Origin of the sequence: Blastococcus tunisiensis, assembly GCF_900112815.1 — a bacterium.
Taxonomy (GTDB): Bacteria; Actinomycetota; Actinomycetes; order Mycobacteriales; family Geodermatophilaceae; genus Blastococcus_B; species Blastococcus_B tunisiensis.
Window position 1 is genome coordinate 55,416 of the sequence record NZ_FOND01000016.1, and the last position, 48,898, is coordinate 104,313.

The 48,898-nt window shown below is 70.2% G+C and carries 48 protein-coding genes, 1 tRNA gene and 2 pseudogenes (1 of these 51 running past the window's edge); 34 read left to right on the forward strand and 17 right to left on the reverse strand.

Annotation, left to right across the window (positions count from 1 at the left end):
- Positions 1-453, forward strand: the 3' portion of a protein-coding gene (gene typA / locus BM142_RS18450) for a translational GTPase TypA (RefSeq protein ID WP_092201961.1). It extends 1,440 nt beyond the left edge of the window; the window shows 453 of its 1,893 coding nt (coding positions 1,441-1,893); its start codon lies off the left edge, out of view; the stop codon is at positions 451-453.
- 127 nt (positions 454-580) lie between these two features.
- Here the strand turns inward: typA and BM142_RS18455 are convergent, their stop codons facing one another.
- Positions 581-949 (reverse strand): nuclear transport factor 2 family protein, encoded by a 369-nt coding sequence (locus tag BM142_RS18455; RefSeq protein ID WP_092201963.1) that lies wholly within the window; start codon positions 947-949, stop codon positions 581-583.
- A gap of 190 nt (positions 950-1,139) precedes the next feature.
- On the opposite strand from BM142_RS18455, the gene BM142_RS18460 reads away from it, so the two are divergent.
- The gene (locus BM142_RS18460; protein WP_092201965.1) at positions 1,140-1,634 is read left to right on the forward strand and encodes a DUF5994 family protein; all 495 of its coding nucleotides are present in this window, start codon (positions 1,140-1,142) and stop codon (positions 1,632-1,634) included.
- Between the two features lie 139 nt (positions 1,635-1,773).
- A complete protein-coding gene (locus BM142_RS18465; RefSeq protein WP_092201967.1) occupies positions 1,774-2,757 on the forward strand; it encodes an NAD-dependent epimerase/dehydratase family protein in 984 nt (327 codons plus the stop codon).
- Between the two features lie 120 nt (positions 2,758-2,877).
- Here the strand turns inward: BM142_RS18465 and BM142_RS18470 are convergent, their stop codons facing one another.
- The 5 genes from BM142_RS18470 to BM142_RS18490 form a co-directional block, all read right to left on the reverse strand.
- Positions 2,878-3,882, reverse strand: a complete 1,005-nt coding sequence (locus tag BM142_RS18470) for a sulfite exporter TauE/SafE family protein (protein WP_092201969.1) — start codon at positions 3,880-3,882, stop codon at positions 2,878-2,880.
- Positions 3,883-4,091: 209 nt separating this feature from the next.
- Positions 4,092-5,534 (reverse strand): MFS transporter, encoded by a 1,443-nt coding sequence (locus BM142_RS18475; protein WP_254791063.1) that lies wholly within the window; start codon positions 5,532-5,534, stop codon positions 4,092-4,094.
- A 2-nt stretch (positions 5,535-5,536) separates the two neighbouring features.
- Entirely contained in the window at positions 5,537-6,538 is a 1,002-nt protein-coding gene (locus BM142_RS18480; RefSeq protein WP_092201971.1) for an inorganic phosphate transporter, read from the reverse strand.
- 33 nt (positions 6,539-6,571) lie between these two features.
- Positions 6,572-7,189: a DUF47 domain-containing protein gene (locus BM142_RS18485; protein ID WP_092201973.1), complete on the reverse strand. Its 618-nt coding sequence runs from the start codon at positions 7,187-7,189 to the stop codon at positions 6,572-6,574.
- A 107-nt stretch (positions 7,190-7,296) separates the two neighbouring features.
- Positions 7,297-7,860: a sigma-70 family RNA polymerase sigma factor gene (locus tag BM142_RS18490; protein WP_092201975.1), complete on the reverse strand. Its 564-nt coding sequence runs from the start codon at positions 7,858-7,860 to the stop codon at positions 7,297-7,299.
- An 83-nt stretch (positions 7,861-7,943) separates the two neighbouring features.
- On the opposite strand from BM142_RS18490, the gene BM142_RS18495 reads away from it, so the two are divergent.
- The 5 genes from BM142_RS18495 to BM142_RS18515 are packed head-to-tail and all read left to right on the forward strand — an operon-like array spanning position 7,944 to position 12,885.
- A complete protein-coding gene (locus BM142_RS18495) occupies positions 7,944-8,588 on the forward strand; it encodes a zf-HC2 domain-containing protein (RefSeq protein WP_092201977.1) in 645 nt (214 codons plus the stop codon).
- Entirely contained in the window at positions 8,585-10,363 is a 1,779-nt protein-coding gene (locus tag BM142_RS18500) for a copper resistance CopC/CopD family protein (RefSeq protein WP_092201979.1), read from the forward strand. Before BM142_RS18495 ends, BM142_RS18500 begins: the two co-directional genes overlap by 4 nt.
- Before the next feature lie 40 nt (positions 10,364-10,403).
- Positions 10,404-11,144, forward strand: coding sequence for a YcnI family copper-binding membrane protein (locus tag BM142_RS18505; RefSeq protein ID WP_254791064.1), 741 nt, complete (start codon positions 10,404-10,406; stop codon positions 11,142-11,144).
- Entirely contained in the window at positions 11,141-11,821 is a 681-nt protein-coding gene (locus BM142_RS18510) for an SCO family protein (RefSeq protein ID WP_092201983.1), read from the forward strand. Before BM142_RS18505 ends, BM142_RS18510 begins: the two co-directional genes overlap by 4 nt.
- A complete protein-coding gene (locus BM142_RS18515) occupies positions 11,818-12,885 on the forward strand; it encodes a hypothetical protein (protein WP_092201985.1) in 1,068 nt (355 codons plus the stop codon). The genes BM142_RS18510 and BM142_RS18515 overlap by 4 nt, the downstream gene beginning before the upstream one ends.
- A 43-nt stretch (positions 12,886-12,928) precedes the next feature.
- Here the strand turns inward: BM142_RS18515 and BM142_RS18520 are convergent, their stop codons facing one another.
- Both BM142_RS18520 and BM142_RS18525 read right to left on the reverse strand, forming a co-directional pair.
- The gene (locus BM142_RS18520) at positions 12,929-13,744 is read right to left on the reverse strand and encodes a phosphocholine cytidylyltransferase family protein (protein WP_217640787.1); all 816 of its coding nucleotides are present in this window, start codon (positions 13,742-13,744) and stop codon (positions 12,929-12,931) included.
- The gene (locus tag BM142_RS18525; protein ID WP_092201987.1) at positions 13,741-14,841 is read right to left on the reverse strand and encodes a CDP-glycerol glycerophosphotransferase family protein; all 1,101 of its coding nucleotides are present in this window, start codon (positions 14,839-14,841) and stop codon (positions 13,741-13,743) included. The genes BM142_RS18520 and BM142_RS18525 overlap by 4 nt, the downstream gene beginning before the upstream one ends.
- 523 nt (positions 14,842-15,364) lie before the next feature.
- Here BM142_RS18525 and BM142_RS18530 point away from each other — a divergent pair.
- From BM142_RS18530 to BM142_RS18545, 4 genes are all read left to right on the forward strand, one after another.
- Positions 15,365-16,135 (forward strand): M23 family metallopeptidase, encoded by a 771-nt coding sequence (locus BM142_RS18530; protein ID WP_092201989.1) that lies wholly within the window; start codon positions 15,365-15,367, stop codon positions 16,133-16,135.
- 70 nt (positions 16,136-16,205) lie between these two features.
- The gene (locus BM142_RS18535) at positions 16,206-16,685 is read left to right on the forward strand and encodes a helix-turn-helix domain-containing protein (protein ID WP_254791065.1); all 480 of its coding nucleotides are present in this window, start codon (positions 16,206-16,208) and stop codon (positions 16,683-16,685) included.
- Positions 16,686-16,705: 20 nt separating this feature from the next.
- On the forward strand, positions 16,706-17,119 hold the full coding sequence (locus BM142_RS18540) for a VOC family protein (RefSeq protein ID WP_092201991.1): 414 nt from the start codon (positions 16,706-16,708) through the stop codon (positions 17,117-17,119).
- Positions 17,120-17,234: 115 nt separating this feature from the next.
- Positions 17,235-17,307 (forward strand) — tRNA-Ala (locus BM142_RS18545).
- Between the two features lie 78 nt (positions 17,308-17,385).
- Here BM142_RS18545 and BM142_RS18550 read toward each other — a convergent pair.
- On the reverse strand, positions 17,386-18,468 hold the full coding sequence (locus BM142_RS18550; RefSeq protein ID WP_217640788.1) for a tyrosine-type recombinase/integrase: 1,083 nt from the start codon (positions 18,466-18,468) through the stop codon (positions 17,386-17,388).
- Between the two features lie 208 nt (positions 18,469-18,676).
- A complete protein-coding gene (locus BM142_RS18555; RefSeq protein WP_092201995.1) occupies positions 18,677-18,979 on the reverse strand; it encodes a helix-turn-helix domain-containing protein in 303 nt (100 codons plus the stop codon).
- 376 nt (positions 18,980-19,355) lie between these two features.
- Here BM142_RS18555 and BM142_RS18560 point away from each other — a divergent pair, with 376 nt between their 5' ends.
- Positions 19,356-19,562 (forward strand): DUF433 domain-containing protein, encoded by a 207-nt coding sequence (locus tag BM142_RS18560; protein WP_092201996.1) that lies wholly within the window; start codon positions 19,356-19,358, stop codon positions 19,560-19,562.
- 24 nt (positions 19,563-19,586) lie between these two features.
- Complete coding sequence (locus BM142_RS18565) at positions 19,587-19,946, forward strand: DUF5615 family PIN-like protein (protein WP_092201998.1); 360 nt, start codon at positions 19,587-19,589, stop codon at positions 19,944-19,946.
- A gap of 636 nt (positions 19,947-20,582) precedes the next feature.
- Here the strand turns inward: BM142_RS18565 and BM142_RS18570 are convergent.
- Positions 20,583-20,786: a hypothetical protein gene (locus tag BM142_RS18570; RefSeq protein WP_092202060.1), complete on the reverse strand. Its 204-nt coding sequence runs from the start codon at positions 20,784-20,786 to the stop codon at positions 20,583-20,585.
- Positions 20,787-21,358: 572 nt separating this feature from the next.
- On the opposite strand from BM142_RS18570, the gene BM142_RS18575 reads away from it, so the two are divergent.
- Entirely contained in the window at positions 21,359-22,588 is a 1,230-nt protein-coding gene (locus BM142_RS18575; RefSeq protein ID WP_092202000.1) for an IS110 family RNA-guided transposase, read from the forward strand.
- Between the two features lie 273 nt (positions 22,589-22,861).
- Here the strand turns inward: BM142_RS18575 and BM142_RS18580 are convergent, their stop codons facing one another.
- Complete coding sequence (locus BM142_RS18580) at positions 22,862-23,635, reverse strand: IclR family transcriptional regulator (RefSeq protein WP_217640789.1); 774 nt, start codon at positions 23,633-23,635, stop codon at positions 22,862-22,864.
- Between the two features lie 81 nt (positions 23,636-23,716).
- Here BM142_RS18580 and BM142_RS18585 point away from each other — a divergent pair, with 81 nt between their 5' ends.
- The 7 genes from BM142_RS18585 (at position 23,717) to BM142_RS18615 (ending at position 31,097) form a co-directional block, all read left to right on the forward strand.
- The gene (locus tag BM142_RS18585) at positions 23,717-24,532 is read left to right on the forward strand and encodes a 2-keto-4-pentenoate hydratase (protein WP_092202004.1); all 816 of its coding nucleotides are present in this window, start codon (positions 23,717-23,719) and stop codon (positions 24,530-24,532) included.
- Positions 24,529-25,503 (forward strand): acetaldehyde dehydrogenase (acetylating), encoded by a 975-nt coding sequence (locus tag BM142_RS18590; RefSeq protein ID WP_175527346.1) that lies wholly within the window; start codon positions 24,529-24,531, stop codon positions 25,501-25,503. The genes BM142_RS18585 and BM142_RS18590 overlap by 4 nt, the downstream gene beginning before the upstream one ends.
- Positions 25,500-26,522, forward strand: a complete 1,023-nt coding sequence (gene dmpG, locus BM142_RS18595) for a 4-hydroxy-2-oxovalerate aldolase (protein WP_092202006.1) — start codon at positions 25,500-25,502, stop codon at positions 26,520-26,522. Before BM142_RS18590 ends, dmpG begins: the two co-directional genes overlap by 4 nt.
- Positions 26,523-26,802: 280 nt before the next feature.
- Positions 26,803-28,284, forward strand: coding sequence for a 4-hydroxyphenylacetate 3-monooxygenase, oxygenase component (gene hpaB, locus BM142_RS18600; RefSeq protein WP_092202008.1), 1,482 nt, complete (start codon positions 26,803-26,805; stop codon positions 28,282-28,284).
- A gap of 328 nt (positions 28,285-28,612) precedes the next feature.
- Positions 28,613-29,569 carry a DODA-type extradiol aromatic ring-opening family dioxygenase gene (locus BM142_RS18605; protein WP_175527347.1) on the forward strand — a complete coding sequence of 319 codons (957 nt, stop codon included), beginning with the start codon at positions 28,613-28,615 and terminating at the stop codon, positions 29,567-29,569.
- Positions 29,570-29,673: 104 nt separating this feature from the next.
- Complete coding sequence (locus BM142_RS18610) at positions 29,674-30,558, forward strand: alpha/beta fold hydrolase (protein ID WP_092202064.1); 885 nt, start codon at positions 29,674-29,676, stop codon at positions 30,556-30,558.
- Complete coding sequence (locus BM142_RS18615) at positions 30,558-31,097, forward strand: flavin reductase family protein (RefSeq protein WP_092202066.1); 540 nt, start codon at positions 30,558-30,560, stop codon at positions 31,095-31,097. Before BM142_RS18610 ends, BM142_RS18615 begins: the two co-directional genes overlap by 1 nt.
- A 184-nt stretch (positions 31,098-31,281) precedes the next feature.
- Here the strand turns inward: BM142_RS18615 and BM142_RS18620 are convergent, their stop codons facing one another.
- Entirely contained in the window at positions 31,282-31,947 is a 666-nt protein-coding gene (locus BM142_RS18620) for a GntR family transcriptional regulator (RefSeq protein WP_175527348.1), read from the reverse strand.
- A 469-nt stretch (positions 31,948-32,416) separates the two neighbouring features.
- Between BM142_RS18620 and BM142_RS25690 the strand changes: the two are divergent.
- The 12 genes and pseudogenes from BM142_RS25690 to BM142_RS18685 form a co-directional block, all read left to right on the forward strand.
- Positions 32,417-32,641: pseudogene (locus BM142_RS25690) on the forward strand (SDR family NAD(P)-dependent oxidoreductase); the annotation flags it as partial.
- A gap of 28 nt (positions 32,642-32,669) precedes the next feature.
- Positions 32,670-33,158: pseudogene (locus BM142_RS25280) on the forward strand (SDR family NAD(P)-dependent oxidoreductase); the annotation flags it as partial.
- A gap of 824 nt (positions 33,159-33,982) precedes the next feature.
- Complete coding sequence (locus tag BM142_RS18640) at positions 33,983-35,674, forward strand: bifunctional 3-(3-hydroxy-phenyl)propionate/3-hydroxycinnamic acid hydroxylase (protein WP_092202018.1); 1,692 nt, start codon at positions 33,983-33,985, stop codon at positions 35,672-35,674.
- Complete coding sequence (locus BM142_RS18645) at positions 35,671-36,480, forward strand: ABC transporter ATP-binding protein (RefSeq protein WP_092202020.1); 810 nt, start codon at positions 35,671-35,673, stop codon at positions 36,478-36,480. The genes BM142_RS18640 and BM142_RS18645 overlap by 4 nt, the downstream gene beginning before the upstream one ends.
- Positions 36,477-37,367: a branched-chain amino acid ABC transporter permease gene (locus BM142_RS18650; protein WP_092202022.1), complete on the forward strand. Its 891-nt coding sequence runs from the start codon at positions 36,477-36,479 to the stop codon at positions 37,365-37,367. Before BM142_RS18645 ends, BM142_RS18650 begins: the two co-directional genes overlap by 4 nt.
- Positions 37,360-38,523 (forward strand): branched-chain amino acid ABC transporter permease, encoded by a 1,164-nt coding sequence (locus BM142_RS18655; protein ID WP_175527349.1) that lies wholly within the window; start codon positions 37,360-37,362, stop codon positions 38,521-38,523. Before BM142_RS18650 ends, BM142_RS18655 begins: the two co-directional genes overlap by 8 nt.
- Positions 38,520-39,767 carry an ABC transporter substrate-binding protein gene (locus tag BM142_RS18660; protein ID WP_092202026.1) on the forward strand — a complete coding sequence of 416 codons (1,248 nt, stop codon included), beginning with the start codon at positions 38,520-38,522 and terminating at the stop codon, positions 39,765-39,767. Before BM142_RS18655 ends, BM142_RS18660 begins: the two co-directional genes overlap by 4 nt.
- A complete protein-coding gene (locus BM142_RS18665; protein WP_254791066.1) occupies positions 39,764-40,594 on the forward strand; it encodes an ABC transporter ATP-binding protein in 831 nt (276 codons plus the stop codon). Before BM142_RS18660 ends, BM142_RS18665 begins: the two co-directional genes overlap by 4 nt.
- A 13-nt stretch (positions 40,595-40,607) precedes the next feature.
- Complete coding sequence (locus BM142_RS18670; protein WP_092202028.1) at positions 40,608-41,573, forward strand: 3-carboxyethylcatechol 2,3-dioxygenase; 966 nt, start codon at positions 40,608-40,610, stop codon at positions 41,571-41,573.
- Positions 41,570-42,412, forward strand: coding sequence for an alpha/beta fold hydrolase (locus tag BM142_RS18675; RefSeq protein WP_092202030.1), 843 nt, complete (start codon positions 41,570-41,572; stop codon positions 42,410-42,412). Before BM142_RS18670 ends, BM142_RS18675 begins: the two co-directional genes overlap by 4 nt.
- 92 nt (positions 42,413-42,504) lie before the next feature.
- Positions 42,505-43,266, forward strand: coding sequence for a 2-keto-4-pentenoate hydratase (locus BM142_RS18680; protein ID WP_092202032.1), 762 nt, complete (start codon positions 42,505-42,507; stop codon positions 43,264-43,266).
- Between the two features lie 132 nt (positions 43,267-43,398).
- Positions 43,399-44,928 (forward strand): aldehyde dehydrogenase (NADP(+)), encoded by a 1,530-nt coding sequence (locus BM142_RS18685; protein WP_092202034.1) that lies wholly within the window; start codon positions 43,399-43,401, stop codon positions 44,926-44,928.
- A gap of 651 nt (positions 44,929-45,579) precedes the next feature.
- Here BM142_RS18685 and BM142_RS18690 read toward each other — a convergent pair.
- From BM142_RS18690 to BM142_RS18705, 4 genes are all read right to left on the reverse strand, one after another.
- Positions 45,580-46,023: a nuclear transport factor 2 family protein gene (locus BM142_RS18690; protein WP_092202036.1), complete on the reverse strand. Its 444-nt coding sequence runs from the start codon at positions 46,021-46,023 to the stop codon at positions 45,580-45,582.
- 184 nt (positions 46,024-46,207) lie between these two features.
- Positions 46,208-46,999, reverse strand: a complete 792-nt coding sequence (gene istB, locus BM142_RS18695; RefSeq protein ID WP_092202038.1) for an IS21-like element helper ATPase IstB — start codon at positions 46,997-46,999, stop codon at positions 46,208-46,210.
- Positions 46,996-48,240, reverse strand: a complete 1,245-nt coding sequence (gene istA, locus BM142_RS18700) for an IS21 family transposase (protein ID WP_092202040.1) — start codon at positions 48,238-48,240, stop codon at positions 46,996-46,998. Before istA ends, istB begins: the two co-directional genes overlap by 4 nt.
- 362 nt (positions 48,241-48,602) lie before the next feature.
- Positions 48,603-48,898 (reverse strand): transposase (locus tag BM142_RS18705; RefSeq protein ID WP_175527350.1); only part of this gene is annotated, 296 nt, incomplete at its 5' end.

The following is a 48,898-nucleotide window of genomic DNA, read 5'->3' on the forward strand; positions in this document are numbered from 1 at the left end:
GAGACCCGCGGCACCGGCGTCCTCAACCACAACCTCGAGGGCTACGAGCCGTGGCTGGGCGACATGCGCGCCCGTCCCACCGGCTCGCTGGTCGCCGACCGGCAGGGCGTGGCGACGACGTACTCGATGTTCTCCCTGCAGGAGCGCGGCCAGCTCATGGTCCAGCCGGGCACCGAGGTCTACGAGGGCATGATCGTCGGTGAGAACTCGCGTCCGGACGACATGGACGTGAACATCACCAAGGAGAAGAAGCTCACCAACATGCGCAAGTCCACCTCCGAGGAGCTGGAGCGGCTGATCCCGCCGCGCATCCTGAACCTGGAGCAGGCGCTGGAGTTCTGTGCCGAGGACGAGTGCGTGGAGGTCACCCCGGCCACGGTGCGCATCCGCAAGGTGGTGCTCGACCAGACCGAGCGCGGCAAGGCCAAGAACCGCAAGCCCAAGCCCGTCTGATCCACCCGTCCCCGGGAAGCCCCGCCCGGTGTCGGCGCGACGCTCTGCCCCCGAGTGCACCCGCACTCGGGGGCAGAGCGCTCTAGGGACAGGGTGCTGTCGGGCCCCCACGGTCTCCGGGCCGGGTTCAGCCCGGGCGGGTCCCCGCGGGAGGCGTCCGGGCGACGTCCGTCCAGACCTCGGTCATCTCCGAGATCCGTCCGGAACGGGCGGTGACGAAGGTCGCCACTTCGAAGTGGACCAGCTCGCCCTCCACGTGCCCGGTGACCCCGCAGCGGGCAGCGGCTCGGTCATCGGTGCCGACCAGGTCGTGGATGACCATGTGGTCGAACCCCGGGTACTCGGCGTTGAGGCGCACCCACGACTCACGGTCGAACGTCTCGCTCGTGTGCACGTATCGGCACTCGAAGTCCTCGTGGAGCAGGGGGGTCAGGTCCGTCCACCGACGATCGTCGATGAGGCGGCACAGACGGGCCAGCAGGGCGGGGGCGTCCATCACCGGATCCTCGCAGGCGGTGACGACGAGAACGGCGTGGCCGGTCAGGCACGGCTGGTGACGACCGGCCGGAGGAGCCCGGCGCGCCGGCCCCACCCTCCCCACGGCGCCCGCCCTGCCCCGCCTACGTTCTCCTCGGGGTCATGGGTCATGACCCCGGGCGACGAGTGCACGAGAGGCGGCCGCACGCATGACGACGATCACCCGAACGGCTCCGGCGGAGAACCACTTCCGGGGCGGGATCGACGTCCGGGTGAGTCTGCGGGACAACGCCGGTGACGGGGCCTCGGCGTTCGACGGCGGTTGGTTCCCGCGGAGCCGGGACCTCGCCGTCGAGCTGCCCGAGCTGATCGCCGAGCTGGACCGGCGTGGCCTCCGGGTCGAGCGGTTCACCTACGCCCTGGACGCCTGGTCCCCGGTGGCGCGCAAGATCGAGGTGCAGGGCCGCGTGGTGCGCACCGGCGGTTTCCGCAGCATGGACGCCGGCGTCGTCTGCCTGACCTGGGCCGGCGGCACCCGGCGGGCCGACCTCCTGGTGGTGCCCCCGGAGACCGACGTCCTGACCGGTGCCCGGGCGCTGCGGCTGTGCACCCGGCGGGGGCTGCCGGGCTCCCCGCAGATGGTGCTGGCCGCGGCCCGCTCCACGCCGCTGCCCCAGGTCCCCGAGTACCGCCGGGCGGTCTGACGAAGGACCCTCCTGCCCCCCATTCCTCGCTGACGCTCGGGATGGGCCCCTGCAGGAGGGCCGTTCCAGCACCTCACCTGCCTTACGCCGGGCGCGAACCGGCTGGACGGTGGGGGAGCGGCTCGGCTGGAGTGGGCCCATGCGACTCCTCGTGCTCGGCGGCACCCGGTTCCTCGGCCGGCACGTGGCGACGGCGGCGCTCGACCGCGGGCACGACGTGGCCACCTTCACCCGAGGGATCTCGGGGGAGCCGCCCGCGGGCGTCCGGGCGCTGCGCGGGAACCGGGACGACCCCGACGCCCTGCCGGCGGCGCTGCGGGGCTGGTCGCCCGAGCTCGTCGTCGACACCTCGTGCCGCACGCGGGCCGCGGCACGCCACGCCGCTGCGGCGCTCGGCGGCGTGCACGGCTACGCCTTCGTGAGCAGCCTCAACGCCTACCGCACCTGGCCACCCGGTCCGATCGGCCCGGAGGACGACGAGCCGACGTGGGAGTCCGACGACGACGAGTACGGGCCGAACAAGGCGTTCGCGGAGCGGGTGATCGGGTCGGCCGTCGGCGCGGGTTTCCTGACCGCCCGGGCCGGCCTGATCCTCGGGCCCTACGACTACGTGTACCGGCTCGGCTGGTGGCTGGACCGGATCGCCCGGGGTGGACCGGTCGTCGTCCCCGCGGAGGGCTTCGACCAGCCCATCGCCGTCGTCGACGCCCGGGACCTCGCCGGATGGCTGGTCGAGATGGCCGAGCGGGGCCGTGCGGGGGCGGTGAACGCCACCGGGCCGGCCGGCATGGCGACGCTCGGCGGCCTGCTCGAGACCTGCCGCGAGGTCACCGGCGGCGATGCCGACTGGGTGCCGGTGCCGGAGGCGGACCTCCTGGCGGCCGGGGTCGAGCCGTGGATCCACCTGCCCCTGTGGCTGCCCGCCGAGACCGCGCGCACCGCCTGGGACGTCGACACGACCAGGGCACGGGACCTGGGGCTGCCCGCCCGGCCCCTGGTCGAGACGGTCCGGGACACCTGGGTGTGGCAGCAGACCGACCGGCGGCCGTTCGACTCCCCGAACGGGCTGCCGCGACCGGGTCTCCCCGCCGCCCTGGAGGCCACCCTCCTGCCCCCGCCATGATCAGCGTCCCTGATCATGCGGCGTCCTCCCTCACCGCAGAACGTGAGGGAGGACGCCCGATGATCAGGTGACCTGATCCCGGCGGGGCGGGGCGGGGCGGGGCCTGGGCCCGGGGTGGGGTCAGTCGCGGGGGGCGCTGGGGCGGCCGGCGGGGACGTGGGCCCCCGCGTCGGCCTCCTCGCTCAGGTCCGCGACGACGTTGCGCTCGGCCGCCGCGGTGCGCCGTGCCTCGGCGGCGACGGCGTCCGCGGACTCGACCGCCCGGTCCTTGCGGTACTGGCGGAAGGAGTGCACGACGGCGGCCACCCAGACGACGGCCAGCAGCGCGAGGACGACGGCGCGGACGCTGCCCCCGGCCTCGACCCAGTCGCTGGAGAGCAGCGTCCGGGTGTTGGTCAGCACGATGACGCCGCCGACGAGCGAGCCGAGCATGCGCGGGGGGATGTGCCGGACCAGCCAGGCGGCGATCGGCGCGGCGACGAGGCCGCCGCCGAGCAGACCGGCCACCCACAGCGGGTCGATGCCCTGGGAGCCCAGCGCGACGAGGAAGCCGAGGCTGGCGGCGAGCGCCACCAGGAACTCGGAGGTGTCGATCGAGCCGATGACCTTGCGCGGTTCCATCCGCCCGCTGGCCAGCAGGGCCGGGGTGCCGACCGGTCCCCAGCCGCCCCCGCCGGTGGCGTCGACGAACCCGGCGACCAGGCCCAGCGGGCCGAGGAAGCGCTTGCGGACCGGCTTGCCCAGGTTGCGCCGGTCGAGGCCACGAAGGGTGAAGCGGGCGAGCAGGTAGACCCCGAGCGACACCAGGATCAGGGACATGACCGGCGCCGCGATCTCCGTGGAGAGGCTCGACAGGAACGTCGCGCCGGCGAAGGCGCCCACCGCCCCCGGGACGCCGACCTTGGCGACGACCTTCCAGTCGACGTTGCCGAACTTCCAGTGCGCGACGCCCGAGGCGAGCGTCGTGCCGATCTCGGCGAGGTGGATCGTGGCCGAGGCCATGGCCGGGTTGGTGCCGATCGCCAGCAGCAGGGTGGTCGAGGTGACGCCGTAGGCCATGCCGAGGCTGCCGTCCACCAGCTGCGCGCCGAAGCCGACCAGGGCGAGCAGGACGAGGGTCTTCACGGGGGGCTGACTCCGAGTCTCAGGGACCGCGGGCGCGCGCGGGCACGGCGGCGCTCAGCGGGAGAACGAGGGGGTGCGCGGGAGGGCGCGGAAGGTCAGCGGCCCGGACAGGCTGCGGTGCAGACACGCAGCAGGTCGACGTGGCGGCGGCTCACGAGGAGCAGCGCGGTCGACCGGGTCACGGCGCTATGTCTACCAGATCGATGAACTTAGGTGCCAACGGAGGGTGGCCGGTCCGCCGAGGTGTCGAGGACGTCGTTGCGGATGGTCGCCCAGGCCACCGTGCCGCCGACGGCGAACAGCGCCGCGCAGACGAGCAGCGCGGCCCGGAAGCCGCCGGTGAAGGCGGCCGGATCGGTGTAGTCGTCGCCCCCGAGGCCCACGAGCACCGGCAGGGCGGCGACGGCGAGCAGCTGGGCGGCCCGGGCGACGGCGTTGTTGACGCCGCTGGCGATCCCGGCCATGGCGTCGGGGGCCGCGGCCAGCACCGTCGCCGTCAGCGGGGCCACCGTGATCGCCATCCCCAGCCCCTGCAGCAGCGAGCCGGGCAGCACCTCCACCACGTACGGCCCGCTGCCGTCCACGCCGGACAGCCACAGCGTGCCGGCGGCGACGACCAGCGGGCCGACCGTCATCGGCAGCCGCGGGCCGATCCGCTGCGCCAGGGCGCCGAACCGCGGGGCGAGCAGTGTGATGACCAGGATCGTCGGGAGCATCGCCGCGCCCGCCCCCGTGGCGTCGTAGCCGAGCACGGTCTGCAGCTGGAGCACGAGGAACAGCCCGCTGCCGCCCAGGGCGCCGTACACGGCGAGCGTGGCCGCGTTGGCGCCGGTGAACTGCCGGTCGCGGAAGAGGCGCGGCGGCAGCATCGGATCGGTGGCCCGCTGCTCGCGGACGACGAATCCGGCGCCGGCGGCGACGCCGACCGCGGCGGAGGCGAGGACGTCGGCCCCCGCCGGCTGCTCGCCCGCGCTGATGAGCGCGTACGTCAGACCGCCCAGGGCCAGGGCGCCCAGTGCGGCACCGGCGTAGTCGAACCGCCCGTGGTGGCGTGGGTCGCGGCTCTCCGGCACGTGCCGTCCGGCGACGGCGACGATGACGACGGCCAGTGGGACGTTGATCAGGAAGACCAGCCGCCAGTTCACCGCGTCGACCAGCACGCCGCCGAGGAACGGCCCGATCAGCCCGGCGATACCGCCCAGCGCCGTCCAGAGGCCGATCGCCCGCGCGCGGTCCACGGGCCGGAAGGAGGACTGGATCAGTGCCAGGCTGCCGGGGGTGAGGAGCGCGCCGCCGATGCCCTGCAGCGCCCGGGCCGCGACCAGCTGCACGGTGTCCTGGGCCAGCCCGCAGAGCAGCGAGGCGGCGGCGAACCACACCACTCCGATCAGGAAGACGCGGCGCCGTCCGTACCGGTCGCCGAGGGAACCGCCGAGCAGGATCAGCGCCGCGAGCGTGAGCGTGTAGGCGGTGACGGTCCACTGCAGCCCGGACAGCGAGGCGCCGAACTCCGCCCCGATGGCCGGCAGGGCGACCTGCACGGCCGTGGCGTCGAGGAAGGCCATGCCCGAGGCGAGGACCGCGACGGTGACCAGCCAGCGGCCCGGGGCCGTGCCCAGGGCGACCGGCGCCCCGCTCCGGCCCTCGGTCACGGTCAGCCGACGGCGAGTTCGGTGAGGAAGAAGGCGACGGCGGCGACCGCGGCGGCCGCGGGCAGGGTCACCACCCAGGCCACGACGATGTTTCCCGCGACGCCCCAGCGGACGGCCGACAGCCGCCGGGTGGAGCCCACGCCCATGATCGAGGTGGTGGTGATGTGCGTGGTGGACACGGGCACGGCGAAGACGGTAGCGGTGGTGACCATGACGCTGGAGGCCACCGTCTGCGCGGCGAACCCGCCGGTGGGGGTGAGCTGGATGATCCGCCGGCCCATGGTCCGCATGATCCGGAACCCGCCCGCGTACGTGCCGGCGCTGATCGCCCCGGCCGCGGCGAGCACCACCCAGAAGGGCACCTCGAAGGTGTCGATCTCGCCCGCGGTGAACAGCGCCAGGGTGATGATGCCCATCGTCTTCTGGGCGTCCTGCATGCCGTGGCCCAGCGCCATGGTGGCGGAGCTGACGATCTGGGCGTAGCGGAAGTTGCGGTTGGCCTTGGACACGTGCGCCCGCCGGAAGGTCCACAGCAGCGCCAGCATGAACAGGTAGCCGAGGCCGAAGCCGACCAGCGGCGAGACGATCATCGGGACGATGACCTTCTCGAGGACGCCGACCCACTGGACCGAGTGCGCCGCCGCGAGCGCGGCGCCCACCAGGCCGCCGATCAGCGCGTGGGAGGACGAGGACGGCAGCCCGTACCACCAGGTGATCAGGTTCCAGGTGATCGCCCCGATCAGGGCCGCGAAGACGATCTCCAGCCCGTTGTTCCCCTCGGGCGGGTCGATGATCCCCGCGCCCACCGTCTTGGCGACCTCGGTGGACAGCAGCGCCCCGACCAGGTTCATGACGGCGGCCAGGGCGAGGGCCACGCGCGGGGTGAGCGCCTTGGTGGAGACGGCGACCGCGATGGCGTTCGCGGCGTCGTGGAAGCCGTTGGTGTAGTCGAACGCCAGGGCGACCAGGACGATGACGACCAGACCGACGAAGGCGGCGTCCATCAGCAGCGGCCCATCAGCAGAGGTCCATCGGGCTCAGGACTCCTTGACGGCGATCGTCTCGACCACGTTGGCGAGGTGCTCGAACGCGTCGGCCGCCTCCTCCAGCTGGTCGGCGACCTCCTTGAGCTTGAGGATCTCCAGGGCGTCGAACTCGCCGCTGTAGAGCCGGGAGAGCAGCCGGCGGTAGAGCTTGTCGGCCTCGTTCTCGATCCGGTTGACCTCGATCCAGTAGTCGGAGAGGTCACTGAGCGTGCGCAGGCGGGGCATCGCCTCGGCGGTGGTCTGCGCGGCCCGCTGCAGCAGGGCGACCTGCTGGCTCATCTCGGCCGGCAGGGTGCCCAGGCCGGTGAGGATGACCAGGTCGGCGGCGGCCTCGACGTAGTCCATGACGTCGTCGAGGTTGCTGGCGAGGGCGTAGATGTCCTCGCGGTCGAACGGCGTCACGAAGCTGGTGTTGAGCTGCCGGAAGATCGCGTGGGTGGTCTGGTCGGCCGCGTGCTCGAGGTCGCGCAGCTGCTCGGCGAGCTCCGCGCGCCGGGCGTGGTCGTGGACGAACTCGCTCAGGACGTCGGTGGCTGCCACCAGGTTCTCCGCGGAGGCGGTGAACAGCGGATAGAAGCTCGAGTCCTTGGGGGTCAGGCTGAAGGGCACGCGTCGGCTCCGTATCGGGAGGGGGGACGGACGGCGTCGTCCGGACGACGGCGCACGGCCGTCCGGCAGCATAGGTGGCGGCGGGGGAGGGCCGCGGCGGCGACGCCTCAGGCGTGAGCCGCGTCTCCCCCCGCGTCGTCCAGGTCCACTCCACCGAGGGACTCGACCAGGTCGGCCCGGGCCCGGGCGACCCGCGAGCGGATCGTCCCGACCGGGCAGCCGGCCACGTCGGCGGCCTCCGCGTAGGACAGCCCCAGCAGCTGGGTGAGCACGAACGCCTCGCGGCGGTCGCGATCGAGGCGGGCCAGCAGGTCGGTCACCGCGACGCCCTCGGCCACCGGGTCGCCGGCCGGCCCGCGGCCGAGCGACTCCAGCTCCGCGTCGTCCCGGACGAGCGCGACCCACCGCCGGCGGCGGGAGCGGATGGCGTCGGCGCACACCCGGCGGGCGATGGACAGCAGCCAGGTCCGCACCGAGGAGCGGTGCTGGAACCGGTGCAGCGACCCGAACGCCCGCAGGTAGGTCTCCTGGGTGAGGTCGTCGGCGCTCTGCCCGTCGCCGAGGGCGGCGCACAGCCGCCAGACGTCGGACTGGGTGGCGCGCACCAGCGCCGCCGCGGCCAGGGGGTCACCCCCGGCGGCGTCGGCCGCGATGCGCTCCAGCTCGTCCATGCCCTGTCTTCGTCCCGGGACGCCGCGGAGAGAAAGTCGTCCGCGGCGGGAACCGTGCGGGTTCCACCTCCGACTAATGAACCATGCCGTGCACGCCGTTCCGCGAGGCCGTCTCCGCGCGTCTCGACGGGGAGCCCCTCGAGATGCCCGCCCGCGAGCTGGACGCGCACCTGGCCGCCTGCGCCGGCTGCGCCGGGTGGGCGGGGGAGGCGGCCCGGGTGACCCGCCGCGCCCGGCTGGCCGCGGCCCCCGCGGTGCCCGATCTCACGGTCGCCGTGCTCGGCGCGCTGCCGCGCGAGCTGCCGGGGGCGGCCGCGGCGGCGCGCGCCCGCCTCGTGGGCTCGGCGCTGCGGCTGGCGCTGCTGGTCGTGGGGGCCGCGCAGGCCGCGCTCGCCTGGCCGGTGCTGGCCTCCGGGGCGGGGGCGATGAGCGCCCCGGCGCACATGGCGCGGGAGAGCGGCGCCTGGAACCTCGCGCTGGGGGCGGCGTTCCTGGCGGTCGCCGCCGGCCCCCGGCTGGCCGCCGGCGCGGTGCCGTTCCTCCTCACCTTCGCTGCCCTGCTGCTGCCGGTGACGCTCGTCGACCTCGCGGCCGGCCACGTGCACGTCGAGCGGGCGGTGGCGCATCTGCTGCTGTTCGCCGGGACTCTGCTGGTGTGTGCCGTGGCCTGGCGGGGACGACGTCGTCGCGCCGTCGGGGTGCTCACCGGCCGGCGGGTCCCCGCGTGAGGCGCTCCTGGATCCTGCTGGCCGCTCTCCTCGTCGCCTTCCTCGGCGGTGTCGTCACCGCTCCGCCGGCCGCCGCGCACGCCACGCTGATCTCCACCGACCCGGGGGAGGGCGCGCGCCTGGACACCGTGCCGGCGGAGGTGACGCTGGAGTTCAGCGAGGGCGTCTCGCTGGGCGCCGGGTACGCGCGGGTCCTGGGCTCCGACGGCGAGCGGGTGGACACCGGCGCCGCGGCCGTCGACGGCGGTCTGCTCACCATCCCGCTGCGGGCCGGCCTGCCCGAGGACGGCTACCTCGTCACCTACCGGGTCGTCTCGGCCGACTCGCACCCGATCGCGGGCGCGTACTCCTTCGTCGTCGGCGACGGCGAACTGGTCGCGGCCACCGCCGGCGCCGGGGAGGACGGCACCGACCCGGTCGTGGCCGCGGCCCTCCCGGCGAGCCGATGGCTGGGGTTCGGCGGTCTCGCCCTGGCCGTCGGTGGCCCCGTCCTGGCGTTCTTCTGCTGGCCGGCCGGCTGGGGGTCGGCGGCCCTCCGGCGGCTGGCCACGGGAGGCGCCGTCGTCGTGGCCGCCTCGGCGGTGCTCACCTTCCTCCTGCAGGGGCCGTACGGGGCGGGCGCCGGCCCCGCGTCCGCGCTGGACCCGTCGCTGCTGTCGGCGACGGCCTCCTCCGCCGCCGGCTGGACGCTGCTGGCCCGGGCGCTCCTGGCCGCAGCGCTGGTGCTGGTCCTCCGGCCCGTCTGGCACCGCGGCGCCCCGCCGTCGACCCCCCGGGCCGTCACGGCCGGGGCCCTCGCGCTCGGGCTGGTCGTGAGCAGCGCCGCGGTCGGGCACCCGGTGGCGGGGCCCTGGCCCGGCCTGGCGGTCCCCGTCGCGGCCGTGCACGCGGGCGCCATGGCGGTCTGGCTCGGTGGTCTGACCGCCCTGCTCGCGGTGGTGCTGCGCGCGGGGAACCGCACGGCCGATCTCGCCGCGGTGCTGACGCCGTGGTCGCGGATCGCGTTCGGCGCGGTCGTCGCGCTGGTCGTCTCCGGAACGGTGCAGGCGGTCCGGGAGGTGGAGTCGCCGACGGCGCTGTTCGCCACCACCTACGGCTGGCTGCTGATCGCCAAGCTCGGGCTGGTCCTGGTCGTCCTGGCTGCGGCCGGGGTCTCGCGGGTGTGGGTCCAGCAGCGGCTCGGCCTGCGGCGGCCCCGGCCGGGAGGGCGCCGCACGGTGACCGCGCACGCCTTCGCCGCCGGTGGCGCCGACCGGACCCTGACCGAGGGGGACGAGGGAGCCGGAGAGCTCCGCAGCCGGCTGCAGTCCGAGGCCGCCGCCGAGCACGTGCCGGCGCTGCGCCGGTCGGTGCTCGTCGAGGTCGCCGTCGCGGCGGTGGTGCTGGCGCTGTCGGCGGTCCTCGTCGGCACCCCGCCGGCGCGCTCGGCCGTCGCCCAGCCGGTCGACGTGCTGCTGCCGCTGGAGGGCAGCGGCGGGCCGGCCGGCAGCGTGCAGGTCTCGATCGACCCGGCCCGCCCGGGCCCCAACACGCTGCACCTCTACCTCTTCGACGAGGCCGGCCGGCTGACCCAGCCGGCCGGGATCACCGTCAGCCTCACCGAACCGTCCCAGGACATCGGGCCGCTGGACGTCGACCTGGCGCCCGCCGGTCCCGGCCACTGGGTCGGCGACGGGATGGCCGTCCCCGGGGCCGGCACCTGGACGCTGGCGGTCAGCGTCCGGCTCGACGAGTTCACCGCCACCACCGCCCGCACCGAGTTCCCGGTCCGCTGACCGCGGCCGGCGCACCCCACCCCCGATGAACAGGAGTTCCGTGTCTCCCCGTGCCCTGCCCCGCCCCCTCGGTCGCCTCGCGGCCCTCGTGGCGGCCGTCCTGGCCCTGCTCGCCGCGTCGATCGCCGGCGCCGGCCTCGCCTCCGCGCACGTGACCGTGGCCAGCCAGGACGCCGCCCCCGGTGGGTACGGGAAGCTGACCTTCCGCGTGCCCAACGAGAGCGACACCGCCAGCACGGTCGGCCTGCGCATCCAGATCCCGCAGGAGGCCGCGCTGGCCTCGCTGCGGGTGCAGCCGGTGCCCGGCTGGACGTCGACCCTGACGACGTCCGACCTCGACGAGCCGCTGGACAACCACGGGCAGGAGATCAGCTCCTACGTCTCGGTGGTGGAGTTCCGGGCCGAGAACGGCGGCGGGATCGCCCCGGGCCAGTTCCAGGAGTTCGCGCTGTCCGGCGGGCCGTTCCCGGACGCCGACGAGCTGGCGTTCCCGGCGGTACAGCTCTACAGCGACGGTAGCGAGTCGGCGTGGATCGAGCCGACGGTCGACGGCCAGGAGCCCGAGCGCCCCGCGCCGGTGCTGTCCCTCGCCGCGGCCGGCGGTGACTCGACCGACAGCGACGCGACCGACCAGGCGGCGTCAGCGGCCGACGAGGCCCACGGTGACGTGGACGGCGCGCCGGCCGGGCTGGCCCTGTTCGTGGCGATCCTCGCGCTGCTCGCCGGTCTCGGCGGCGTCGTCCTCGGCTGGCGGGCGAACCGACGTACCGTGTCGTCGTGAGCTCCGCCGTCCGCGGCCGCCTGCGTCCCGTGCTGGCGGCCCTCTCCCTGTCCGTGCTCGTGGTGCTGACCGGCTGCGGCGGGGACGGGCAGTCCGCCGACGGGGGCTCCGCGGACGGGCACGACCACTCGGACGCCCCCGCGGTCGTCGAGGGGCCGGAGGACCGGTACGCCGGGCTGGACCTGCCCGAGCCCTACCGCCGGCCGTCGTTCACCCTCACCGACACCACCGGTGCGCCATACGACTTCCGGGCGGCGACCGGCGGCCGGCCGACGCTGCTGTTCTTCGGCTACACCGAGTGCCCCGACATCTGCCCGACCACCATGGCCGACGTCGCGGTCGCGCTGCGCGGGCTGGACGCGGACCTGGTCGAGGACCTGCAGGTGGTGTTCGTGACCACCGATCCGGCGACCGACACCCCCGAGGTCCTCGGCGAGTACCTCGACCGGTTCGACGCCGACCTCCCCGTGCCTTTCGTCGGGCTGACCGGCGACCAGGAGACGATCGACCAGGCGCAGCTGTCCGCGGGCGTGCCGCTCGCTGAGGACGAGGGCCGGCTGCACTCGTCGATGCTGCTGCTGTACGGAGCCGACGACGAGGCCGACGTGGCCTTCAACACCGGCAACACCTGGCGCGACATCGCCGACGACCTCCGCCTGGTCGTGGAGGAGACGTGACCCGGCCGGCGGCCCGGCTGCTGGTGGTCCTGGCCGGCCTGCTGGCCTGCCTCACCGCGGCCGGCCCGGCCGCGGCCCACGTGGGGGGTGACGCGGCCGGGAGCGACTTCGACGCCCGGGTGCTGGCGGTGACCCCCGACGTCCCCGGGATCTCGGTGCGGGTGCTCCAGTTCGGCGACCAGCTGGAGCTGGTGAACGAGACCGGCACCGAGGTGCTCGTGCCCGGGTACGACGACGACCCCTACCTGCGGATCGGTCCGGACGGCGTGTGGCGCAACGCCAACAGCCCCGCCACCTACATCAACCTCGACCGGTACGCGCAGGTCGACCTGCCGGACAACGCCCGGCGCGGGGCCACGCCCGACTGGGAGCAGGTCTCGACGCAGCCGCACTACGTCTGGCACGACCACCGGACGCACTGGATGAGCGAGGACCTCCTCCCGCCGGCCGTGGCCGCGGACCCGGGGAGCGCGCACACCGTCTTCGACTGGACCGTGCCGATGCGGCACGGCGACACCCCCGTCGCGGTGACCGGGGTGCTCACCTGGAGCCCGCCGCCGTCCCCGTGGCTGGTGTGGCCGGTCCACCTGGCCCTGCTGGTGCTGGCACCGGCCGCGGCCCTCCTGGCCCGCACCCCGCGGCCGCTGGGCGGACTGCTGCTGGTGGGTGCGGCGGCCGCGGTCTGGCACGCGGCGGCCACGCCCGAACCGCCGGTGAGCATCTCCTCGCACACCGGCGCGGTGGTGTCGGCGCTGCTGCCGGCCCTGATCGCCACGCTGGTCGCGGGCATCGGCGTCCGCGCCGCCGTCCGGGGACGGGGCGCCATGACCGGACTGCTGGCCGTCGTGCTGGGCTGGCTGATGCTCGTGCAGGGGCTGCCCGACGTCGACGTGCTGTGGTCGGCGAACGTGCTGAGCGCCGGGCCGTCGGCGCTGGCGCGGGCGGCGGTCGGCCTGCTGATCGCGCTCGGCACCGGCCTGGTGATCGGCGGCGTCGCCGCCGTCCGGCGCTTCCGGGACGCCGACGTGCCGGCTGGGGTGCCCGCGGAGGCCGAGCTCCGCTGACCCCTCCGGTGGCGTGCCGGGATCGGCACGCCACCGGCGCGGGTCAGCCCGCCTCGACCGCCAGGGGATGGCGGACGGTGCTCCCCCAGAACAGGCTGTTGGCCCGTTCCAGGTCCCGCTCGAAGTCCACCTCGACGGCGGAGAACGCCGAGATGTCCAGCGGCCGGAACCGGAGGCCGTCCTCCTCGATCGCGGTCTCGATCGCCCGCTCGAAGTAGTCCTGGTCACCGCAGGCGTCCAGGTGGGCGATGAGGGCGGCCCGGTCGGCGCCGGAGACGTAGTTGATGCCCACGGCCTCGCCGAGGCCGCCGACGACGGTCTTGGAGAGCTCGCGGATGAAGCCGTCGGCGTCGAGGGTGTACTTGATCTCCTCGTCGGCGACCGCGGCGGTGTCGACGCAGACGAAGCTCTCGTCCGAACGGACGCAGCTCAGCACGTGCTCCAGGACGGCCGGGTCGAAGACGACGTCCCCGTTCATCCACAGCACGCCGCCGTCGCGGCAGGTCGACAGCCCGCGCCACAGGCTCTTGGAGGTGTTGGTGCGCGCGAAGTCCGGGTTGTAGGCGAACCGCACGTCCGGCGACGCGGCCATCACCAGGTCGCTGCTGAAGCCGACGACGACGGTGATGTCGGTGTCGGGGCCGAACGCCTCGCGCAGCGCGTCGACCTGCCGGCGCTGGATGGTGCGGCCGTCGCGCAGCGGCGTCAGCGGTTTCGGCAGCGAGCGCCCGAGCCGGGTGCCCATGCCGGCGGCCAGGATGACCGCCTGGACCGGGGGATGCAGGGGCCGTGGCGCCGCGGTGCGGGCCAGATCTCGCGGAGAGCTCGTCAGGGCTCGGTCGGTGGTCCGCACGTTCATCCCCTTTCCATGGTGGGCTGCGCGGCGGGCGTGCCGGGCGGGAAGAGCAGGTCGAGCACGCGGTCGGTCGCGTGCCCGTCGTCGAGCGAGCAGAACGTGTCCCGGAAACGGGCGTACCGGTCTGCCAGTGCCGAGGCGGCGACGTCGCTGTCGGCGATCGCCTCGATCAGTTCCTCGCTGGTGGCGACGAGCGGGCCGGGGGCCACAGCGGCGAGGTCGAAGTAGAAACCCCGCACGTCGTCGCGGTAGTGCTCCAGGTCGTAGGTGTAGAAGACCATGGGTTTGCCCGTCACCGCAAAGTCGAACATCGCCGAGGAGTAGTCGGTGACCAGGATGTCGGCGGCCAGGTACAGCTCGCCGGACTCCGCGCGGCCGGACACGTCGACCGCCGGCACGCCGGGCGGCAGCGCGAGGCGGCCGGACACCATGCTGTGCAGCCGCAGCAGCAGCACGTGGTCCCCGCCCAGCCGGTCGGCGAACGCGGTGAGGTCGATCGGCACCTGGAAGTCCGGTCCTCCGCCGCTCGAGAACACGAGGTCGTCGCGCCAGGTGGGGGCGTAGAGGACCGCCGTGACGCCGTCCGCGATGCCCAGTTCCCCGCGGACCCGCGCGCGGATCTCCTCGCGGCGCGGGTCGTTGAGGACGTCGTTGCGCGGGTAGCCGGTCTCGTGCACCGGCCCGGCAAACCGGAAGGCGTGCCGGAGGTTCTCGGTGCTCGCCCGGTTCGGGGAGAGCAGCATGTCCCAGCGGGCGACGTCCCGGTCGGGTGCGTCGAGCCAGCCGGGGCGGACCGGCGCGTCGTGGTGGATCCGCTTGAGCGGGGTGCCGTGCCAGGTCTGCAGGTAGGTCGTGCCGGGGCGCTTCTCCCAGTGCATCGACATGCAGTCGTTGGCGACCACGACGTCGGCCGTCGCGAGGACGGCGGCCGCCTCGGGGGTGCCGTAGAGCACGGTGTGCACCCCGGGCGGGAAGGAGCCCTGCGTCGTCGGCGTGCAGAGCCAGGTGTGCGCGAGGCCGGCGCGGTCGCGGAGCGCCTCGTAGACGGCGCGGGGGTTGTCGGCGAACAGTCCGCGGAAGGTGAAGTAGACGATCTTCACCGCTGCAGATCTCCGGTGCGGAGGCCGCTCGCTGCTCGGGTCAACGCATCCCGCTCTCTGGTCCTCAGGGCACGGCCCCCGCGGTCGTTCCGGGAACGGCCGACGGTGGTCGCAGTACACGCGTGCGGCGGCCCGCCGCGCAATGGCCCGGCTCCCGATCGCGCTCGGCCGGCGCCCGATCGGCAGGCCGGAGCGGCGCAGGAGGTTCAGGTGCCAGGAGGAACAGCCTGCCCTGGACCGCGGCGGCCGAAACCCTGGGGCCACTCGCCCGGGTGCACCGGAGCGGCCAGGTGTGGCCGGGATCGCAGCTGTGCGCCCGTCGTACGGGAGCGCTCGACGGGGGGCCGGGAATGACAGCGATGTCAGTAACGGGTGTGACTCGTGGGACGTGCGAGGCGGGTCGCACGGCGTGTCCCGGGGGACGCGCCGGACGCCTGGTCACGACAGCGTCACGGAATGTTTGTATGGCGCGCAGTCGAACTTCCCCTTCGGCGCTCCGCGACACAGATGATCGGGCAGGTGCATGCGCGCACGACTCGGCCAGGAGGCCTCCACCGAGCTCCTGACGACGATTCGTCCCCCTGCCCGGTCCCGGGCCGCCCGGCACACCCGCCGCAGCGCGCCCGCGACGACCCGCCGGCCGGGGCTCCTGCTCGCCGCACTGCTCAGCGGTGGCGTGGCCGCCGCCGGACTCGGGCTACACGGCGCCCCGGCCGCCTCGGCCGAGGCCACCTCGGTGCTCGAGGCGCAGGCCGCGCTGTCCACCGGCGACGAGGTCCTGGAGGTCATGCCCCGCGCGTCGGTCACCGTCGCCGAGGCCCAGGCCCGGCTGCAGGAGGTCGCCGCCTCCCGCGCCGCGCGCGCCGAGGCGGAGGCCGCCGCCGCCGAGGCCGCCCGCCCCAAGTTCGTACTGCCCGTGAACGGCGCCCGCCTCACGAGCGGCTACGGCAGCCGCTGGGGCACGTTCCACTACGGCATCGACCTCGCGGCCCCCATGCGCACGCCGGAGTACGCGGCCGGCGACGGCGTCGTGCTCCGGGCCGGCCCCGCCAGCGGCTTCGGCCTGGCCGTCTACATCCTGCACGCGAACGGCGACGTCACCGTCTACGGGCACATGGACTCCATCCTGGTCGAGCCGGGCGAGTACGTGGACGCCGGCCAGACCATCGCCCTGCTGGGCAACCGTGGGCAGTCGACCGGGCCGCACCTGCACTTCGAGGTGCACAAGGGCGGGGAGGACGGGCCGCGGGTCAACCCGGTCAGCTGGCTGGCCGAGCGCGGCGTCCAGGTCTGACCGTTCCGTCCTCCGCGCGGTCCGCCCCGCGGAAAGCCCTCGACCGCGCGGTGAGGCTGTCCTCCGCGCGGTGCGCCCCGCGGACGGGCGCCGCAGCGCGCGGACGACGTCCGGTGGGCGTGATGTGATCACCGGCGTGGGCAAGGCGGTGGAGGACTCCAACCGGCGGCTGCTCCGGGCGCGCGACGCCATGGATCGCCGGTACGCCGAGCCGCTCGACGTGCCGACCCTGGCTCGCATCGCGCACGTCTCGCCGGCGCACTTCATCCGCACGTTCCGCGCCACCTTCGGCGAGACCCCGCACCGCTACCTGCAGCGGCGGCGGGTGGAGCGGGCCATGTTCCTGCTGCGGTCGGGGGAGCGGAGCGTCACCGACATCTGCATGGACGTCGGCTTCAGCAGCCTCGGCACGTTCAGCCGGGTCTTCCGCGACATCGTGGGGGAGCCGCCCTCGGTGTACCGGCAGCGCGGGCCGCTGCCGGCGGTGCCGACGTGCTTCGCGATGCGGTGGGCCAGACCGAGCAGTTTCGGAGAAGCACCGGGGGAGTGACCGTCCCTAGCGTTCTCCCCATGCTGACCGCCATCACCATCACCCAGATCTACGTCCCCGACCAGGACCAGGCGCTCGACTTCTACGTCGGCAAGCTCGGGTTCGAGGTCCAGACCGACATGGACTTCGGTCCCATGCGGTTCCTCACCGTCGCCCTTCCCGCCCAGCCGGACCGTGCCGTCCTGCTGGAGAAGCCGGGGGCGCCGTCGATGAGCGAGGAGACCGCCGCGCAGGTGCGCGAGGCGATCGCCAAGGGCGTCGCCGGCGGGCACCTGTTCTTCGCCTGCGACGACGCGTACCGGACGCACGCCGAGCTCAAGGCCAAGGGGGTCGAGATCACCGAGGAGCCGGTCGACCAGCCCTACGGGATCGACTTCGGCCTGCGCGACCCGTTCGGCAACCACATCCGCATCGCCCAGCTGAAGCAGCCCTGAGCCGACCAGCCGGTGGCGGCGGCGCGCGGTGCGGCGCCGCCACCCCTGCGCGGTCGCCGTCGGCCCGGCCTGTACAGTTGCTCCCGGCTCGGACACACCAGACCGGGCCGGGTTCGGGGCTGTGGCGCAGCTGGTAGCGCACCACACTGGCAGTGTGGGGGTCAGGGGTTCGAGTCCCCTCAGCTCCACCCCGATGACCAGGCCGTTCTCCCTCTCGGAGAGCGGCCTGAGTCGTATCTGGTGCCAGCGTGGTGGCCACTGGAGCGTCACGGTGCCGGCGGTCCCCACAGCGCGTTGCCCATCCGGTCGGCGGCGTCGCGGCCGAGGGCCGGCATGACGTGGCTGTAGGTGTCCGTCGTGGTTCGCATCTGTGCGTGGCCCAGAACCTCCATGACGACGCGGGGATGAACGCCCTCGGACAGCAACAGGGTCGCTGCCGTGTGCCGTCCGTCGTGCAGCCGGACCTCGCGCACGCCGGCCTCGCGCAGGAGGGCCTTCCAGTTGTGCCAGTCCGACTTCCGCTCGATCGGTCGGCCGTTGGCCTGTGCGAACACCAGGTCGCTGTCCTCCCAGAGGGAACCGGCGGTAACGCGCTCCTCGAGTTGCGTCGCTCGGTGCGCGCGGAGTGCCCCGACGAGCTGCTCGGGTAGCGCCAGGGTCCGGCGGCTGCGGTCGGCTTTCGGCTCCTCGTAGATCAGTCCCTGTCCGCCGACTCGGTGCAGTCCGCGACGGACGGTGAGAGTGCCGTTGTCCAGGTTGACGTCTGCCCACCGCAGGCCGAGAGCTTCGGACTGCCGTAGTCCCACGGCCAGCGCAACGGTCCATCGGGCGGCGTTGCGGTGTGCCTGAGCGGCCGCCATCACGCGCCTCGCCTCGTCGGCATTCAGTGGCAGCGCGGTCTGCGGCCTCTTGACCGTTGGTGGGTCGACCAGGGTGGCGACGTTCCGTGCGACCGTCCCGCGCTGCGAGGCCACCCGAAGCGCACGGGAGATCACTCGGTGGACGCGCAGGATCGAGGCGGGGCTGAGCCCCTTGTCGGCGAGGGCGCCGTAGAGGCGTTCCAGATGGTCCGGTTGCAGCCGGTCGAGCCGGTGATGTCCGATTCCCGGATGGAGGTGCAGCCGGACGGTGCTGCGGTAGCTCTCCAGCGTCCGTGCACGGACCCTTCGGGCGGCGATGTTGTCCAGCCAGTGGTCCAGCCAGTCGCCGACCGTGGGTGCCCGGCCGGCCGCCTCCGTGATGCCGGCGTCCCGCTTCGCCTCGAGGACGCGCACCTTGGCCACCACGTCAGTACGTCGCGCGCCGGAGACATGGCGGCGGTCGCGGCGACCGTTCTCCTTCTTGCCCATGGAGACGAAGCCGTGCCACCGACCGTCCTCGTCCTGGTAGATGGAGGACTCGCCGCTGGCGCGCTTTCTGCTCTCCGCCGCCTTCCGGCGCCGTGGGGTCGTGCTGCCTCGTTCTTCGACGTCCATCGATCGCTCCCTGCGTGGCCGGCGCTCAACCGGCGTCGAGTGTCGCGGTGTGCACTGACACCGGGAGTCGGGAATGCACAAGTCATGCCGGCTCCACCGGATGGGGGGTGAGCTCGAACAAGGCGCGTTGGTCCGTGGTAGTCCGCCGGCTTCGGCCTGGTCGAGGAGAGGCACTGCGTGGGGGAGCGTCGAGCCGGCGGACGTAGCGCTCGAGCTCGGCGCGGGAAATCCGGCAACTGCGGCCGATGTGCACCGGGAGGAGGTCACCGGCCTTCATCAGGGCGTAGATCGTGGTGCGGCCGACTCGGAGAATCCGGGCGGCCTCTTCGGGCGTCAGGAGCAGTTGGTCGCTGGACACCAGCTCCCGTCGCTGCGCGTCGACCATGGCGGCCTCCTCCTCGGGCGTCCGGTCTCGCTCGCCGACATTCGGCGCGGCACGCCTACCTGGAGAAGGCGTCGTTCGGGCCGGATTGATGACAGTGCAGCGGCGATCTCCTGTTCGTCTCCAGTTCTTCTGCAGTCAGGTGCCCCTATCACCGGGGGCCGACGTCCTTCGAGTTCTCGTCCTCCCGACTCGCTCCCGCATTCCTCCAGTTCTGCTCCAGTACGTCCAGGGCTGCGGCAGGGCACGCGGTCGCAGGCGTTCCGGCCGGTTCGGCCGTGCGCAGCGCGGGCATCGGCGAGTCGAGCTCAACGAAGTCCGCACGGTTCGGGGCTCGGGTCTGCTGGGCGTAGGTCGCGGGCGCGGGCACACTGGGCACATGAGTTCCGACCGCCTGGCGTTGATCACCACCGATCCGGCCGTGCTGAGCGGCCAGGCGGTGATCGCAGGCACCCGCGTGCCCGTCAGCGTGGTGCTCGACTGCCTTGCCGCCGGAATGAGCCCGGAGGAGATCGTTGCGGAGTATCTGACCCTGACTTCGGAAGGCGTGCAGGCGGCCGCCGTGCGGGGCGCTGCTGGCCCGTGAGGAACTGGTCCCGCTGGGCCCGGAGTGAAGGTCAAGCTCGACGAGAACATCCCTCGTTCAGCTCGTCAGGTGCTCATCGCCGCCGGACACGATGTCGACACCGTTGTCGACGAGGACCTCGGCGGTGCGTCGGATCCGCAGGTCGTGGCCGCTGCAGCCGCTGACGAACGATTGTTGATCACCCTCGATCGCGGACTGGGCGACATCCGGACGTACCCGCCGGGTAGCCATGCCGGCATCCTGGTGCTGCGCCCGTCTGACCAGTCGGCGTGGACCGTGGCCGCTGCGCTCGCGGGGGTGGTCGCCGGCCACGACCTGACCACGCTCGCCGGCACGGTCACCGTCGCGCAGCGCGGCCTGCTGCGTATCCGCCGTCTCCAGTAGCGGCAGACCCGCGCTGGTTCCGGGTCACGCGGACGGTGTCCGGTGTCTCCAAGCCGCGTTGGTATCGCGATCGGTTGGGAATCTCGGACACGTCCTGGTCCAAGGGGGGGTGACACTCTTCTGCGAAGTGGCCTCCGCGGCAGCGCAAGCTGAGACCTGCCATGGGCCTCCGCAGCGCCGCACCCCTCGCCCCTCAGCTGCGGCACCCATTCTTTGTGCTCGCCTCCCAGGTGGACGACCGGACAAGATCACGAGCCGACACACCTCATGCACCCAGGGCCGCGGAATCCGTTGTGACGAGTAGACGACGGTGCGGGTGACGGGGCGCTCAGCTGACCAACCGCAGGCCGCGAGAGGTCACCGGGGCCTCGGACCCCCTCCCAGTCGCTCGGATGCGTTCACCTGGCGGGGCGTCCTCGCGCGGAGAGTCACCTGCCGTCAAGCAGGGCACGGAGTCACGTGGCCACCAAAGGCTAGTGGCGAGCCGGTCGGGGTGACGTCGGGTCGGCCGGCTTGTCACCGACCTTCCGCCACCGATGTCAAGCCAGTGGCTTCCCGCTTCGCGCGAACGGTCCCGACGTCACCGTTGACGCCGGTGCCCTACTGGAGCAGTACTGCAGGTCCGGCTCAGGGCACTCAGGGCAGGCCGGGCGCGCCGCTCCAGTGGGCCCGCCGCCGGTAGGACCGCAGGACCGGCTCCATCGCCCGGGCGAGGCCGGGAAGGTCCCGGTCGTAGACGCGTCCGTCGTCCAGTTGACCGGCGAGCTCGCCGAGCAACCTCGGCCAGTCGCGGCGGGTCGGCTCGAGGGGTACATGAAACTCGACCCGCCGCTCGTCCACCTGCACTGCCGTCCGGCCGGAGGTTGCCGCGCGGCTCTGCTCCCATGCCCGGTGTCGGCAGGTGGCAGAGCACCACTTGGGAATCGGGCCGCGGCTGCGCACGGTGATCGGTCCGCCGCACCATCCGCAGGTCGTCGCGGCGGTGCGTCGTTCGGGTCCGTCCGCCGCAGCGCCAGTCTGGTCCGGGCGGGGGCGATCTACCGGGGTGGGCTGCACGCGCTGACGGGGTTGTTGCTCGCGCGCCCGCCGTCGAGCCCGGTACTCAGGGGTGCCGCTGATTCCCACGTCCTCAGTCTGCTGGCGATCCTCCTGTAACCCGTCACCACGAGTTTCCCCAGCCCGAAGTGCAAGACGTGTAATCCTTTGCGATCTTGATCGCAGCCCTTGGCGATGAGAATGTCCTGTCGTCCGGCGACGTCGTCCGTCACTGGTGCGGGAGAGCCCGCAGACGTGTTTGGCGCGGGGTCCTCGGGTGCCCTTGATTGCTGCCGTGAGCGCGCGGGTCTGTGTCCATGAGTTGAGGACCCTCCGGACGAGCCCTGCAGGTCGTCGACGGCGAGGAGGGATCCAAGGTGGAAGTTCTGTATGAGCGGGTAGCCGGGCTGGACATCGGCAAGGCGACGCTGACGGTGTGCGTGCGCACGCCGGGGCCGCGGGGCCGGCGGGCGGAGACGCGGACGTTCTCGACGATGACCCGCTCGCTGCAGGTGATGCGGGACTGGCTGCTCGAGTGCGGGGTGACGATCGCGGCGATGGAGTCAACCTCCACCTACTGGAAGGGCGCGTTCTACTGCCTGGAGGAGGTCATGGAGGTCTGGCTGGTCAACGCCGCGCACATCAAGGCGATCTCGCGGCGCAAGACCGACGTCAAGGACGCCGAGTGGATCGCCCAGCTGTTGGAGTGCGGGCTGCTGCGCCCGTCGATGGTGCCGCCGCCGGACATCCGCCGGCTGCGGATGCTGACCCGCTACCGGGTCCAGTTGATGGGCGACCGCACGAGGGAGATCACCCGGCTGGAGCTGATGCTGGAGGACGCCTCGATCAAGCTGTCCTCGGTCGCGGCCAGCCTGACCAGCGTCTCGGCCCGCGCCATGCTCGGTGCGCTGATCGACGGCGAGCGGGATCCGGCGGTGCTGGCGGACCTGGCCAAGACCAAGATGCGACGCAAGATCCCGGCCCTGACCGAGGCACTGACTGGCCACTTCGACGCCGGCCACGCCCAGCTCGCGCGCAGCATGCTGGCCCGCATCTCAGCGGTCGAGGCGGCGCTGGCCGAGCTGAACGCCGTCATCGCTCAGGCGTTCCAGCCTTGGGCGCACCAACTGGAGCTGCTGCAGACGATCCCCGGGGTGGGGGAGAAGGTCGCACAAGTGATCATCGCCGAGACCGGCGCGGACATGTCTCGCTTCCCGACGCCCGAGCACCTGGCCTCCTGGGCCGGCGTCTCGCCCGGAACGAGGGAGTCGGCCGGCAAGCGCTATCCGGTGCGCCCGCCGCACGGCAACAAGTGGCTCACCGCGATGCTGGTCGAGGCCGCCGGCTCGGTCGGCCGGATGAAGGGCGCCAACTACCTGTCCGCCCAACACGCCCGCCTGACCAGCCGCCGCGGCAGGGCCCGGGCCCAGCTTGCAGTCGGACATTCGATCCTGGTCTCGGCCTACTGGATGCTCACCCGCGACGAGCCCTACCAGGACCTGGGACCCGAGTGGCTGGCCCGACGTAACGACGAGGCGCACGCCCGCCGGCTGGTCGCCCAACTCGAACGGCTCGGGCACACCGTGGTCCTCGACCCGGCCGCCTGACACAACTGCAGAAGAACTGGAGGACGGGCTTCGCCCGCCCCGCGCTGACGCGCGCCTGCAACCCACCTATTCACGGGTCTGTGTCCCTCTTGATCTTGGAAGTCTCCAGCGGCGAACCGGGCGGAGGTCGCTGTGCGTAGGCGGAGCGCAGTCGCAGGGGGAGGTTCTGGGAGGGTTGTGGCTCATCCTGGCGGCTTCGCGGTGTCCAAGAAGGCGGGGTCTGCAGTGTGAATCGACAACGATGAGGGTCTTCTGGCGCGCAGGGCGAGCAGGCTAGGCGAGCGGCTCGCCGAGCCTGCCGCGCCGCGCCAACGTCGCGGCGACACCGGCGGCGGCGGCGCGTACTAAGGTGGCCTGGTCCGCCGGGCGGAAGCGCGTCACCGCACCCGTCACGCTGATCGCAGCGATGGGGCGGTCGTTGGTGTCGAGCACCGGAGACGCGACGCAGACCAGCCCTACCGCCGACTCCTCATACTCGAAGGCCACGCCGTTTTCCCGGGCAGAGTCGAGCTGTTGGCGCAGGCGGCCGGGGGCGGTGATAGTGCGGGGGGTCAGTCGCTCCAGTCGACCCGACAGGACGGTGGTCCGCTCGTCCTCGTCGGCCCAGGCGAGCAGCGCCTTCCCGATGGCGGTGGCGTGGACGGGCATGCGGCCGCCGATCCGCGAAGGAGACGGGGCCTGACGGTGCCCGCCGATCTTGGCGACGTAGACGACCTGGGCGCCTTCACGCAGCCCGAGGTGGACTGTCTCGTGGGTGCGTTCGTAGAGGTCCTCGATGAAGGGAGTGGCCACCTCAAGAAGAGTGCGCTCCACCGACGCCCGCATGCCGAGCTCGAAGAGGTGCGACCCGAGGTGGTAGTCGCCATCGATCCTGACGAGAAGCCGCGCCTTGACCAGGTCGCCCGCCACTCGGTGCAGCGTGGCCTTCGGCAGGCTGGTGCGCCGCTGCAGCTCTGCAAAGGCGACACCGGTGTCGTCGGCGGCGAAGGCGTTCAGAACGATGATGGCCTTGCCGAGGACGCTGGCCGGGTCGAGAACGTCGGTCACGCCTCCCATGATGCCGGGGAAGTTCCGGTCACCGGAACTAAACGCTTCCCCGGAGAGCGCCGCTAGCCCAGGATCGCCTTTGTGACCATCACCAATCCGCACGTCTCACCCGAGGTCGAGGCTGCGGCGCGCCGACTTCAGCAGGCCGCAACTGGCGGGGTCCCTTGTGCGCCGGTCCGAGACCTGATCGGCTCCGACGACGTCGCCGCGGCGTACGCCGTGCAATCGGTGATCATCGGTGATCGAGTGGCCGCGGGCGCGACGGTCGTGGGCCGCAAGATCGGTCTCACGTCCCCGGCGGTGCAGCAGTGGCTGGGCGTCGACACGCCTGACTTCGGCGTTCTGCTCGACGACATGGAGTACGCCGAGGACGAGACCGTCCCGACGGGGCGTCTGCTCCAGCCCAGGGCCGAGGCCGAGATCGCGTTCGTGCTCGGTTCCGATCTGGCCGAGGGGCCGTTCACGGCCGACTCCGTACGCTCCGCCGTCGACCACGCCCGCGCAGCGATCGAGATCGTGGACTCCCGGGTGATCGACTGGGACATCCAGCTCGGCGACACTGTTGCCGACAACGCCTCGAGCGGACTCTACGTCCTGGGAGCCGAGCGGCGGACGCTCGACGAGGTCGAGCCGGTCGACGTGGCGATGGTCATGACCTGTGACGGCACCGAGGTGTCGACCGGCAACGGCGCCGCCTGTCTCGGGGACCCGCTCAATGCACTCGCCTGGCTCGCCACGGCCGCGCTGGAGTACGGGGAGCCCCTGCGGGCGGGACAGGTGATCCTGTCCGGTGCCCTCGGGCCGGTGCACCCGGTGCCACCCGGCGCGGTGATCCGCGCCGACATCACCGGGCTCGGCTCGGTGACCGCACGCTTCTCTGGGAAGGACGACGCATGAGCGAGAAAAAGACCAAGGTGGCGATCATCGGGTCGGGCAACATTGGCACCGACCTGATGATCAAGGTGCTGCGCACTTCCGAGACCCTCGAGATGGGCGCGATGGTCGGCATCGACCCCGACTCGGACGGGCTCGCCCGCGCCGGCCGGTTCAAGGTGCCGACCACCGCCGAGGGCGTGGACGGTCTGATCGCCATGGAGGGCTTCGACGACATCGCGATCGTCTTCGACGCCACCTCCGCCGGCGCCCACCGCATCAACGCCGCCAAGCTCGCGCCATACGGCAAGAAGCTCGTCGACCTCACCCCGGCCGCGATCGGTCCCTTCGTCGTGCCGCCGGTGAACCTCGACGCCCACATCGAGCTGGACAACGTCAACATGGTCACCTGCGGCGGCCAGGCCACGATCCCGATCGTGGCCGCGGTCTCCCGAGTGACCGAGGTGCCCTACGCCGAGATCGTCGCGTCGGTGGCCAGCAAGTCCGCAGGCCCGGGCACGCGCGCGAACATCGACGAGTTCACCGAGACCACCGCGAATGCCGTCGAGGCGGTCGGTGGGGCGTGGACCGGCAAGGCGATCATCATCCTCAATCCGGCTGAGCCGCCGCTGATCATGCGAGACACGGTGTTCTGCCTGATCGAGGACGCCGAGGAAGCCAAGCAGGACGCGATCCGCCAGTCGGTGGAGGAGATGGTCAACTCGGTGCAGCAGTACGTGCCCGGCTACCGCCTCAAGCAGTCGGTGCAGTTCACGAGGCTGCCCGAGGGCGAGCCCGTGCACACGATGTTCAAGAAGGGCATCGGCGAGGTCGCCGTCACCCACAAGGTCGCAGTCTTCCTCGAGGTCGAGGGTGCGGCGCACTACCTCCCGCCCTACGCCGGGAATCTCGACATCATGACCGCCGCTGCGCTGCGCACCGGTGAGACCATCGCGGCCGCTTTGGCCGAGACCAAGGCAGGAACGCCGGCATGACCGAGCTGTACATCCAGGACGTCACCTTGCGCGATGGCATGCACGCCATTCGTCATCGCCTCGACCCCGAGAACGTCGCTCTGATCGTGACGGCCCTCGACGGCGCCGGTGTCGATGCCATCGAGGTCACCCACGGCGACGGGCTCGGCGGTGGGTCACTCAACTACGGTCCTGGCTCGCACACCGACTGGGAGTGGATCGAGGCGGCCGCGTCCGTCATCCGCAATGCAACCCTCACCTCGCTGCTGGTGCCCGGCATCGGCACCGCGGCGCACCTGCGGACGGCGTACGGGCTGGGGGTGCGGTCCGTCCGCGTGGCCACCCACTGCACCGAGGCCGACGTGGCCAAGCAGCACATCGAGACCGCGCGCGAGCTCGGGATGGACGTCTCCGGCTTCTTGATGATGTCGCACATGGCGCCCGCCGAAGAGCTGGCGCAGCAGGCCAAGCTGATGGAGTCCTACGGGGCGCACTGCGTCTACGTGACCGACTCCGGCGGCCGGCTCACCATGGACGGCGTCCGCGAGCGCATCCGCGCCTACCGCGAAGTGTTGGGCCCGGACACCCAGCTGGGCATCCACGCACACGAGAACCTCTCGCTGTCGGTGGCCAACTCGGTCGTCGCCGTCGAGGAGGGCGTGTGCCGAGTGGATGCCTCCCTGGCCGGACAAGGGGCAGGCGCCGGTAACTGCCCGATCGAGCCGTTCATCGCGGTCGCCGACCTGCAGGGTTGGAAACACGGCTGTGACGTGTTCAAGCTGCAGGACGCCGCCGACGACCTGGTGCGCCCACTCCAGGACCGGCCGGTCCGCGTCGACCGGGAGACCCTCACCCTCGGGTACGCCGGGGTCTACTCCTCGTTCCTACGGCACGCGGAGAGCGCCGCGCAGCAATACGGGGTCGATACCCGGGACCTCCTCGTCGAGGTCGGCCGACGCCGCCTCGTCGGTGGCCAGGAGGACATGATCATCGACATCGCGCTGGACCTGCTGCGCGAGCGGGAGCAGCAGCCCGCCTGACACCCTTGGATTCCAGCAACACGGCCCGCCTCCCGAGAGGCGGGCCGTGTCCGCTTTTGGGGGTGACGACGGGCGGGCCGCCTGCGACGTCGCGAGGTCGAGAGCATGCGCGCCATCGCCGAAGGGGGCGCAGACCCCGGAGCCACAAGACTCAGCGCGCGCGGCGGCGGTCGACCCACGGAGTGCGGGCTCGCGGCTGCGCATACTCGCTGAAGGGTTGTATGTCGATGTGACGCTTGCTAGCGTTCAATGCACGCTAGCATGCCAATGGGGGTCACACATGGTCCGGTCAGGCAAGGAGTACGTCGAGGGGCTACGCGCGCGGCCCCGAGAGGTGTGGCTTCGGGGGGAGCGCGTCGATGATGTGACCGCCCACCCGGCGTTCGTGCGGCCGATCGCCCAATTGGCGTCCCTGTACGACATGCAGACCGATCCGGAGTTCGCCGACCGACTCACCATCGAGACCCCTGACGGTCGAGTGCCGATCGCGTTCATCCCTCCGGAGTCCCAAGAAGACCTGGCTGCTCGCAGGGAGGCTTTCCGGATCTGGTCCGAAGCCACGCTAGGCCTGATGGGGCGTTCTCCTGACTTTCTCAACTCCACGCTCATGGCTTTCGCACAGGAGCCAGGCGTGTTCGCCGAACTCGGACCGCAGTACGCCGAGAACGTGCGCCGCTACTACGAGTACATCCGCGACAACGACCTCTTCCTGACGCACGCGCTCATCACGCCGCAGACCGACCGCTCCAAGGCGACGTCGGAACAGGTGGATCCGTTTCTCCACATGGGCGTCGTGGAAGAGAACGCTGACGGGCTGGTGGTCCGTGGCGCGCGCATGCTGGCCACGCTGGCGCCCATGGCGGACGAGATTCTCATCTATTGCCTGCCTGGCATGCGAGCCGGAGACGAGAAGCACGCCGCCGTCTTCGCGATTCCGGTGGACACGCCGGGGCTGCGCCTGATCTGTCGCGAGACGTTTGACGACGGCACGCGGAACCCGTTCGACCACCCACTCTCTTCCCATTTCGAGGAAGCCGACTGTCTCGTCGTCTTCGACGACGTCACCGTCCCGTGGGACCGCGTATTCCTCCACGGCAACGTCGAGCTGGCCAACGCGCTCTACACGCGGACCAACCTGCGCCAGTACACGGGGCACCAGACCGGCGTCCGTGGTCTCGTGAAGATGCAGTTCGCCACCGGCGTGGCCATGGAGCTCAGCCGCTCGGTCAAGATCGACACGTTCCTCCACGTACAGAAGGCCCTCGGTGAAGCGATCGCGGCGGTCGAGATCTGTCGCGCTCTGCTGCTCGCGGCCGAGGCGGAGTACGAGGTCACCGAAGCCGGATCGCTGCGGCCGAGTTTCCGCGCTCTGCAGACCCTGCGCATGCACCTGGCTACGGCCTATCCGAAGGTCATCGAGACGCTGCAGACCCTCGGTGCAGGTGGACTCCTGATGATGCCCACGGCCGAGGACTTCGGTAGCCCCATTGCCGGCGACGTCGAGAAGTACTACGTCGGCGCCGAAGGCATGCCTGCCGTCGACCGCGTGCGGCTCTACAAATTGGCCTGGGACCTGTGCGGTGACGGCTTCGGTCAGCGTGCTCTGCAGTACGAGCGCTACTACGCGGGCGACCCGTTCCGCAACTACGCCATGAACTACCTGACGTACGACAAATCCGAGTGCGTGAGCCTCGTGAATCGGGCCCTCAGCCTGGCCGGCGAACCCAGCGGCGGAAATCCGGGCCGGTCGACCCAGGGCTGATACATCGCGGACGGGCCGGGTGCCGCCACGCACCCGGCTCGGTCCATCGGCGGACACTCGCCGTCCGGCGGCACGTGCCCGGTCGATGACGAATTCACGTTCGCGATGTTGCAAGGCATCAGCGTACGAAGGAAGACACCGGTGGCCGGAGGGCTCGGGAAGGCTCGAGCCCCATTCGGGGCCAATCATGGTCCGCCGCACGCGGCGCCGCTTGGTCAACGTGTGCGGCGTGCCCGTCGTACGCGGCAAGTCGCGCACCGTTCGTGCGCTCGAAGGTTTCCGGCCGCTCGGGGCTCCTCATCGGCGGCATTGCGGTCTAGGAGAGATCATGGCAAAGATCGTCGGTTGCATCAGCCTGTCCCACTCACCGTTCTGGAACATCACTCCGACACCGGAAGTGTCAGCCTCGGGCGGCCTCTTCGTCCGAGCCGTCGATGCACTGCGGGAGGCCGGCAGAGCCCTGTCGCCGGACGCCGTGGTCATCATCGGTCCCGACCATGCCCGGGGCTTGTTCTACGACCTATTGCCTCCCTTCACCATCGGAACGGGGCGGATCGAAGGTGTGGGCGATTACGAGACCCCCGGCGGCGAGCTGCCTGGTCGTCCTGAGCTGGCCAGCGAGATTTTCGCAGGCGTGACGCGTCGCGGATTCGATCCCGCGATCTCGCTGGACCTGCGCGTCGATCACGGGCTCACGCAGGTCTACGGGAAGCTCTTCCCCGAGCAGGACGTCCCGTTGATCCCCGTGATCCTCAACTCCGGATGCCCCCCACTGCCCACGTTCAAGCGCTCCTGGGACTTCGGGGCGGCAATGGGGGCGGCACTGCGCGAGTCGGCGGTTGCTGCGCGCGTCCTGGTGGTCGGCTCCGGAGGCATGTCGCACTGGCCGGCCTCCACGTCCGCCTTCGACCCGAGCATCACCGAGGAGTGGCGCTCCTTCCTCATCAACGGTCGACCACGCGTGGACGAGCTGGAACCCACGCGACGAGCAAAGGCCTTGGCCATCGCTGCGGGCGAGACGACGGGTCAGGTCAGTGCGGACTGGGACCGTGACCTGCTGCGCCGGATACGGACCGACGCTGGCGTGCTGCGGCGGTTGGACGGTGAGGACGTCGAGGCGCTCGCCGGCCCCGGTGCACACGAACTGCGCACCTGGGCCGCCGCGACGGCTGCGTGGGGAGCACCTCTGGCCTACGTCGACTACGAGCCGGTGCCGGAGTGGATCACCGGCATGGGGATGGCCGCCAGCCACGTCCCTGCCGAGGCCCTGACGTCGGTCAACTGATCGCTTTCGCTGCTTCGCGGATGCGAGCAGCCCCGAGACCCACGAGCAGTGGGAAAAGGCCGGCGTCACCGCGGGCCGGCCGACGTGAAGGAGATGTGGAGCTGATGTCCGTGACCATCCCGGAGTTCGTCACCCCGGAGTTCTTCGGCCTCGAGGACCGGTGGCTCGAAACGGCCGAAGGCGAGCTCACTCACTACCACGAGCTGGGTGACGGCGTCCCTGTCGTGTTCCTGCACGGGTCCGGAACCGGCGTGACTGCGGCGGCCAACTGGTGGCTGAACCTCGACCCGGTCGCCACCTCGGCGCGGTGCATCGCGATCGACATGATCGGCTACGGCCAGACCGTCGTCCCTGTGGGCACGCCGTACGGGATCCGGGAGTGGGTCGCGCACGCGGTGCGCGTCCTGGACGCGCTCGGGATCGAGAAGACGTGGCTCGTGGGCAACTCGCTGGGCGGATGGATCGCCTTCCAGTTCGCCATCGAGCACCCGGACCGCGTACTCGGGGTGATCTCCATGGGGACGGGTGGGGGACCGGCAAATGCCAACCTGCACGGTCTCGTGGGCACGGAGCTGACCGCGGCAGGGATCCGTCGCACGTTGGAACTGTTCGTCGAGGACACCTCGATCGTCACCGACGAACTGGTCGCCCTCCGCCTGGAGACGGCGGAGAACGACACGGCGTCCGATCGGCTCCACCAGGTCGTCGCTGCGCGCGAACGGGACCGCGTGGAAGTCCCGCTCGACGACGCGGCGCTCCGACGTCTCGACCTGCCTGTGCTTCTCGTGCACGGGATCCAGGACCGGATCATTCCCGTGGCCCGGACCCACGAGTTGCTCGACGTCATTCCCGGAGCCGACGCGCACCTGTTCAACCGGTGCGGGCACTGGAGCCAGGTCGAGCGCGCCGATGACTTCAACGACCTGGTCGCCTCGTTCATCAGGAACCACCAGGAGCGCCGCGTCGGCCCCGGCCCGGTGCTTGCGTGATGTACCGGGACGTCACCGCCGAGCGTTTCCGGCACGCGCTCAGCCAGTTCGCCTCCGGGGTCACCGTCATCACGACGGGGACCGTTGGCACCTCGACTGCGGCAGGGTGCACGGTCAGCGCTTTCAGCTCCCTCTCTCTGGACCCCCCGTTGGTTCTCGCGTGCATCGCCCGGGGGAAGTACATGCACAAACAGCTCGCCGAGGCCGAGCACTTCGCGGTGAATGTCCTATCCGACCATCAGCGTGACGTCGCCATGACATTTGCCCGCGCCTCGGAAGACCGCTTCGCGGGGGTGCCGGTCCGCGCCGGCCATGACGGTGTTCCGCTGTTGCAAGGGGCCGTCGCGCACCTGGAGTGCACCCGGTATGCCGTTCATGACGGCGGCGACCATGACATCGTCGTCGGCCGCGTGGAGCAGGTCGAGGTGACGCGAGGCGAGCCGCTGGTCTATGCCGGGGGTCACTTCCTCGACCTGGGCCTGGAGTCCCGGCAAGGAGCCGACGTGCCGTACGAATGGCTGCTGTCGGCTCCCTGGTGACGGTCGCGGACGCGCCATCGCAGGGGAGTGCCCGCGGCTCGTGAGGCCGATCGCGGCGCGACCCTCACATGCCCAGGAGCTGGCGATGCGCACCTATGCTCGCCACTTGCGACTCATGGTGCGCTCGGCTCCATCACCGGGCCCTCGGCGGCTTCCCGTCGATCAGTCGGCTGGAGTCCACGTTTCAGGACGTCGGGATGCGCGTACGGGGAAGCTCATCCTGTTGTCCGCGAATGAGATCCACGTTGTTGAGAACATGCTGCTCCGTCCTGGAGCGCGCGGCCGCGACGTCGCCGGCCACGAGTGCGTCGTAGATCTGCTGGTGCTCACAGTGCCGGCGCTCGAGTGCGCTGCCCATCGGAGCGGGCAACCCAGCGGTATTGATAAGAAAGTCGCTGAGGTCCCACATCCGGAGGCTCATGTCGCGCACGATGTCCGATCGCGTCATGTCGTGTATGACGCTATGGAAGGTGCGGTTCAAGGTCCGGTATTCGTGGCCTCTCCGAGCCTCGTCCGGGTCGTCGCGCAGGGCATCGATGCGCCGGTGGACGGCTTCCAGCCGCGCGAGGTCAACGTCTTTTCTACGGCTGGCGGCTACGGCCGTGGCGGCGCCCTCGAGCGAGGCGAAAACGGTGAAGAAGTCCGTCATCTGATCCATGTCGTACCGAAGGACTCGGCAGCCGACCTGAGGGACGATCTCGACCAGACCATCAGCGTCCAAGCGCCGGAGCGCCTCCATGATCGGTTGCTTGCTCATGCCCAGATCGGCCTTGAGGGTGGTCAAGGGCAAGCGCTCGCCGGCGGGCCAACGCCCATCGAGCAGCGCCTCCTTGATCGAGCCATAAGCCACGGACGACAACCGGAGACCACTGCGTCGCCCGGACGGGCCATTCGTGGACGACGCTCCCTGGTCGGGGGGGGGTAATCGCTCCACTCCTCTGTGCCGGTCACGCTCGTGAGCCTAACCACGTGGCGCTCAGGGTCGGCGATGAGCTTTTCGGGACTCCGCTCCACCTCCCCCGGGACTGAGGCATGGTGCGGAGCGACAGCGTGCCGGGATCGCTCGGTCGCCTCACTCAGTCGACGCGTGTGGAGCGGCGCGGGTGGCGGTAGGTCCCGTCGGGTCTCCGGATGCCGGCTTCGGGCGCGAACTCACACCAAGAATCCGTCGAATCGTGAACCTGGCTGCACGGCCTTCCTGCAAGGTAACTCTCGTCAAATACGGTGAACCGCTGGCGACCGCGACTTCGGAGAGGCCAATGTCTGCGCCAGAGTGCGGTCACACGAAGGAGAGTCAGTCTGTGAACGACGCACCCGAGATGCCCACCCGACGACCCGTCGCCGTGGTGGCAGGCGGCACCGCCGGCATCGGCGCGGCCATCTCCCAACTCCTCGACCGTGACGGCTACCAGGTGGTGGTCGTCGGTTCGCGGACGGTGGAGGAAGGCTCCGCCGTGGTCGCCGCGTTCGACGCGGGGACCTACATCCAGGCGGACCTCAGCGAGCCGAGCGCGCCCGGACGAGTCATGGCACGGGTCGAGCAGGAGCTCGGCCGCGCGGGACGTCCTCGTTTACGCGGCGGGCGCGACCGCCCGCATTCCCCATGCCGACGTCGCGGCGGCGACGGACGACGTGTGGCAGAAGATCCTTGCCCTCAACCTGCTGGGGCCGTGGCGTTTCGTCCAGGCGGCCGAGCCTCTGCTGCGCCAGAGCAAGAACGGCAACGTCATCTTCATCGGCGCGTTGGCCGGAGCCGACGTGGGCGGCAGCAGCATCCCGTACGCCGTGAGCAAGGCAGCCCTGCACCACATGTGCAAGCTGCTCGGCGGCGCCCTCGGGCCGGAGATCAGGATCAACACCATCGCGCCGGGATTCATCGAGACGCGGTGGACCAGCGGCGAGGACTGGGGCGGCCTTCGCGGACTCGTCGAGCAGAAGGCTCCGCTCCATCGGACCGGGAACCCGGACGAGATCGCGGAGATGGTCCGCGGCTTGCTGCGGTCGACCTACGTCACCGGACAGACGATCGTGGCGGACGGCGGCTTGTCGCTGCTCCCGTAGCCACCGCCCGGCACCGTCGGACCACTGAACCGGTCGACGGCTACGGCTGGGCTCGGGTCCGATCGGAGACGGCTCGGTCGGAATCGAGAACGATCGCGGACGCCATGGCCCGAGCAACGGGGCGGGAGATGCCCGCTCGCGCGCACGTCGCGTCGAACCGTGCAGGGCGAGGTCGCACGGCGTCGTCCCGCTCACCGGCCTCGCCGCGCTGGGCGGGATGGAACGGTGCGCCGCCGCTGCACCCGAGGTGGGGTTCGTTGGCTGAACCGTTCAGGGCCACTGGCACGCCCTCCCGACGCCCGAGGTGGACGGCGCCCTCAAAAAGTGGGCGAGTCTCTCCATGGCCTATGGTCACGGGGGTTGCTCGTGGCTCGTGCTCGGTCGAAGGCAGCAGACGGGATGACCGTCGGCGAGGCGGCTGCCTTCCGCGCCTTCACGGGCGGCGCTCACGGCGAACCTCGCCTTGATGGCACCCGCCGTGAACCGCGTGCTGAGTGATGATCCGGCATGAGTGCAGGCTCGAGGCGTCCATCGTGCGGTCGTTGTCGGCGTCCCGCCGGGTGGCGCGGACCGAGCCCCGCGGCGCCCTGAACAGCTCCGGCGCCGCGCCCTGCACAGCCCAGGGGTGCCCGCGGCGGCGCGTCCGGAAGAGATGCTTGCGACACACCTGTGCTCTTCGCTACTCTGCCGCGGAACGCTAGCATGTCAGTGACATGGGTCATGCCGTCCGCAAGGTTGTGCATGGTCCGCTGACGGAGGCCCGCCAGCATAGCACCGATTCGCCCCCAGCCATATGCCTCTGCACATAACGAAAGGCGGGTCGCATGGCTTCGCGCAACCAGTGGGACGTTCTCGTCGTGGGCGCCGGTCCGGTGGGGCTCATGCTCGCCAATTTGCTCGGTGGCTATGGCGTCCGGACGCTCGTGGTCGAGGCGCGTGAAGCGTTGATCGACTATCCCCGCGGCGTAGGGATGGATGACGAGACGCTCAGGATCTTCCAGGCGGCCGGTCTCGTCGACGAGGTCCTTCCCCACACGGTGCCCAACCAGTTCATGTCCTTCGTAAACGGTACCGGCAAGCTTCTCGCAGAGATCTCTCCGACGGCTGCAGACTTCCACTGGCCCAAGCGCAACGGTTTTGTCCAGCCGTTCGCCGACCAGGTGCTCCTCCGGGGACTGGGACGGTTCGCACACGTCGAGGTCCGCTGGCAAACGACGATGGTCGGGCTCGCTGAGGCGGATGACACCGTCGTGGTGCAGCTTGAGAGTGCCGGGCAGTCGAGCGAGATTAGAGCCTCCTACGTCGTCGGCGCGGACGGTGGTCGAAGTGCGACACGACGAGCGGTCGGCGTGGCGTTCGACGGGCAGTCATCGTCGACCCGCTGGCTCGTCGTCGACCTCGAGAACGACCCTCTGGGCCGTCCCGGAGCGGTTGTCGGCGCCGATCCTCGCCGTCCGTACGTTTGCGTCAGCATTCCCCATGGAATTCGTCGTTTCGAATTCATGCTGAAAGACGGTGAAACGGACGAGACCGTAGAGCAGCCAGGCTTCATCGCAAGCTTGCTAGAGGGCAAGGTTCCCGATCCCCAGTCCGTGTCGGTCCTGCGCAGCCGCGTCTACATTCACCACTCGCGCATCGCGGCGGACTTCAGAGTGGGTCGCGTGCTGCTCGCCGGAGATGCAGCCCATCTGATGCCGGTCTGGCAGGGGCAGGGCTACAACAGCGGGATCCGCGATGCCAGCAACCTCGCCTGGAAACTGGCGGCGGTTTCGTCCGGCCGCTGCGGAGATGAACTGCTGGATTCGTACGACATGGAGCGTCGGGGTCATGCGCTAGCCATGATCCGACTGTCCACCCTCGTGGGCCGGATGATCTCACCCACCAATCCCATCGTGGCCGGTCTGCGCGACGTCGTGTTGAGGGCAGCCTCGGCTGTCCCCGCCGTCAAGCGATACCTCGTCGAGATGCGCTTCAAGCCCATGCCGACGTTCACGCGCGGCGCGCTGAGCACGGGCGAATCCACGTCGTCGCCCACACACGTCGGACGACTCTTTCCGCAACCTCGCGTTGCGACGAGGCAACAGCCTGACTTGCTCCTGGACGACCTGGTGGGCCCGTGGTTCAGCTTGCTTGTGTGGAACAACGATCCGACCGCCATACTCGACGATGACGCCAGGGACGTGCTCCGCAGGCTCGGTGCCCGGCTGGTTGCGGTCAGGCCAGCGGTGCAGCTCGGCTGGCCGGACCAGGACCACGAGGACGTTCTCGTCATCGGCGACACCACCGGACGACTGAAGCGCTGGTTCGATCAGCAGAGCGATTCGGTGGTCCTATTGCGACCCGACCGGGTGGTTGCGGGCGCGAGTCCCGCTCAACGAGCGTCCGCGATGGTTCGGGCGGTCGCCGCCGCCGCTGTTGTGCTTCCCGAGCGTGGTGGGGGACACGAGTCCGCAAGTACCTCGAGCGCAGAGCAACCGGACCGGACAGCAGATTCCCTCGACGTGGTGGAGCAGTGAGCCCGCAGACGGCCGCGCCGCTGGACATCGAGGGGGTGACCGTCGCGTTCGGCGCGGTCAAGGCGCTGGACGATGTGAGCTTCTCCGTGCAAAGCGGTCACGTGCACGGGGTCATCGGCCCTAACGGGGCTGGCAAGTCGTCTCTCTTCAACGTTATCTCGGGCGTCTATCGACCGAGTGCAGGTGAGGTCCGACTCGACGGGATGGCGTTGACGAAGCTTCGTCCGCACGAAGTCGCGGGCTTGGGCATCGGGCGCTCCTTCCAGAACGTGGATCTCGCCGGCGAGGAGAGCGTGCTGGAGAGCCTCCTCGTGGGCCGGCACGACCTCATGCGGTCGGGGGTGACCGCGGTGATGCTGGGATTGCCTCGCGCGCGACGTGAGGAGCGCGAACACAAGGCGCGCGTCACCGAGATCGCGGACTTCTTCGGGCTGGCCGACCATCTGGACCGGCCCTTGCATGAACTGCCGTACGGCCAGCAGAAGCTGGTGGACGTCGCGCGCGCCGTGTGCATGGAGCCGCGTTTGCTGATGCTCGACGAGCCGGCGGCAGGCCTGGACGAAGCGGAGACCGACACCATCAGCGAGATCATCCTGGATCTGCGCTCCGCCCTCGATCTCACGGTGCTGCTGATCGAGCACGACATGGGAATGGTCATGAAGATCTGCGACCACCTGACGGTTCTCGACTTCGGTCGCCGGATCAGCGACGGCACGCCGTCCGCGGTCCAGTCCGATCCTGCAGTCGCGTCGGCCTACCTGGGAACCGGCGAGGCGGCCGAGATCGAAACGGGGACGGCGCCGTGATCAAGTTCCTCTCGCTTCTTCTCGCCGGCCTCTCGCTGGGCTCGATGTACGCCCTGGTCGCCATGGGCTTCGTGATCATCTACAAGGCGAGCGGGGTAGCGAACTTCGCGCACGGGTCGCTGCTCCTCATCGGGGCCACCTTCGTGGCCTTCACCCACGACACCCTCGGATTCGGTCCCGCTGTGTTGGTCGCGCTACTCGGCACCGCTGCGAGCGCTTTCCTCCTGCAGTTCCTGTTCATCCGCCCGATGCGGACCGCGTCGCCGATCCCCACGACGATCGTCACGATCGGGATGGACATCCTGCTGCTGGTCTTGCTCACCGGGCTCCTGGGAGAGGGGCTGCACGAGCTCGGACAGCCGTGGGCTGGAGACACGGTCGTCATCGGGGACGTCGGAATCACCGTGAACCGGCTCATCGGTCTGATCGTCGCGGCACTCCTGATCGTCGGGTTCCTGGTGCTGTTCAAGAGATCGGCCTGGGGAATCAGCATGCGCGCCGCGGCCGAGGACCCCGAGGCGGCCGCCTTGGTCGGTCTGCGCCTGGGGCGTGTCACCGCCACCACGTGGATCATCGCCGGCGTCCTGGCGTGCGTTGCCGCCATTTTCCTTACGGGAGCGCCGACGCCGGGCCTGTCGCCTGCGCTCTGGACGGTCGCCCTCGTGGCCTTTCCCGCCGCCATCATCGGTGGGCTCACCTCGGTGCACGGAGCTCTCGTCGGAGGCTTAGTCATCGGCGTCGCCGAAAGCCTCGCCACCGGCTACCAGCAGCAGTTGCTTTTCCTCGGCCGCGGTTTCGGGATCGTCGTTCCGTTCGTCGTGCTACTGGTTGTCCTGCTTGTTCGGCCGGAAGGGCTCTTCAGCGCACGAGGGGGTCGACGTGTCTGATCGGCTGCAGAAGTGGGATTCCCGCCTCCTTGTCACGAGGGCGCTGGCGGTCCTCGGAGTGTTGCTGCTGCTGGTCGCACCCCTGTATCTTGAGGAGTTCTGGCTCCGGCTCGGCTTCACCGCGTGCGGAGCCGCGATCGGAGCGCTCGGGCTGAATATTCTCACGGGGGCTGCCGGCCAGCTGAGCCTCGCGCATGCCTTCTTCCTTGCTGTGGGTGCGGTCACCTACTCCTGGTTGGCCGGGGATCCGGATCCGGCTATCGGTCCGACCGGCCTCGGCTGGCCCCCGGTGGTGGCGATGGCGATGGCGATCGTCGTCACCGCGGCCGTCGGCCTGCTCGTCAGCCCGATCTCGAGCCGGCTCAGCGGCCTGTATCTGGGAATTGCGAGTCTGGCGCTCGTCTTCATCGGGCAGCACCTCCTCGCGACGCTCAGCGGCATCACCGGAGGCTTCCAAGGTCGCTCGGCACCAACCTTCAGTGTGTTCGGATTCGAGTTCAGCAATCAGTCGGAGCTGCTGGTACTAGGCGTGCCCTTCGGGCGCTACGAACGTCTCTGGTATCTCGGCCTGCTGCTCCTGGCCGTCAGTGCATGGGCCGGGCGAAACCTGCTGAAATCGCGTCACGGCCGGGCTTTTCGGATGATCCGTGACAAAGAGCTGGCCGCTGCGGTGAGTGGGATCTCGGTCCGTCGTGGCAAGCAGAACGCCTTCGTGGTCTCGTCGGCCCTGGCCGGCCTAAGTGGCGCGCTCTTCGCCATTGCCATCGGCAGCATCGCCCCGGTGTCGTTCTCCCTGGACGTGTCCATCCAGTACCTCGTGATGATCGTCATCGGCGGAATGGGCACGGTCACGGGATCGATCCTGGGGGCGGCGGTAGTCACCGCCCTGCCCATTCTCACGCAACGGTACGGCGGCGTTTTTCCCCTTGTCGGTGACGTCGTGTCACCCGCAGCTGCCGCCCGGTACCTCTACGGCGGGGCGCTCATCGCCGTTCTCATGCTGCAACCCCGCGGACTCGCCGCCGTCGCCGGCCTGGTGCGGCGGCGCGCACCTTCCAACTCCGCTTCTGAGGCGAGACCGATTGCAGGCGGTCGAGCACCAGTCGATCCACCGACCGATACAGACGCTCTCGAAAGAAAGGCGCCAATCACATGAAGTCGTCAACCCGAGCCGGCCTCGCAGCCCTCGCCGGTGTCGCTGTAATCACGAGTGGTTGTAGTAGCAAGGCGGAAAGTAATCAAAGCAGCGACGAGGGTGGCGTCGAGGTCGGCGCCGGAATCAGCGACGGCACGATCAACCTGGGCATGATGGTCGACCTCAGTGGGCCTTTCGCCCCAATCGGCAGGGAGTTGTCGCAGGCAGCCGAGCTGTACTGGGACCAGAAGAACGAGGACGGCGGGGTCTGCGGGCAGTTCCCTGTGCAGTTGGACCTCAAGGACAACGCCTACAACGTCCAGACCACCGTGTCGCTGTACAGCGGCATGCGGGACAACGTGCTCGCCTTCCAGAACATCCTCGGGACAGCGCCGTCATTGGCGCTGGCCGACTCGTTGTCCGCCGACGACATGCTGGTCGTCCTGCACGGTCAGGGGCAGGAGGCGCTCGGGTACGAGAACATCATGCTGGCCAACGCGACCTTCGACATCGAGGCCGCCAACGGACTCGGCTACCTGCTGGAGCAGGGAGCGATCACGTCGGGAGGCACCATCGGGCATATCTACCTGGAGGGATCCTACGGTGAAGGCGTCCTCGAGGGCGTCGAGAAATTCGCAGACGTGAACGACATGACCGTTCGTGGCATCCAGATCACCCCGGCCGTCACTGACATGACGCCGGCCATCGCTGATTTGAGCAGCGCGGAGATCGACGTCCTCGTGGTCTCCGGATCGCCGCCGCAGCTGGCGTCCGCGGCGGGCGCGGCGGCTGCTGCCGGGCTGGACGTTCCGATCCTCGGCAGCGGTCCCACCTGGACGTCGGGGCTGCTGGACACCTCTGCGGGCGACGTCCTTCGCGACAAGCTGTACGTCGCCTTCCCGTCCGCTTCCTTCGACAACCCGACTGCCTCAGACTTTCGAGACGCGTACATCGCCGAGTACCCGGGAGAGGACCCGAGTCTGCAGATCATGCTGGAGTACGTCGAAGCGCGCGCCCTCGACGCGGTGCTCGAGCAAGCCTGTGAGAATGGTGATCTGACCCGGGCCGGCGTGATGGCGGCCAAGTCGGAAGTGACTTCAGTCGAGACGGAAGGCACGGCTCCCGTTCTCGATCTCTCCGACCCGGCGAAGCCGGCGACGGGTGAGGAATACATCATGCGTGCGGCCGACGTCCCCGGCGGACTCGAGGTCGTCGAGGGGCCGTACATCAGCGAGGTCGGCCAGGAAATCCTGGACGCCAAGTGATCGGAGGCCGCGGATCCACGGGAGTCGGCGAGCTCGAGATCGCCGACCTCGCACTGAACTACGGTGGGGTCGTTCGAGCGCTGAACGGTGTGAACCTGTCGTTGCCGGCCGGATCCGTGGTCGCCTTGCTCGGACCGAACGGGGCCGGAAAGACATCCTTGCTGCGGGCCGTTAGCGGCAATCTCCGCCACCACCGTGCCTCGGTGAAGGGGGAGATCCGCTACGCCGGCACGTCGCTGGTCGGGCTCGGTCCGGCTGAGACGGTGCGTCGGGGGGTCGTCCAGGTCCCGGAGGGGCGGCGCATCTTCGCCAGTCTGACGGTCGAGGAGAACCTCACGCTGGGTGGCCAGGCCCTGCGCAGTCAGCAGGACTTCCAGTCCGCCCAGGAGCGGGTCTTCGAACTCTTCCCCGTGCTGGCCGAACGCCGAAAGCAGCCGGGCGGCCTCCTGAGCGGCGGTGAGCAGCAAATGCTCGCCATCGGTCGGGCGATGATGGCCTCGCCGAGTGTTCTGATGCTCGACGAGCCATCGCTGGGCCTGGCCCCAAAAATGATCGCGACGATCGCCGACATCATTCGGTCGATCAATGCGATGGGCACGAGCATCCTGCTGATCGAGCAGAATGCCACCATGGCGCTCGCCCTCGCCCATCATGCCTACGTACTGGGTCTCGGTCGAGTCGTGCTTTCGGGTGCGACGAGCGACCCTGGCCTGATGGGCGAGGTGCGCCGCCTGTATCTGGGAGACACACCACACGAGGGGGAAGTCGTGGGAAAGTCGTCGCCAGCACGTCCGCGCCCCACGCTTACCCGCTGGGCGCGGTCATAGGAGAGGAACGCACATGTCTGTCGCTCTCTGCACGACCTCGCATTCTCCGCTGATCGGACTGAATGACCCGGATCCAGCGGTACGGACCGAAGTGGATCGAGTGCTGGGTTCCGCTCGTGACTTCGTGCAGGACTTCGACCCTGAGTTGGTCGTGATCTTCGGGCCCGACCACTACAACGGCTTCCTGTACGAGATGATGCCATCGTTCTGCGTGGGGGCCGCCGCGACCTCGGTGGGCGACTACGGGTTGCCGAAGGGGCCGCTGCACGTGGATCGTGGGGCCGCATACGACATCACTCGAAGCGCTTTGTCTGCCGGCGTCGACGTTGCGATGTCTGAGGACATGCAGGTCGACCACGGCTTCGTACAACCGCTGCTGTTCTTGTTCGAGTCGATCTCGAGCGTCCCGGTCGTCCCGATCTTCATCAACTGCGTGGCCGAGCCGCTCGGCCCTGCGATCCGGAGTCGCCGACTCGGCCAAGCTGTCGGCCGGGCGATCGGTGCCATGGATCGCCGGGTGCTCGTCGTGGGGTCGGGGGGGCTTTCGCACGATCCGCCGGTGCCACGCCTTCAAGAGGCTCCGGACGAGGTAGTCGAGCGGCTGATACGTGGCCGGAATCCGTCTCCGGAGCAGCGTGCCACCAGGGAAGGCAGGACGGTTGCTGCTGCCGCGGAGTTCGCTCATGGTTCCCAGGCATACCGCGCCCTCAATCCCGAGTGGGATGCGCTCGTGCTTGATTCCCTGGTGCGAGGGAATTTCGGGACGGTGGATGAGCAACCCAATGAGTGGTTCGTCGAGGAAGGCGGCCATTCGGCACACGAGGTGCGCACGTGGATTGCGGCGTACGCGGCCCTGGCGGAGCAGGGTCCCTACACTGTCCGGTCTAGCTTCTACAGGGCCATCCCTGAGTGGTTCGCCGGATTTGCGACTACGACGGCCTCAAGTAATCCTCCACCCACCTCGTCGGAGTCTAAGTGAGTATCTGGACCAGAGTCGGTCACATTCCCTTCCGGGTTCGCTATGTCGAGGTCGGCCGCTGGCGCACCCGTGTCCTGGAAGCGGGCGAAGGCCCTGCGCTGATCCTGATGCATGGCACGGGTGGGCACCTGGAAGCCTACTTGCGAAATATCTCCGCTCTCGCGGAGCATTACCACGTCATCGCCTATGACTTTCCGGGGCACGGGTACACGACCCATGCCGAGGAAGATCTCGAGATCGACGCGTACGTTGGTCATCTGCTCGAACTGGTTGACGTCTTGGGTATTGCGAAAGCGCACCTCAGTGGGGAGTCGCTGGGCGGCTGGGTGGCCATCAAGTTTGCTGCCGCGTATCCGGAGCGCGTGGACCGCCTGGTTCTCAATACGCCCGGCGGCACGATGGCGACGCCGGAAGTGATGGAGCGAATCCGGTCGCTGAGTCAGGCTGCGGCCGATGATCCCTCTCCGGAGCGGGTGCGCGCCCGACTGGAGTGGTTGATGGCGAGACCTTCATCCGTCACCGATGAGCTGGTGGACGTCCGACGCGCTATCTATGCCCAGCCTGGCTTTCCGACGTCGATGCGGCACATCCTCTGCCTCCAGGACCCGGAGATCCGGAGCCGAAATCTCATCGAGCCCACCGAACTGGCTGCGATTCCAGGCCCGGCCTTGGTGGTGTGGACGAGTGATGATCCATCCGGTCCTGCCGGTACGGGCATGGCGATGGCCGAGGCGATGCCCCGGGGAGAGTTCCAGCTCATCGAGGATGCGGGTCACTGGCCCCAGTGGGAACAACAGCAGCAGTTCGACGACACCGTGCTGGAATTCCTTGGGCGCTAGAAAGGTCTGCTACGTCTCAAAGGATTGCGCCGAGGAGCAGTACCGCCCGGAGAAGCGAGCGAGTCACGGAGACTAGTCGGCGAGGAGGGTGTATGGAAGCGGCAGAATTGATCTCTAAAGAGATTCTCGCTGCGAAGTGGGGACGGCAGTTGCTGGAGCCGGCTTCGGAGCGGTACGAGTTCGGGCTTGTCGATGCATACGTGGTCCAGCGGCGCCTCCTTGAATCACGAGTGGCGGCCGGTGAGAGGCAGGTCGGCTGGAAGATCGGCTACACCTCTCAGGCGATGCGGGAGCAGATGGGAGTAGCGGAGCCGAATTTCGGATTTCTGACGGACCGCATGGTGCTGGACAGCCCGGCCGAGCTGCCACCCGGTTGCCTTCAACCACGGGTGGAGCCAGAGGTGGCCGTGGTTCTCGCCCACGAGATCAGACCGAGCATGAGTCTGGCGGAGATCGCATCGTCCGGCCATGAGCTGCGCTGCGCGCTCGAAGTGGTCGATCCCGTGTGGCGGGACTATCGCTTCACGCTGCGGGACAACACCGCTGATGGGTCCTCGGCGGCCTACGCGATCCTCGGGCCGGCTATCTCGCTTGATCGGGACCTGGCGGCTATCAATGTCGTGCTGTCCGAGGGCGGGAAGGAGCTTGCCACGGGGAGTACGAGGGCGGTCATGGGTCATCCGTTGGAGGCGCTCCGTTGGCTGGCCGGTGCCCTTGCCGCTCAGAGCCTGGCCCTCAAGGCCGGTGACCTCGTGCTGACGGGGGGGATCACTCGTGCGATGCCGCTCAGGAGCGGACTCGAGGCAACGTTCCAGGGAGTCGGATCTGTTTCAGTTCGTTGGCCCACCCAGTAACGGTCGAGCTACCGTCAGGTTCTTTCGGTGCTCTACGACCAGGCCCGCGGCCGGACACGTCAATCGAGTGAAGTTCGGCGCGTCCGGCTGACGCTTGACCGCACTCGCACCTGTAGCACGGAAGGACTTGCCATGGCCGACGTTGTGAGCATCGACCCCCGCATCGGCGACGCAATCGAGGTGGTTGCTCAGGAGACGACGACGAACGATATCGACCGGCTCTGCCAGGGGGCACTGGCCGCCGCGCCCGCGCTGGACGGCCTCGGCCGGTCCCGCCGCGCCGCGCTACTGTGGACGCTCGCCGATGCGCTGGAGGCCCGCCGAGAGGACATCGTCGCCCTCGCCGACCGAGAGACCGCGCTCGGAACCACCCGGCTAAGCGGCGAGCTGGCCCGTACCGGCTACCAGCTGCGGCTGTTCGCCGAAGTGCTGGAGGAGGGCAGCTACCTCGAGGCGGCGATCGACCACGCCGGCGACACCCCGATGGGCCCGCGGCCCGATTTGCGCCGGATGCTGCTGCCGATAGGCCCAGTCGCCGTCTTCGGCGCCAGCAACTTCCCGCTGGCCTTCTCGGTGCCCGGTGGTGACACCGCCTCCGCGCTTGCCGCCGGCTGTCCCGTCGTTGTCAAGGCGCACGGCTCGCACCCGGCCACCGCGCAGCTGGTCTTCCAGATCATGGAGCAGGCCGCCCGCGAGGCGGGCGCGCCGGAGGGGACTCTCGGCCTGGTGCACGGCCTGCAGGCCGGCGCCGATCTGGTCGCCCACCCCGCGATCCGCGCCGTCGGCTTCACCGGCTCGGTGAACGGTGGCAAGGCGCTGCTGGAAATCATTGAGCGGCGGCCCGACCCGATCCCGTTCTTCGGTGAGCTGAGCAGCCTCAACCCGGTCGTTGTCACCCCACAGGCGGCACACGAGCGGGGGACGGAGATCGGACAGGGCCTGGTCGGATCCTTCACCCTTGGCGCCGGCCAGTTCTGCACCAAACCCGGGCTCGCGCTCGTTCCTTCGGGCGAGGGCGGCGACGCCGTCGTCGCCACCATGATCGAACAGGTGCGGCAGACCGCGCCGCAGGTCCTGCTGAACGAGGGCATCGCTGCCGCCTACAGCCGAATCTCCGGCCAGCTGGCGGAGCTGCCCGGCGTGCGCGCGCTGGCGGAGGGCGGCTCGCCGTCCGGCGACGGCTTCCAGGCCGCGCCGCAGCTGCTCGAGACGACGACCGAGCTACTCTCCCCGGAGATGACCGAGGAGTGCTTCGGACCGGTCGCGATCGTAGTTCGCTACGGCGACGAGAATGAGCTGTTCGCCGCGCTGGAGCGGATGCCCTCGTCGCTGACCGCGACTGTGCACCGCGGTGCCGGGGAGACCGCGCTGCCGCTTGCGGTCTCTCAGCAGCTGCGCGGCCGGGCCGGCCGGTTGGTGTACGACGCCTTCCCGACTGGCGTCGCCGTGTCCTGGGCACAGCACCACGGCGGCCCGTGGCCGGCGACGAACACGCAGTACACATCGGTGGGGACGACGGCGATCCGCCGCTTCCTGCGTCCGGTCACCTGGCAGGACGCGCCAGCGGAGCTGCTGCCCGCGGAGCTTACCGAGGGATACACCGCCGTTCCACGCCGGGTCGACGGCGAACTGCGGCTGCGGGGTGCGATGCCGCGAGAGTAGACGAGGTCGACGCCGACGACCCGGGCAGCGCTGATCTGGGCGGGCCGCGGCCGCTGGTCGAGCAGGAACCCGATGTCGATGCAGTCGATCATGCTGGTAATCCGATCAACCATACCGGCGAGCCGGGCGATCTACGCGGAGACCCGGACAGCAGGGCTCTTCATTGGTCGTGCGGTACGCCGGGATCGAGCGTCCGATCTTCGAGACGAGGCCGAGGTTAGGGGGTCGCGTCAGTCATGTCGGCGAGGTAGACGACGGTCATGCCGTCGCCGAGCACGCCGAGCTGCGCGGATGTGGGCCCGCGAGGTACAGATCCCGGCACAGCGCTTGGAACTTCTCGAGCTCGTTGTCGCTCTTGAGGTAGGCGTTGCCGAGTTCGGCGAGACGGTTCCCAGTTGGTAGCCCCAGTTGCTCCGGCGGAGGAGCCCTCCTCGACCAAGGCGAGGCGCAGGTTCAGCACCGTGGACTTCGGCACCCGCCCAGGCGCCTCAATTCGCTCCGGCCAAACGGCTCCTTGAGGTCGCGGCGAGCAGCGAGATCCCGGCCGCCGCGTCAGAGCCGGTGACGGCGATCGACGGACCTCCAGGCGGTCGTGGTCCAAGGGTCCTCCTCCGAGGCGGTGGGTGCTGGATCGGTGTGCAGGACCATCGCTCAGGTCGGCCCCTCGGGATAGTCCCGGCCGTCGTAGTCAAAGCCGCCCAGCTCGAGTCGCTCCAAGGACTTGTCCTGCGGGGATGCGTAGTAGGCGCGGATCTCGGTGATCAGCACATGGTCGTCGAACTCGTACCACTCGGTACCGCGGAGGATCACGCCGGCAGCCTGTTTGAAGTGCGTCCACTCGGAGACGGCGACCCGGCGGTCCTCGTCCACGGCGATCGAGTCGACGGTCCACGCCGATCGTCCGGTGCGGACCAGCCCGGCCCAGCGCTCGGCGATGTACTCGTTCCCGCGCCAGGGTCCGTCGTACATGTCCGGGGGGAAGTAGTGCACGGCGTCGCGACTCATGTGGGCGGCGACGGCGGCGGCATCACCCGAAGTGCAGGCGTCCATGTAGTTTCGGACCCGAGTCTCCAGGTCGGTGGTGGTGAGGGCCAACGAGTGCACCTTCTTCCCTGGCTGGTTGTAGAGAGCCCCAAGTGTACGTAGAACTCGTCGTGGTCAAGATGCTGAGCATTCGGCCAGGATGCTGAGCTTGAGCAGTTAGAGCCCGTGGCGGGGAGTGTCAACGACGGCCGAAAACTGACCCCCTAGCAACGGCTGAAAGTTGACCCCCTCGTGGTCATGCTTCGTCGGTGGTGGCCGGGTGGGGCCGGCCGAGGTCGCGGTCTTTGAGTCGGTAGCTGTCGCCCTTGAGTGAGATGACTTCGGCGTGGTGCACCAGCCGGTCGATCATGGCGGCGGCGACGACCTCGTCGCCGAAGACTTCGCCCCAGCGGCCGAAGGGCTTGTTGCTGGTGACGATGAGCGAGGCCCGCTCGTAGCGGCTGCTGACCAGCTGGAAGAACAGGTTGGCGGCCTCGGGTTCGAACGGGACGTAGCCGACCTCGTCGACCACGAGCAGCGGATAGCGGCCCAGCCGTCGGAGTTCGTCGTGCAGCCGGCCGGCGTGGTGGGCGTCGGCCAGCCGGGTGACCCACTCGGTGGCGGTGGCGAAATGCACCCGGTGGCCGGCCTGGCAGGCGCGGATCGCCAGGCCGGTGGCCAGGTGGGTCTTGCCGGTGCCGGGCGGGCCGAGCAGCAGCACGTTCTCCTTCGCGGTGACGAAGTCCAGCGTGCCCAGGTGCGCGATCAGCTCGCGTTTGAGGCCGCGGGCGTGGTCGAAGTCGAACTCCTCCAGGCTCTTGCGGGCCGGGAACCGGGCGGCGCGGATGCGGCCCTCCCCGCCGTGGGATTCCCGTGCGGAGACCTCCCGCTGCAGGCAGGCGATCAGGAACTCCTCGTGGGTCCAGGACTGCTCCCGGGCCCGCTCGGCCAGCCGGGGCACCGCCTCGCGCAGGGTGGGCGCCTTCAACGCGCGGGTCAAGAACGCCACCTCTGCCGCCAGGTCCCGGGCGGTGGTTGTGCCGCTCATGCCACGCCACCCTCGGTGATGCCGAATGCCGCGTCGTAGGTGCTCAGCGTCCGGATCTCCACCTCACCGGCGGGTGTGGCGGCGGGGCGCAGCATGCCGATCCGCTGGGCGCGCAGCGCCCGGGCGGCGGCGACGTGCTCGTCGGCGGAGATGGTCTGGTGGCGGGCCCAGACCCGCTGATGGTCGGCGACCGTCTGCCCGTCGCAGAGCACCCGCACCCGCTCGAGATCGGCGATGACCTTGATGCGGCGGCCGATCACCGCCGGGTGCACGGAGTAGTCATTGCCATCCAGCCGCACGTAGTGGTCGCGGGCCAGCCGGGCCGAGGCCCGCCAGCCGGGGGCCGGAGCGACCGGTGGCAGCGGCAGCATCGCGGCCGTATCGGCGCCGATCCGGTCGGTGGGTGCGCAGCCGAGCGCGCGGCGGGTGCGGGTGTTGGCCAGCTGCAGCCACGCGGTCAGCTGGGCGTTGAAGTCCTCCGGCCCGGTGAAGCTGCGGCCGGGCAGGAACGACCGCTCCAGATAGTCGTGGAGCCGCTCGACCAGGCCCTTGGCCTCCGGATCGGCCGGCCGGCAGATCAACACCTTCGTGGCCAGGGTGCCGCGGAAGGCCTGACACTCGGCGGAGAGCTCGCTGCGGCCGCCGCGCCAGCGGCCGACCGCGCCCTCGCCGTCCCAGACCAGCACCCGCGGCACCGCCCCGAGCGAGGTGATCAGCTGCCACCAGCCGGCCATCAGGTCCTCCGCGGTCCGGGAGGGAACCAGGACGGCGGCGGCCCAGCGGGAGTAGCCGCAGACCATGGTCAACACCGGCAGCTGCTTGGCGGTGCGGGTCTGGCCGTGGCCGACCGGCAGCTCGATCGGCGGAAACCAGAAGTCGAACTGAGCGATCTCCCCGGCCACGTACTGCGTTCGGGAAGCTGGATCCGGCGGCAAATACACCGGCCGCAGCTCGGCGACCCGATCGCGCAGCACCGTGATCGAACGGGACCAGCCGATCCGCTCGGCGATCACCGTCGCCGGCATCATCGGGAACGCCGCGAGCAGCTCGCGAACCCTCGGCTCGACATCGTCCACGATCGACCCACGAAGGGTGCGCGCGTACTTCGGTGGCCCATCGGCCCGCAGCGCGGCCCGCACCGTGTTCCGCGAGACGCCCAGCACCCGCGCGATCTGCTTGATCGGGATCCCCTCGGCCCGATGCAGCCGGCGGATCTCCGCCCAGTCCTCCACGGACAACACCTCATCCCTCCCCGGCTCGACTGGAGCCAGGGTCTCGGGAGGGGGTCAGTTTTCGACCGTTGTCAGGGGGTCAGTTTTCAGGCGTTGCCGACAGGGAGTTCCTTCCTGAGCAGTCCGTCCCCACGCCCAGGCCGTCTGACCGTGCGTCAATGATTTCGCGCTCCAGGTTAGAGGGCTGCCCCTACTGCGGTTGACTCTGACGGGACGCGTCGCTCAGTCGCCTCTTCCCCATTCAGGGCGCGCGTGTTCATGACTTTCATCCCTGACGCCTTGGCCCAGCTCGGTCGGACCCTCCCGGGTCTGCGCGGGGTCAAGTCCGCTGGCGTGGTGTGTGACGGCTGGCGCGTGATCTTCGTGATTCGTTAGGCGCTGAGCGCCGGAATAGTCACCTCCTCAGCGGTGGTGGAGTCGGTGTCGGCAACGGGTCGGATGCGGCAGCGGGCGAGGACGTCAAGGCCGAGGTAGCGGCGGCCTTCGGCCCACTCGTCGTGCTGCTCGGCCAGTACGGCGCCGACCAGGCGGATCAGGGAGTCGCGGTCGGGGAAGATGCCGACCACGTCGGTGCGCCGGCGGATCTCCCGGTTGAGCCGCTCGCTCGGATTGTTCGACCAGATCTGGCGCCAGACCTCCTTGGGGAAGGCGGTGAACGCGAGCACGT

Bases quoted from the DNA above. Each gene is read 5' to 3' on its own strand.
- BM142_RS18455 (WP_092201963.1), bottom strand. From the start codon at position 949: ATGGACGCCCCCGCCCTGCTGGCCCGTCTGTGCCGCCTCATCGACGAT.
- BM142_RS18460 (WP_092201965.1), top strand. From the start codon at position 1,140: ATGACGACGATCACCCGAACGGCTCCGGCGGAGAACCACTTCCGGGGC.
- BM142_RS18465 (WP_092201967.1), top strand. From the start codon at position 1,774: ATGCGACTCCTCGTGCTCGGCGGCACCCGGTTCCTCGGCCGGCACGTG.
- BM142_RS18480 (WP_092201971.1), bottom strand. From the start codon at position 6,538: ATGGACGCCGCCTTCGTCGGTCTGGTCGTCATCGTCCTGGTCGCCCTG.
- BM142_RS18490 (WP_092201975.1), bottom strand. From the start codon at position 7,860: ATGGACGAGCTGGAGCGCATCGCGGCCGACGCCGCCGGGGGTGACCCC.
- BM142_RS18495 (WP_092201977.1), top strand. From the start codon at position 7,944: ATGCCGTGCACGCCGTTCCGCGAGGCCGTCTCCGCGCGTCTCGACGGG.
- BM142_RS18520 (WP_217640787.1), bottom strand. From the start codon at position 13,744: ATGAACGTGCGGACCACCGACCGAGCCCTGACGAGCTCTCCGCGAGAT.
- BM142_RS18530 (WP_092201989.1), top strand. From the start codon at position 15,365: ATGCGCGCACGACTCGGCCAGGAGGCCTCCACCGAGCTCCTGACGACG.
- BM142_RS18540 (WP_092201991.1), top strand. From the start codon at position 16,706: ATGCTGACCGCCATCACCATCACCCAGATCTACGTCCCCGACCAGGAC.
- BM142_RS18550 (WP_217640788.1), bottom strand. From the start codon at position 18,468: ATGGGCAAGAAGGAGAACGGTCGCCGCGACCGCCGCCATGTCTCCGGC.
- BM142_RS18555 (WP_092201995.1), bottom strand. From the start codon at position 18,979: ATGGTCGACGCGCAGCGACGGGAGCTGGTGTCCAGCGACCAACTGCTC.
- BM142_RS18560 (WP_092201996.1), top strand. From the start codon at position 19,356: ATGAGTTCCGACCGCCTGGCGTTGATCACCACCGATCCGGCCGTGCTG.
- BM142_RS18590 (WP_175527346.1), top strand. From the start codon at position 24,529: ATGAGCGAGAAAAAGACCAAGGTGGCGATCATCGGGTCGGGCAACATT.
- dmpG (WP_092202006.1), top strand. From the start codon at position 25,500: ATGACCGAGCTGTACATCCAGGACGTCACCTTGCGCGATGGCATGCAC.
- hpaB (WP_092202008.1), top strand. From the start codon at position 26,803: ATGGTCCGGTCAGGCAAGGAGTACGTCGAGGGGCTACGCGCGCGGCCC.
- BM142_RS18605 (WP_175527347.1), top strand. From the start codon at position 28,613: ATGGCAAAGATCGTCGGTTGCATCAGCCTGTCCCACTCACCGTTCTGG.
- BM142_RS18610 (WP_092202064.1), top strand. From the start codon at position 29,674: ATGTCCGTGACCATCCCGGAGTTCGTCACCCCGGAGTTCTTCGGCCTC.
- BM142_RS18615 (WP_092202066.1), top strand. From the start codon at position 30,558: ATGTACCGGGACGTCACCGCCGAGCGTTTCCGGCACGCGCTCAGCCAG.
- BM142_RS18640 (WP_092202018.1), top strand. From the start codon at position 33,983: ATGGCTTCGCGCAACCAGTGGGACGTTCTCGTCGTGGGCGCCGGTCCG.
- BM142_RS18660 (WP_092202026.1), top strand. From the start codon at position 38,520: ATGAAGTCGTCAACCCGAGCCGGCCTCGCAGCCCTCGCCGGTGTCGCT.
- BM142_RS18670 (WP_092202028.1), top strand. From the start codon at position 40,608: ATGTCTGTCGCTCTCTGCACGACCTCGCATTCTCCGCTGATCGGACTG.
- BM142_RS18680 (WP_092202032.1), top strand. From the start codon at position 42,505: ATGGAAGCGGCAGAATTGATCTCTAAAGAGATTCTCGCTGCGAAGTGG.
- BM142_RS18685 (WP_092202034.1), top strand. From the start codon at position 43,399: ATGGCCGACGTTGTGAGCATCGACCCCCGCATCGGCGACGCAATCGAG.
- istB (WP_092202038.1), bottom strand. From the start codon at position 46,999: ATGAGCGGCACAACCACCGCCCGGGACCTGGCGGCAGAGGTGGCGTTC.